The sequence below is a fragment of the Roseovarius sp. MMSF_3281 genome (assembly GCF_030733685.1).
Taxonomy (GTDB): Bacteria; Pseudomonadota; Alphaproteobacteria; order Rhodobacterales; family Rhodobacteraceae; genus Roseovarius.
Window position 1 is genome coordinate 56,012 of the sequence record NZ_JASHIM010000014.1, and the last position, 53,578, is coordinate 109,589.

Annotated in this window: 52 protein-coding genes (1 of these 52 only partly in view); 30 read left to right on the forward strand and 22 right to left on the reverse strand. The window is 62.2% G+C overall.

The window, feature by feature from the left end; all coding sequences use genetic code 11:
- Nucleotides 1–42, reverse strand: partial view of a universal stress protein gene (locus RBB32_RS13635; RefSeq protein ID WP_306153361.1) — the start only. The gene continues 375 nt to the left of window position 1, outside the view; 42 of the gene's 417 nt are visible here — the first part of the coding sequence; the start codon lies at nt 40–42; the stop codon falls past the left edge of the window.
- A gap of 268 nt (nt 43–310) precedes the next feature.
- Here RBB32_RS13635 and RBB32_RS13640 point away from each other — a divergent pair, with 268 nt between their 5' ends.
- Nucleotides 311–1,768: a DUF2235 domain-containing protein gene (locus RBB32_RS13640; RefSeq protein WP_306153363.1), complete on the forward strand. Its 1,458-nt coding sequence runs from the start codon at nt 311–313 to the stop codon at nt 1,766–1,768.
- Between the two features lie 110 nt (nt 1,769–1,878).
- On the opposite strand, the gene RBB32_RS13645 is transcribed toward RBB32_RS13640, so the two are convergent.
- The 5 genes from RBB32_RS13645 to RBB32_RS13665 form a co-directional block, all read right to left on the reverse strand.
- Entirely contained in the window at nt 1,879–2,868 is a 990-nt protein-coding gene (locus RBB32_RS13645) for an oxidoreductase (RefSeq protein ID WP_306153457.1), read from the reverse strand.
- 110 nt (nt 2,869–2,978) lie between these two features.
- Nucleotides 2,979–4,091, reverse strand: coding sequence for a dimethylsulfoniopropionate demethylase (locus tag RBB32_RS13650; RefSeq protein WP_306153365.1), 1,113 nt, complete (start codon nt 4,089–4,091; stop codon nt 2,979–2,981).
- Nucleotides 4,088–4,606 (reverse strand): DinB family protein, encoded by a 519-nt coding sequence (locus tag RBB32_RS13655; protein WP_306153367.1) that lies wholly within the window; start codon nt 4,604–4,606, stop codon nt 4,088–4,090. The genes RBB32_RS13650 and RBB32_RS13655 overlap by 4 nt, the downstream gene beginning before the upstream one ends.
- Nucleotides 4,606–5,265, reverse strand: coding sequence for a DUF1326 domain-containing protein (locus RBB32_RS13660; RefSeq protein WP_306153369.1), 660 nt, complete (start codon nt 5,263–5,265; stop codon nt 4,606–4,608). Before RBB32_RS13660 ends, RBB32_RS13655 begins: the two co-directional genes overlap by 1 nt.
- 34 nt (nt 5,266–5,299) lie before the next feature.
- Nucleotides 5,300–6,037 carry a DUF2182 domain-containing protein gene (locus RBB32_RS13665; protein WP_306153372.1) on the reverse strand — a complete coding sequence of 246 codons (738 nt, stop codon included), beginning with the start codon at nt 6,035–6,037 and terminating at the stop codon, nt 5,300–5,302.
- A gap of 117 nt (nt 6,038–6,154) precedes the next feature.
- Between RBB32_RS13665 and RBB32_RS13670 the strand changes: the two genes are divergently transcribed.
- The 8 genes from RBB32_RS13670 to RBB32_RS13705 all read left to right on the forward strand — a co-directional run bounded on the left by RBB32_RS13670 (nt 6,155) and on the right by RBB32_RS13705 (nt 11,241).
- Nucleotides 6,155–6,892, forward strand: a complete 738-nt coding sequence (locus RBB32_RS13670; RefSeq protein ID WP_306153374.1) for a FadR/GntR family transcriptional regulator — start codon at nt 6,155–6,157, stop codon at nt 6,890–6,892.
- A 78-nt stretch (nt 6,893–6,970) separates the two neighbouring features.
- Nucleotides 6,971–7,129, forward strand: coding sequence for an adenylosuccinate lyase (locus RBB32_RS13675; RefSeq protein WP_306153377.1), 159 nt, complete (start codon nt 6,971–6,973; stop codon nt 7,127–7,129).
- Between the two features lie 88 nt (nt 7,130–7,217).
- A complete protein-coding gene (locus RBB32_RS13680; protein WP_306153380.1) occupies nt 7,218–8,285 on the forward strand; it encodes a flagellar motor switch protein FliG in 1,068 nt (355 codons plus the stop codon).
- A 174-nt stretch (nt 8,286–8,459) separates the two neighbouring features.
- On the forward strand, nt 8,460–8,960 hold the full coding sequence (locus RBB32_RS13685) for a CIA30 family protein (RefSeq protein ID WP_306153382.1): 501 nt from the start codon (nt 8,460–8,462) through the stop codon (nt 8,958–8,960).
- Between the two features lie 41 nt (nt 8,961–9,001).
- Nucleotides 9,002–9,340 (forward strand): SH3-like domain-containing protein, encoded by a 339-nt coding sequence (locus RBB32_RS13690; RefSeq protein ID WP_306153384.1) that lies wholly within the window; start codon nt 9,002–9,004, stop codon nt 9,338–9,340.
- A complete protein-coding gene (locus tag RBB32_RS13695; RefSeq protein ID WP_306153386.1) occupies nt 9,333–9,596 on the forward strand; it encodes an SH3-like domain-containing protein in 264 nt (87 codons plus the stop codon). Before RBB32_RS13690 ends, RBB32_RS13695 begins: the two co-directional genes overlap by 8 nt.
- A gap of 4 nt (nt 9,597–9,600) precedes the next feature.
- Entirely contained in the window at nt 9,601–10,227 is a 627-nt protein-coding gene (gene nthA, locus RBB32_RS13700; RefSeq protein WP_306153389.1) for a nitrile hydratase subunit alpha, read from the forward strand.
- A 69-nt stretch (nt 10,228–10,296) separates the two neighbouring features.
- A complete protein-coding gene (locus RBB32_RS13705; RefSeq protein WP_306153391.1) occupies nt 10,297–11,241 on the forward strand; it encodes a lysophospholipid acyltransferase family protein in 945 nt (314 codons plus the stop codon).
- On the opposite strand, the gene RBB32_RS13710 is transcribed toward RBB32_RS13705, so the two are convergent.
- The 3 genes from RBB32_RS13710 to RBB32_RS13720 are packed head-to-tail and all read right to left on the reverse strand — an operon-like array spanning nt 11,238 to nt 14,200.
- A complete protein-coding gene (locus RBB32_RS13710; RefSeq protein WP_306153394.1) occupies nt 11,238–13,016 on the reverse strand; it encodes an SLC13 family permease in 1,779 nt (592 codons plus the stop codon). The genes RBB32_RS13705 and RBB32_RS13710 overlap by 4 nt on opposite strands.
- Before the next feature lie 30 nt (nt 13,017–13,046).
- Nucleotides 13,047–13,391 carry a hypothetical protein gene (locus tag RBB32_RS21360; RefSeq protein WP_371931063.1) on the reverse strand — a complete coding sequence of 115 codons (345 nt, stop codon included), beginning with the start codon at nt 13,389–13,391 and terminating at the stop codon, nt 13,047–13,049.
- Nucleotides 13,388–14,200, reverse strand: a complete 813-nt coding sequence (locus tag RBB32_RS13720; RefSeq protein WP_306153396.1) for a TIGR00282 family metallophosphoesterase — start codon at nt 14,198–14,200, stop codon at nt 13,388–13,390. Before RBB32_RS13720 ends, RBB32_RS21360 begins: the two co-directional genes overlap by 4 nt.
- A 186-nt stretch (nt 14,201–14,386) precedes the next feature.
- On the opposite strand from RBB32_RS13720, the gene secG reads away from it, so the two are divergent.
- The 7 genes from secG (at nt 14,387) to RBB32_RS13755 (ending at nt 22,983) form a co-directional block, all read left to right on the forward strand.
- Nucleotides 14,387–14,752 carry a preprotein translocase subunit SecG gene (secG, locus tag RBB32_RS13725; RefSeq protein WP_306153399.1) on the forward strand — a complete coding sequence of 122 codons (366 nt, stop codon included), beginning with the start codon at nt 14,387–14,389 and terminating at the stop codon, nt 14,750–14,752.
- Nucleotides 14,753–14,912: 160 nt separating this feature from the next.
- Nucleotides 14,913–16,556: a CTP synthase gene (locus tag RBB32_RS13730; protein ID WP_306153400.1), complete on the forward strand. Its 1,644-nt coding sequence runs from the start codon at nt 14,913–14,915 to the stop codon at nt 16,554–16,556.
- A gap of 73 nt (nt 16,557–16,629) precedes the next feature.
- Nucleotides 16,630–18,363, forward strand: a complete 1,734-nt coding sequence (locus tag RBB32_RS13735) for an ATP-binding protein (RefSeq protein ID WP_306153401.1) — start codon at nt 16,630–16,632, stop codon at nt 18,361–18,363.
- Complete coding sequence (locus RBB32_RS13740) at nt 18,360–19,700, forward strand: sigma-54 dependent transcriptional regulator (RefSeq protein ID WP_306153402.1); 1,341 nt, start codon at nt 18,360–18,362, stop codon at nt 19,698–19,700. Before RBB32_RS13735 ends, RBB32_RS13740 begins: the two co-directional genes overlap by 4 nt.
- Before the next feature lie 145 nt (nt 19,701–19,845).
- Nucleotides 19,846–20,865, forward strand: coding sequence for a C4-dicarboxylate TRAP transporter substrate-binding protein (locus RBB32_RS13745; RefSeq protein ID WP_306153403.1), 1,020 nt, complete (start codon nt 19,846–19,848; stop codon nt 20,863–20,865).
- Between the two features lie 72 nt (nt 20,866–20,937).
- Nucleotides 20,938–21,570 (forward strand): TRAP transporter small permease subunit, encoded by a 633-nt coding sequence (locus tag RBB32_RS13750; protein ID WP_306153404.1) that lies wholly within the window; start codon nt 20,938–20,940, stop codon nt 21,568–21,570.
- A gap of 12 nt (nt 21,571–21,582) precedes the next feature.
- Entirely contained in the window at nt 21,583–22,983 is a 1,401-nt protein-coding gene (locus tag RBB32_RS13755) for a TRAP transporter large permease (protein WP_306153405.1), read from the forward strand.
- A 115-nt stretch (nt 22,984–23,098) separates the two neighbouring features.
- Here RBB32_RS13755 and RBB32_RS13760 read toward each other — a convergent pair whose 3' ends face one another.
- A complete protein-coding gene (locus RBB32_RS13760; RefSeq protein ID WP_306153406.1) occupies nt 23,099–24,232 on the reverse strand; it encodes a putative sulfate/molybdate transporter in 1,134 nt (377 codons plus the stop codon).
- Nucleotides 24,233–24,309: 77 nt separating this feature from the next.
- Here RBB32_RS13760 and RBB32_RS13765 point away from each other — a divergent pair, with 77 nt between their 5' ends.
- The gene (locus RBB32_RS13765; protein ID WP_306153407.1) at nt 24,310–24,519 is read left to right on the forward strand and encodes a molybdopterin-binding protein; all 210 of its coding nucleotides are present in this window, start codon (nt 24,310–24,312) and stop codon (nt 24,517–24,519) included.
- On the opposite strand, the gene RBB32_RS13770 is transcribed toward RBB32_RS13765, so the two are convergent.
- Genes RBB32_RS13770 through RBB32_RS13785 form a run of 4 tightly spaced genes read right to left on the reverse strand, consistent with a single transcriptional unit; the run spans nt 24,474 to nt 28,102 of the window.
- Nucleotides 24,474–25,295, reverse strand: a complete 822-nt coding sequence (locus tag RBB32_RS13770; RefSeq protein ID WP_306153408.1) for an ABC transporter ATP-binding protein — start codon at nt 25,293–25,295, stop codon at nt 24,474–24,476. The genes RBB32_RS13765 and RBB32_RS13770 overlap by 46 nt on opposite strands.
- Nucleotides 25,295–26,317 carry an iron ABC transporter permease gene (locus RBB32_RS13775; protein ID WP_306153409.1) on the reverse strand — a complete coding sequence of 341 codons (1,023 nt, stop codon included), beginning with the start codon at nt 26,315–26,317 and terminating at the stop codon, nt 25,295–25,297. The genes RBB32_RS13770 and RBB32_RS13775 overlap by 1 nt, the downstream gene beginning before the upstream one ends.
- Complete coding sequence (locus RBB32_RS13780) at nt 26,290–27,318, reverse strand: iron ABC transporter substrate-binding protein (protein ID WP_306153410.1); 1,029 nt, start codon at nt 27,316–27,318, stop codon at nt 26,290–26,292. The genes RBB32_RS13775 and RBB32_RS13780 overlap by 28 nt, the downstream gene beginning before the upstream one ends.
- A 1-nt stretch (nt 27,319) precedes the next feature.
- Entirely contained in the window at nt 27,320–28,102 is a 783-nt protein-coding gene (locus tag RBB32_RS13785) for a molybdate ABC transporter substrate-binding protein (protein WP_306153411.1), read from the reverse strand.
- Nucleotides 28,103–28,573: 471 nt separating this feature from the next.
- On the opposite strand from RBB32_RS13785, the gene RBB32_RS13790 reads away from it, so the two are divergent.
- The 9 genes from RBB32_RS13790 to RBB32_RS13830 all read left to right on the forward strand — a co-directional run bounded on the left by RBB32_RS13790 (nt 28,574) and on the right by RBB32_RS13830 (nt 40,806).
- Complete coding sequence (locus tag RBB32_RS13790; protein ID WP_306153413.1) at nt 28,574–29,926, forward strand: sigma-54 dependent transcriptional regulator; 1,353 nt, start codon at nt 28,574–28,576, stop codon at nt 29,924–29,926.
- Nucleotides 29,927–29,929: 3 nt separating this feature from the next.
- Entirely contained in the window at nt 29,930–31,903 is a 1,974-nt protein-coding gene (locus RBB32_RS13795; protein ID WP_306153414.1) for a cache domain-containing protein, read from the forward strand.
- 218 nt (nt 31,904–32,121) lie between these two features.
- Nucleotides 32,122–33,843: an OFA family MFS transporter gene (locus RBB32_RS13800; RefSeq protein WP_306153416.1), complete on the forward strand. Its 1,722-nt coding sequence runs from the start codon at nt 32,122–32,124 to the stop codon at nt 33,841–33,843.
- A 93-nt stretch (nt 33,844–33,936) separates the two neighbouring features.
- Complete coding sequence (locus tag RBB32_RS13805; RefSeq protein ID WP_306153418.1) at nt 33,937–34,815, forward strand: LysR family transcriptional regulator; 879 nt, start codon at nt 33,937–33,939, stop codon at nt 34,813–34,815.
- Nucleotides 34,816–34,913: 98 nt separating this feature from the next.
- Entirely contained in the window at nt 34,914–35,390 is a 477-nt protein-coding gene (locus RBB32_RS13810; RefSeq protein WP_306153421.1) for a formate dehydrogenase subunit gamma, read from the forward strand.
- A complete protein-coding gene (locus RBB32_RS13815; RefSeq protein ID WP_306153423.1) occupies nt 35,387–36,895 on the forward strand; it encodes an NADH-quinone oxidoreductase subunit NuoF in 1,509 nt (502 codons plus the stop codon). The genes RBB32_RS13810 and RBB32_RS13815 overlap by 4 nt, the downstream gene beginning before the upstream one ends.
- A complete protein-coding gene (gene fdhF, locus RBB32_RS13820; protein WP_306153425.1) occupies nt 36,892–39,786 on the forward strand; it encodes a formate dehydrogenase subunit alpha in 2,895 nt (964 codons plus the stop codon). The genes RBB32_RS13815 and fdhF overlap by 4 nt, the downstream gene beginning before the upstream one ends.
- Before the next feature lie 2 nt (nt 39,787–39,788).
- Complete coding sequence (gene fdhD, locus RBB32_RS13825; RefSeq protein WP_306153427.1) at nt 39,789–40,613, forward strand: formate dehydrogenase accessory sulfurtransferase FdhD; 825 nt, start codon at nt 39,789–39,791, stop codon at nt 40,611–40,613.
- Complete coding sequence (locus RBB32_RS13830) at nt 40,603–40,806, forward strand: formate dehydrogenase subunit delta (protein WP_306153429.1); 204 nt, start codon at nt 40,603–40,605, stop codon at nt 40,804–40,806. Before fdhD ends, RBB32_RS13830 begins: the two co-directional genes overlap by 11 nt.
- 759 nt (nt 40,807–41,565) lie before the next feature.
- Here RBB32_RS13830 and RBB32_RS13835 read toward each other — a convergent pair.
- The 3 genes from RBB32_RS13835 to RBB32_RS13845 are packed head-to-tail and all read right to left on the reverse strand — an operon-like array spanning nt 41,566 to nt 42,888.
- Entirely contained in the window at nt 41,566–42,042 is a 477-nt protein-coding gene (locus RBB32_RS13835) for a hypothetical protein (RefSeq protein WP_306153431.1), read from the reverse strand.
- Entirely contained in the window at nt 42,039–42,419 is a 381-nt protein-coding gene (locus RBB32_RS13840; RefSeq protein ID WP_306153433.1) for a helix-turn-helix transcriptional regulator, read from the reverse strand. Before RBB32_RS13840 ends, RBB32_RS13835 begins: the two co-directional genes overlap by 4 nt.
- Nucleotides 42,397–42,888, reverse strand: a complete 492-nt coding sequence (locus RBB32_RS13845; RefSeq protein WP_306153435.1) for a hypothetical protein — start codon at nt 42,886–42,888, stop codon at nt 42,397–42,399. The genes RBB32_RS13840 and RBB32_RS13845 overlap by 23 nt, the downstream gene beginning before the upstream one ends.
- Nucleotides 42,889–43,552: 664 nt before the next feature.
- Between RBB32_RS13845 and RBB32_RS13850 the strand changes: the two genes are divergently transcribed.
- The 3 genes from RBB32_RS13850 to RBB32_RS13860 all read left to right on the forward strand — a co-directional run bounded on the left by RBB32_RS13850 (nt 43,553) and on the right by RBB32_RS13860 (nt 46,351).
- Entirely contained in the window at nt 43,553–44,848 is a 1,296-nt protein-coding gene (locus RBB32_RS13850; protein WP_306153437.1) for an adenylosuccinate synthase, read from the forward strand.
- Nucleotides 44,849–44,861: 13 nt separating this feature from the next.
- Complete coding sequence (locus RBB32_RS13855; RefSeq protein WP_306153439.1) at nt 44,862–45,098, forward strand: DUF2842 domain-containing protein; 237 nt, start codon at nt 44,862–44,864, stop codon at nt 45,096–45,098.
- Nucleotides 45,099–45,160: 62 nt separating this feature from the next.
- Nucleotides 45,161–46,351: a M20 family metallopeptidase gene (locus RBB32_RS13860; protein WP_306153441.1), complete on the forward strand. Its 1,191-nt coding sequence runs from the start codon at nt 45,161–45,163 to the stop codon at nt 46,349–46,351.
- A gap of 48 nt (nt 46,352–46,399) precedes the next feature.
- Here RBB32_RS13860 and RBB32_RS13865 read toward each other — a convergent pair whose 3' ends face one another.
- The 5 genes from RBB32_RS13865 to RBB32_RS13885 all read right to left on the reverse strand — a co-directional run bounded on the left by RBB32_RS13865 (nt 46,400) and on the right by RBB32_RS13885 (nt 52,828).
- Nucleotides 46,400–47,680, reverse strand: coding sequence for a DUF3422 family protein (locus RBB32_RS13865; protein WP_306153443.1), 1,281 nt, complete (start codon nt 47,678–47,680; stop codon nt 46,400–46,402).
- Nucleotides 47,681–48,069: 389 nt separating this feature from the next.
- A complete protein-coding gene (locus RBB32_RS13870; RefSeq protein ID WP_306153446.1) occupies nt 48,070–49,554 on the reverse strand; it encodes an NAD(P)(+) transhydrogenase (Re/Si-specific) subunit beta in 1,485 nt (494 codons plus the stop codon).
- A gap of 13 nt (nt 49,555–49,567) precedes the next feature.
- On the reverse strand, nt 49,568–51,142 hold the full coding sequence (locus tag RBB32_RS13875) for a Re/Si-specific NAD(P)(+) transhydrogenase subunit alpha (RefSeq protein ID WP_306153448.1): 1,575 nt from the start codon (nt 51,140–51,142) through the stop codon (nt 49,568–49,570).
- A gap of 130 nt (nt 51,143–51,272) precedes the next feature.
- On the reverse strand, nt 51,273–51,722 hold the full coding sequence (locus RBB32_RS13880; RefSeq protein WP_306153461.1) for an isoprenylcysteine carboxylmethyltransferase family protein: 450 nt from the start codon (nt 51,720–51,722) through the stop codon (nt 51,273–51,275).
- A 155-nt stretch (nt 51,723–51,877) separates the two neighbouring features.
- Nucleotides 51,878–52,828, reverse strand: a complete 951-nt coding sequence (locus RBB32_RS13885) for an MBL fold metallo-hydrolase (protein ID WP_306153450.1) — start codon at nt 52,826–52,828, stop codon at nt 51,878–51,880.
- Nucleotides 52,829–53,075: 247 nt separating this feature from the next.
- Between RBB32_RS13885 and RBB32_RS13890 the strand changes: the two genes are divergently transcribed.
- The gene (locus RBB32_RS13890; RefSeq protein WP_306153463.1) at nt 53,076–53,429 is read left to right on the forward strand and encodes an MmcQ/YjbR family DNA-binding protein; all 354 of its coding nucleotides are present in this window, start codon (nt 53,076–53,078) and stop codon (nt 53,427–53,429) included.
- The last annotated feature ends 149 nt before the right edge of the window (nt 53,430–53,578 follow it).

Genomic DNA, 53,578 nt, shown 5'->3' on the forward strand with positions numbered 1-53,578 from the left:
CAGATGGCGCAAATCAACCGGCGTCATGATCGTCTTGAACATTCTGTTCCCTCCTGTTGCGCGCACCGCCTGCCCCTGAACCGGCCCGTTGGCCCGGACCCCGCAGGCAGTCGCCACGTAGCGGGGGCCTGCGGCGGTTCCACAGGATGCCCCGTTGCAACCACGGTAACGCGGCCTTGCCCAGAAAATCAATCGACCACGTCGCTTTTGCGACAGGTCGCGACATGACGGCTCCCGCTTGCGCGGGCGGCACACCGCATGCAAAGCTTCCCGGACAGCTTGGCATGCGTTCATTCCAAAAGATCACATCATGGCAGATTTTTCCCGTCCCCCCCGCCGCCCCTTCCTCCTTGCGGGCCTCCTGTGCCTCTTGGCGGCCTGCGGCGGCGGCATCACCCGCAACTTCACCCCCGCAAGCGATCCCGCCCCGCACAGCGCCAGCGCCCCCGCGCATAGCGGGCCGAAAACCGTTGTCCTGATGCTCGATGGCACCGGCAATGACCTCAACAGCGTGACCAACCTTGGACGGCTGCACCAACTGGTGACATTGCAAAACCGCCGCGATCTGTCGGTCTTCTACACCTCGGGCGTGGGCGCCGACCGCACTGGCCCCCTGGGGCTGGCCACGGGCCTTGGCTTTCGCAAGGATGTCGAGGCCGCCTATGGCTTTCTTGCGGATCATTTCGAGCCGGGCACAGACAAGCTCCACCTTTACGGCTATTCGCGCGGGTCCTATGCCGCCCGCGCCTTGGCGGGCTTCGTACACTCCGTGGGCCTGCTGGACCTGTCGCAGTTCGACCAACCCGGGGGCGGCTATGATCCCGACCTCACCCGCCAGCGGCACGAATTCCTCTCGGCCATGTTCACCGCCTACAAGTTCCCGCCCGGCCACCTGCGCCAAAGCGCCTGCGGCACCCACGACAAGCACCTTCGCGATATCTGCATGCGCCGTGCCGCCACCGCACATGTCCGCAAACGCTGGAACGTGCCGTTACGCGCGCATCATTCGCAGGTCGCCTTCGACGTGGTGGGCCTTTGGGACACGATCGAGGTGCTGGGCCTTTCCAATGCCAGGGATGACGCGGACGCCGTCAATCCGCGCTACTCCGATCAAATCTGCAATATGAAAAAGGTGCTGCACGCGGTCTCGCTCGATGACACCCGCGCCACCACCTATACCCCCGTCCTGATGACACGGAACCACCTGATCCGCGATTGCAAAGACCCCGGAAATCGCCCCTTCGACAAGGTCGAAGAGGTCTGGTTCGCGGGGGCCCATGGCGATGTCGGTGGCAGCTACGCACAGGGCGCCTTGGGGGGCATATCGCTCAACTGGATGCTGCGGGAAACCGCCGGTCTGGGCGTCGGCGGCAACTCGATCTACCCCGACGGGGCCGAGGTGTATCAACACCAACTCGATATCGTCCATGACACCGAGCGCATGAACCGCGGCTTTCAACTGATTTTCTCACGCAACCTGCGCAACATCGCGGGCTATCTTGCCCCCTGCAAAACCGATGGCAAGACGGACCCGGACAAAAGGTTCTGCGGCAGCGGCGTGCCCCATTTCAAAATCCACCCCAGCGCCGTGGCCCGCGCCAAGGCCGATGCGGTGATCTCCGCCGATCTGCGCCGCAAACCCTCGGGTCAGCCGCCTCGCGTCCTCAAAAAGAAAGAGCAAAACCTCGCCACCTGCATCGCCGCTCTGGACACAAAAGAGGGGCCGGCCGAGACCTGCCCGCCCCTCAAGATCTGGACACCCGATTAAAGCGTTTCGCGAAAAACCTGAAACACAGATTTTCGCGAAATGCAGTGCTCGGCTCAATCGTGGCGCGCGTTCCGCCTTTCGCTGATGCATCAGGTTAAAGGCGGAACGCTTTAGGCGTTCACATCCACCACGACCCGGCCCTTGACCTGGCCTTTCAGGATATCGCGGCCCAGCCCGGGCAGGTCCGACAGGGTCGCGGGCTGCACCATGGCCTCCAGCTTGTCCATCGGCAGGTCTTGCGCGATCCGCTGCCAGGCGCGAAGGCGGTTGTCATAAGGCTGCATCACGCTGTCGATCCCCAACAGGTTCACACCACGCAGGATAAAGGGCGTGATCAGCGCGCCCTCGATGGCCGCGCCCCCGGCAAGGCCGATGGCCGCCACCGATCCGCCATAGCGCATCTGCTTGAGAACCCGGCCCAGCATGGCGCCCGCCACGGCATCCACGCAACCGCCCCAGCGTTCGGCCTCCAAGGGCTTCTTGGTGACCTCGGTCAGCTCCTCGCGCGCCACGATCTCGCTGGCTCCCAACCCGCGCAGATACTCTTCCTGCTCCGGGCGGCCCGTCACCGCGGCCACCTCGTGGCCCAGCTTGGCCAGGATCGCCGTGGCGACCGAGCCGACGCCACCGGCAGCGCCTGTGACCAGCACGGGGCCTTCCTTGATCCCCTGGTCTTCCAGCGCCATCACCGCCAGCATCGCGGTAAAGCCCGCGGTGCCCACGGCCATGGCCTTCCGGGTATCCAGCCCCTCGGGCAGCGGCACAAGGAAATCGGCAGGCACCCGCGCCTTCTGCGCATAGCCGCCCCAACGATTTTCACCCACGCGCCAGCCGGTCAACACCACCTTGTCACCGGTCGAGTAGCGATCATCGTCGCTGGCCTCGACGGTGCCGGCAAAATCAATCCCCGGCACATGCGGGTAATTGCGCACCAAACCGCCCCCCGGTCCGACGCACAGACCGTCCTTGTAATTCACCGTGGAATACTCCACCGCCACCAGAACCTCGCCCTCGGGCAGGTCGTTTTCCGAAATCTCCTGCACGGCGGCGGCGGTCTTGCCGCTGTCCTCGTCCTTCTCGACGACCAGTGCCTTGAACATATCGCTCTCCTTCTTGATCGACAGGACCAGCCCCCTGTCTTCTTCTTTTTCCAAATATCCCGGGGAGCGCGAGGGGCTGGCCCCTCGCTCCCGCCACCTGCAGCCCGTGATCAGGCCCAGAATGTCTCGTGTACGATGGCCCTGCGCGGCCCATCCGGGGTGACAATGTCTACCTCGTCGCCCTCGTCCCAATGGGTCAGCTTCACCATAGCGATGGCGACATTTGTCTTGTGGTCCGGGCTCCAGGCGGCGGAACTGACGCGCCCCACCTTACGGCCCTTTTCCGACAGCACCGGCCACCAGTCTTTACAGATCGGCACCGCATCGCCTTCGATCTCCAGCGCGCGGATTTGCTGCACCGGGCCTTCCTTGGCCACCCGCAGCAGCGCATCCCGCCCGACACAGCCGATCGCCGTATGGGTGTTACAGAACCGCCCCAACCCGCATTCATGCGGGGTGTTGTCGTCGGTCATGTCGTTGCCATAGGACAGCAAACCGCCCTCGATCCGCTCGATCAGGTTGGGACAGCCCGCATGCACATCCAGATCGCGCCCCGCCTCCATCAGGGCGTTCCACAGGTCCATGCCGATATCGCCGCCCTCGACGTAAATCTCGAAGCCCCCCTGCTTGGAATAGCCCGAGCGCGCGACCACCATGTCGCGGCCCTGGAAATCGAAATGGCCAAAGCGGAAGAACCGGATGTCGTTCACCGCATCGCCAAAGACCCGCGCCATCAGGGCGTCGGCACGGGGGCCCTGCACCGCCAAGGGGCTGACGTCCGGCTCATCCACCAGCACGTCCAGCCGCCAACCATGCGCCGTGGCCCGCACCCAATATAGAAGGTCACTATCGGCAATGGATATCCACCACCGGTCCTCGGCCAGTTTTACCGCCACCGGATCGTTCAGCATGCCGCCGGTCTCATCGACGATGGGCACGTAGAAACACTGCCCCGGCGTCATCCCGCGCAAATCGCGCGGGGTCATCATCTGCATCAGGCGCGCGGCATCCGGGCCGCGCAGTTCCACCTGCCGCTCGCAGGACACATCCCAGACCTGCACCGCTTCCTTGAGGTGGTGATAATCCTCCTCGATACTGCGAAAGACCGTGGGCAACAGCATATGGTTATAGACCGTATAGGCCTTGACCCCCGCCGCCTCCACGCCCGGCGAAAAGGGCGTGGGCCGCAACCGGCGCGACAGGGACAATAAAGGTGCATTCATATATCACCCTCCGGCATGAGAAACAGGTCGCTCACCGGCGCCTGGATATGTGATTTGGTCAGCATCGCGTGCACCTGCCCGCGATGATGGGTCTGATGGTTGAACAAATGGGTGACACATTGCGCCATCGGGCTGGTGGTCTCCCGCCCAAGGCTGCGCGAGTGAAACCGCAAATCCCCGGTCAGGTCCACCGCATGCAGCCCCTTGGCCCAGCGCGTGATAAGGCCATCGCAGGCAAACCGCTCGGCATCCCAGACCCCGAAGGTGGGACACAGCTCTGTGCTGGCCTCGATGCCACCCTCGGGCGCGGTTTGCAGGTCAGGCGCAAAGCGGCTCATCCAAAGCCGGTCCGCCCAAAGGATATGGTTCAGCGTGCCAAGGATCGAGCCGAAGAAAGCCCCGTGATCGGCGCGCAGCACCTCCTGCGGCACGCCGTCAAGGGCGTCGGACAATTGCCGGTTCTGCCACGCGTTATAGCGCGCCATCATCCGCACATAGCCCGGCTCGATCACCATCACCGCGGCCCTTTCCAGTCGATCTGGCAAATCTCGGCGCTGCGCCCGTCGAAATCCCAGACCCGGCCAAAGGCACGCACCCGGCCTTGGGTCGCCGTGGCCACGGTGATATCCGGGCCCATCCAGTACTCGGTGTTGGTCACAACGATATCCTCGCCGTTCTTGCCCTCCACCGGCACCACCGCGCCCTGGATCTTCTTGCCCACCATCAGGCGGCGTTCCTTGCCCTCGGTCTCGAAAACCACCGGCGCGCGCTCCGCGCCCAAAAATTCGCTGACCAGCATGCCGAACAGGCCCGTGGTGCCACGCGCCGCCCCGCTAAAGATATTGACCAGCGCCTCGTATTGCGCCGCGTCGCTGCGCTCGTCGATAAAGGCCGCCGCTTTCCAGTTGCCGCGCCCCATGTTGCCGGGGATTTCAAGGAAAAGCCCGACGTTCAGCCCCGACAGGTTCGCGTCGCCGTAAAAGCCCTCGTCGATGCGCACCCCGGCCCAGGCCTGGCAATAGCCTTCCGTCGGCGGGTGTTTCCCAAGGCTGACAACGCAGGGGCAAAAGACCGTGCAGTTACAGTTCAGGATCAATTCGCCCTTGATGTTCCACGGCACGGTGCCAACCGGCTGCGCCTCGCCCTTTTCCAATGTCTGTGTTCCTTCGGCCATGTCAGCCTCCCTTTCCTGTCGTTGTCTCAAATCCTCAGGTCACCGCGCCCAGCGCCATCGCCCCTGCCCCGGCCAGCAAGGCAAAGCCCAGAGGCCGCGTCAGCCACCGGCCCAGATCGGGCAGTTTCTCGATCACCATGATCACCGTCGCCAGCCCCATGAAGGCGATGTTCATCACGCCCCCCACGAAGGCCAAAAGCATCAGCGCCCAACAGCAGCCAAGGCACACCGCGCCCAGCCGCAGGCCATTGCGCCACGGCCCTTCCTCCCAGTGCTGCATGAAAAACGTCAAAGGCGCGCGGCACTTGGCAAGACAGGCCTCTTTCATCTCGCTGAACTGGTAAAGCCCCGCCAAGGCCAGCAACGCGGCCGACAACAGGCCCGAGCGGCTATCGCCAAAGGCACTGACCAGCCCCGCCCGGTAAAGCCCCATCTGAAGCGCCGCCGCGAACACCGAAAATCCCAGCCAGACCGCCAAATAGCCGCCGACCAAAGCGCCAAAGCGCGTTTCCCCTGTGTGCGACAGGTCATCATAGGTGGCAAAAGCGGGCAGCGCCGTGGGGGCCATCATCGCCGCCGACATCAACGCCCACATCAAGGTGATCCGCAAGAAACCGGCGGCATCGGGGGTGACGGTGCACAGGCTTGCCAGAAAATCCGCGCCATACACCTGCCCCGCCGCGCGCAGCTCCCCGGGCAGGGCCATGGCATACAGCAGGCCCCACGCCAACAGGATCGCCCCGAAAAGCAAGACCCAATGCCACCCGGTCATGCGCCTGATCCGCACCGAAACCATGCCGCCCTCCCTTGCGACTCGCTTCACTCGCGTCAATTGTCAGACATTTGATGCCCCCTTGCAAGGTAATTGTCCGACAATTAAAACAATTCCATGAAAATCGAGACCGACCCCAAGGCCGACCTCTCGGCGCAGATCGCAAAATCCATCCGTGATGCCATCGTCAACGGCGATATGATCGTCGATGAACGCCTCCCCTCCGAGGCGGAATTGTCCGATCAATTCGATGTCTCCCGCTCCACCGTGCGCGAGGCGCTGAAACGGCTTGCCGCGCAATCGCTCATCCGCACGCAACGCGGGGCCTCGGGCGGGGCCTTCGTGCGCCGCCTGTCTTATGAAGAGGCCTACGGCCAGCATATCACCACCTCCACCCTGCTTCTGTCGATGAACGCCGTCAGCTTCGAAACCGCCTGCGAGGCGCGCTATGCGCTGGAACGCGCCTGCGCGCCGATGGCCTGCGACCGGCGCACGCCCGACCAACTGGCCACCATGCGGGCCGAGATTCACCGCCAGTCGCAACCGGGCCTTTCCGACGAGTCGTTCTGCGCCTCCGACGTGGCCCTGCACCGCGCCCTTGTGGACGCCGCCCACAACCCGGTGCTCAGTTACCAATTGGCCGGCGCGGTCGAGGCGATGCAGCCCTTGATGAACATGATCACCTTCACCGCCCGCTCGCGCGAGGAAATCGTCGGCATCCACAGCCGCCTGACCGACGCGATCGAGGCGCAGGATGCCGCCAAGGCCGATCACGCCCTGCACGCGCTTGAGGCCTACACGCTGACCCTTGGCCGCGATGTCATGGCCGCACGTGCGCAAAAATCAGGCAGTTAAGGGCCATCCGGTCGCCGGTTTTTTGAAAAAATCCCGAACCGTGCTATCTTTCCACCCCCAACCAACAGGAGAGATGCGATGACCTTCAAAACCATCCTCACCGCCGCTGCCCTTACCATGGCCTCTGCCGCAGGGGCCTTTGCCATGTGCGCGGACAAGGAACACGCCATGTCCTGCGGCGAGGGCATGACCTATGACGCCGACAGCCGCAGTTGCGTATCGAAAACCACCAGCTGATTTTTCGCCCGGCCCCCGGGCCGGGTTTAGACATTTCTTCACCCTTCCCCGCCTATGCTGCGCGTAATACCGCCACCAAGGGAATGGGATGACCGAACAGACGCAACTTGCCCGGCTTTCGCCGCCTGACCGCGCGCCCTCCGCTGCCGCGCGCCTGACACGCCGCCAGAAGGCCGCCATTATCGTGCGCTTCCTCCTCAACGAAGGGGCCGAGGTGCCGCTGACCGATCTGCCCGAACCGCTACAGGAATCGCTGACCACGCAGATGGGCAGCATGCGCTATGTCGATCGCAAGACACTTGCCGATGTGGTCTCCGAATTCGCGGCCGAGCTTGAGGCGATGGGCCTCACCTTTCCCAATGGCGTGGCCGGGGCCCTGTCGGCCCTCGACGGGCGGATCAGCCCGCAATCCGCCGCCCGCCTGAGAAAAGAGGCCGGCGTCAGGCAATTTGGCGACCCGTGGGAACAGGTGCGCAGCGCCAAAACCGACGACCTGCTGGATATCCTGCAACGCGAAAGCACCGAAATCGCGGCGGTCATGCTGTCCAAGCTTGACGTGGCCCGCGCCGCCGACCTTCTGGGCAAACTGCCCGGCGATACCGCGCGCCGCATCACCTATGCCGTCTCGCAGACCGAGGCGGTGACCCCCGAAGCCGTGGATCGCATCGGCCTTGCCTTGGCCGCGCAACTGCACGACGTGCCCGATACGGCCTTTGCCGATGGGCCGGTGCAGCGGGTGGGCGAAATCCTCAACTACTCCCCCGCCGCCACCCGCGACGAGGTGCTGACCGGGTTGGAAGAAACCGACGAAGATTTCGCCCGGCTGGTGCGCAAGGCGATCTTCACCTTCGTGCATATCCCCGACCGGGTGGCCCCGGTGGATATACCCAAACTCGCGCGCGAGGTGGATCAGGCGGTTCTGGTCACCGCCCTCGCCTCGGCCTCGGCTGGCGATCTCGCCCCGGCGGCCAATTTCATCCTCGGCAACATGTCGAAACGCATGGCCGAAGCCCTGCGCGAGGAAATGGGCGAACTGGGCCAGGTCAGGCCCCGCGACGGCGAAGAGGCGATGACCCAAGTGGTCAACACCATCCGCCAACTGGAAGCCGCGGGCGAGATCACTTTGATCACCCCCGATGAGGACGAAGAAACCTGAATTCGGATCGCATCGCGAAGAAGGCCGCAAGGCCTGATAAGCGGCACGCCTAACCTGCAAAAGCTGCGTGGATCGTACGACTCGTACGATCACTTTGGCATATGGCTGGATTTTCGTACGAAAACCGCCATCTCTTCGTACGACTCGTACGAAAATCCGCGAAAGGCCCAGCCCATGACCAATAGCCCCCTAACGCTTGACGATTTCGCCACCCAACCGGGCGATTGGAAACTGGTCTCGGATCAGGTCATGGGCGGCGTTTCGGATGGAAAACTGAGCCACGAGGCCCTGGAGGGCCGCATGGCCCTGCGCCTGACGGGCCACGTAAGTACCGAGAATAACGGCGGTTTTTTGCAAATGGCCCGGGACTTGGGCGATGAGGTCGGCATGGATGCCAGCGGCTATCGCGGCCTGCAACTGGATGTGCGGGGCAATGGCGAGGCTTACAATATCCACCTGCGCACGGCGGATGTCACCCGACCTTGGCAATCCTACCGCGCCAGCTTCACCGCCCCCGACACCTGGACCACCCTCAAACTACCCTTTGCAGATTTCACCGCCCATAGGATTACATCACCTTTGGACCTTAAATCTCTGAGAAGGCTAGGTATTGTCGCGATTGGAAAGCCCTTTTACGCCGATATCGCCCTGTCTGAATTGCGGCTTTATCCCTGACCCTCTGGACAGCCCCTTACTTTCCCGCCTAGTCTTTTCGCATGACCCAACCCGATGGAAAACGCTGGCACGACATGGGCGGCACCCCCGCCGGCCCGGTGCCCCGGGACGACCACGATTTCGCCCTTTGGGAAAAGCGCGTCGATGCCCTCATGGTGCTGTGCGGCGGAAAGGGGCTGTTTACCGTCGACGGGCTGCGCCGCGCGCTTGAGGACATGGGCGAAGACGCCTTTGAAACCATGAGCTACTACGAACGCTGGATCGCTGCCATCAACCAGAACCTATTGGAATCAGGCACCTACAGCATTGAAGAACTGGGCGCGCGGATGGACGAGATTGCCCGCCGCGGCCCCAGCTACGGCGAGGCGCAGGATGGCTGAACGCGTGCGCGTCAAGGCGATGATGCCCCCCGGCCATGTCCGCACACCGGCCTATCTGCGCGGCAAACAAGGCGTGATCGAACGCGCGCTTGGCCCCTTCAGGAACCCCGAACAATTGGCCTATGGCCTTCCCGCCGAGGAAAAACCGCTCTACCGCGTGCGCTTTACCATGGGTGAGGTCTGGGGCGATCAGGCCGAATGCCCCACCGATACCCTCGACGCCGAGATTTACGACCACTGGCTGGAAAGGCTTTGACCCGATGCCGCATGATCACCTCAGCCCCTCGGGCCACCCTTACCGAAAGGATGATGATCATCCTCTAACCTATTGGCAAACCATGGAAATCGCCGTTCGTGAGCTTTTGGTCGAAAAGCAGATTCTCACCCCGTCCGAGATCACGGAACAGATCGACACCATGGATGCCCGCAGCCCCGCCAACGGCGCTGCCGTGGTGGCCCGGGCCTGGGTAGATCCGGATTTCAAGGCACGGCTTTTGCAAGATGCCTCCGCCGCCAGCCGCGAGATGGGCTTCGATCTTGGCCCCCTCCATCTGATCGCTGTCGAAAATACCAAGGAAATTCATAACCTTATCGTCTGTACCTTATGTTCGTGCTATCCGCGCAACCTGTTGGGCCTGCCGCCCGATTGGTACAAGACCCGCGCCTATCGTTCCCGCGCCGTGCGCGAGCCCCGCAAAGTGCTTGAAGAATTTGGCCTAACCCTCCCAAAAGAAACGCAAATTCGGGTGCACGACAGCACCGCCGACATGCGCTATATCGTGCTTCCCGCGCGGCCTGACGGCACCGAGGGCCTGACCGAGGATGCGCTTGCCGCCCTTGTCACCCGCGACTCGATGATCGGAACGGGCCTGCCCAGGCAGCCCTGACAGGCTTGTGCGATGCGCCCACCCGGCGTATGTCACCGCCAAAGCAAGCAACCCTGGCCAGGCCCCCCGATGAACAACCAACGCCCGCCCCAGCGCATCCCGCTGCGCGAACGCCTGACCGGCGCGGCGCTATATGCACCGATGTTTCTGTCGCGGGCCTTGCCCTATCGCTGGCGTATCCCCGCGGCGGGCTGGTTGACCTCGCGTGTTCTGGCCCCCCTGGCCGGGTACAACAAGCGCGTACGCCAGAACCTTGCCCATGCCTGCCCCGAGATCGACAAGGCACAGGCAAAACGCCTGAGCCTTGAGGTCACCGATAACGCGGGCCGCAACATGATGGAGCTTTACAGCCCCGAGTTCCGCGATCATGTCCGCCGCACCCCGGTCGAAGGCCCCGGCCTGCCATTCATCGAAAAGGCCCGCGCCGAAGGCCGCCCGATCCTTTTTGTTACCGGGCATTTCGGGTCGATCAATGCCACCCGCGTGGCAATGATCGAGATGGGCTTTCCCATGGGTGTGTTCTATCGCCCGATGGCGAACCGCCCCTTCAACGCGCATTACGTCGACGCCATGGCCCGGATCAGCGAACCCTTGTTCGAACAGGGCCGCCGGGGCATGCTGCAGATGGTCAAACGGCTGCGGTCGGGGGGCTGTGTCGGCATCCTGAGCGATCTGAACGCCCATGACGGCGTGCCGCTGGACTTCTTCGGAAAACCGGCGCTGACCTCGCTTGCCACGGCGGAAATGGCCCTGAAGTATGGCACCCCACTGGTGCCGGTCTGGGCCGTGCGAGAGGCCAATGGCCTTGATTTTCGCATCATCGTCGAACAGGAAATTCCGGCAAGCGACGCGGTCACCATGACGCGGGCGTTCAACACCCGGCTTGAGACGATGATCCGCCAACACATGGGCCAATGGTTCTGGATTCACCGTCGCTGGAAGGATGGCACCGGCCCGCTTGCGGATCGCGGCGCGCGCCACTTGGCGGTGCTCGAAGGCACGCCCGAGGATTAAAGCGGCCAGATCAGCGGAATAACGGCACTGGCCAACAACCCGACACTCAGGTTCAGCGGAATACCCACCTTCATGAAATCGGTAAAGCGATAGCCGCCGGGACCGTAGACAAGCGTGTTGGTCTGATACCCGATGGGCGTGGCGAAACTGGCGCTGGCGGCCACCATGACCGCCACCACCAAGGGCCGCGCATCCACCCCCATCGCATCCGCCAGACCGATTGCAATCGGCGTGACAACGACCGCCACGGCGTTGTTGCTGACCAGTTCCGTCAACACCGAGGTCAGCAGGTACACCGCCCAGATCACCAAGACCCCGGGCAACAGCATCAGGGCGGGCGCCATGAAATCAACGATCAGGCGCACCGCCCCCGAAGCTTCAAGCGCGGCCCCCACCGCCAACATCGCGAAAATCAGGGCCAGCAACCGGCCCTCGATAAAGGAAAACGCCTCATCGGCGTCGATACAGCGGGTCAACAGGACAACGGCCACGGCCATGACCCCAAGCGCCAGGATCGGGGCCACACCCAAGGCGGCCAAGACAACGATACCGGCAAGCGACGCCAAGGCAATCGGGGCATGTCCACGGCGAAACGCCCGCGCCGAAGGGTGCGAGACATCCACAAGGTCCATATCGCGCGACAGGCGTTGAATATCCTCCGGCGCCCCTTCCAGCAAAAGGGTATCGCCCACCCGAACCACAAGATCGTCAAGTTGCCGACCGATGTTCTGGTTCCGGCGATGCACCGCAAGCGGATAGACACCATAGCGCCGGCGCAGGCGCAGTTGCCCCAAGGATTTCGCCACCATCTTGCAGCCCGGGGTAATCAGCACCTCGACGGTGGTGGTCTCAACCGCCGACACCTGGTCGACCCGCTTCAGGCTCTTGTTGCGCTGCAGGCTCAGAAGTTCGGTCATCTGGGTGCGCAGGATCACGCGGTCACCGACCTGAAGCGTAACCCCCTTGAGGTTGCGCCTCAGCGAGGTATCGCCGCGCACCACGTCAATCAGGCGCACCCCTTCGCGCTTGAACAACTGAACCCCCGTCACCTCGCGCCCGACAAGGTTCGATTCCGGCGGGATCACCGCCTCGGTAAAGAATTTCATCTTTGACCGATCCGACAGCATATCCGCCATGCTTTCACGATCCGGAAGAAGGTAAGGCCCTATGAAATAAAGATAAACCATGCCCCACACCACAAGGATCACCGCCAGTGGCGTGACCTCGAAGATGGTGAAAGGCTCCATGCCCTTCGAACGCGCGACACCATCCACCAAAAGGTTCGTCGAAGTGCCGATAAGGGTCAGCGTCCCCCCCAGGATCGCGCCATAGCTCAACGGGATCAGCAGGCGACTTGCGGTAATCCCAAGCGTCCGGGCCAATTGCACGAACACCGGGATCATCACCACGACCACCGGCGTGTTGTTCATGAAGGACGACCCGATCACTACAAACCCCATCAACATGCCGATGGCAATTTTCGGGTTCACCTTGGCCTGCCGGTCCGCCAACGTCGTAAAGGCATCCAGGGCCCCGGTGCGCACCAAGGCCCCCATGACGATGAACAGCCCGGCAATGGTCCAGGGGGCGGGGTTGGACAAGACGTTCAACGCGGCCTCATAGGGCAAAACCCCCAAGGCCAGAAGGATGGCCGCGCCACTGATCGCCACGACCTCGGTCGGGTAAATCTCGCGCACGAACAGAACGAACATGGCAAGCACCACGCAAAGCGTGATCACCGCCTGACCGGTCTGTGAAAGTTCCAGAAATTGCATCACGTCTGCTCGTTACCTTGGTCGTTTGTTTTATTGTCGCGCATGCCCGGCACCGGGGCAAGCGCCATCGGCTTGCGGGGCTGCACAAGAAACACCCCGATCAGCATCGCCGCCAGTGCTGCCCAAACCGTAGGCGGATAGCTTTCCTGCAAAAGCCATATGGACCACGCCACGCCAAATCCGGTCACCAGACAGGCCCCTGCCCCGCGCCCAGGTCAGCCCCTGCAACAGCACCGCCGATACAACAAGTTGCCAGAAGATCAGCCCGAACTGCCGATACCCTTCGCTGACCGCGATCTTCGACAAGGGCGTGGTCAGGCCCCAGCCCGCGCCGACCAGCACCAAAACGGCAATCAGCGAAAGCCGCCCCGTCAAGGGGTCGCGGCCTCAAGCCGCCCGCCATGGCGGATCATCTTGACACTGGTGGCCTTGCCGCTGCGGTCGTCGGTTTCGACAAAAAGGCCCGACAGGGTGACACTGCCCATTGCCGGTTCGAACCGGGCCTTCGACATGCCGGTGATGAATCGGCGCATGGGTTCGCCCTTCTGCATCCCGATAACCGAGTCGTAATCGCCGCACATGCCCGCATCGGTTTGATACGCCGTGCCGCCCGGCAGGATCTGCGCGTCGCCGGTGGGAACATGGGTATGGGTGCCGACCACGACACTGGCCCGCCCATCGCAAAAATGGCCCATGGCCATTTTCTCGCTGGTGGCTTCACAATGCACGTCAACAAGGCTGGCCTGCACCGCCCCGCCCAAAGGGTGCGCGCGCAAAACCGCGTCCATCGCCGAGAAAGGATCGTCGAAACAGCGTTTCATGAAAACCTGCCCCAGCACCTGGGCGACAAGCACCTTCCGCCCCCGCCTGTCGGAAAAAACCCGCGCGCCGCGGCCCGGACATTCCTTGGCGAAGTTGAGCGGGCGCACAAGCCGCGGCTCGGATTCGATGGATTGCAGCATGTCCTTTTGATCGAAGGCATGATCGCCCAGGGTGACCGCATCGGCGCCGGCATCGAAAAACCCCTTGGCATGCGCCCCCGTCAGGCCCATACCCCCCGACGCGTTCTCACCGTTGACGACAACGAAGTCCAAACGCCAGTCTTCGCGCAGCGTCGGAAGGTTTTCGGCTATGGCGCGCCTGCCGGCGCGGCCCACGACATCACCCAGAAATAAAAGTCTCATGTGTTTGTGTTAGGCCCGCGCGCTGCCAAGGGCAAGACGCAATGCCACTTCCTCGATCCTGCGGATCGGAGGAAATGCCGCTCAAGGGCGGGCAATCGCGATCCTATCAAGATTGCCGGGTTGCGGGCGGGCCGCGAATTGCCTAAGTAGCCCCCTGATGCAACCCGCTCGACAAAGGTCGCCCACATGGAAAACGTCGTCCTGATCATCCACCTGCTTCTGGCCCTCTCCCTGATTGGCGTGGTCCTTCTGCAACGCTCCGAAGGCGGCGGGCTTGGCATGGGCGGCGGTGGCGGCGGTGCCACGGCGGGCCGCTCGGCGGCGACCGCCATGGGCAAGCTGACCTGGATTCTGGCGACCGCCTTCATCGTCACCTCGATCACTCTGACGATCATCGCGGCACAGCAATCGGCGGGCTCCTCGGTTCTGGACCGGATCACCGATGCCCCGGCCCCGGCCGCCACCGATGACCCGACGCAGCCCGACGCGGGCGACAACCTCCTGCCGCCTTCGGCAGGCGATGACGCCCCGCTCACACCGACCGCCGACTAACCACAACGCCTTGAGGGCACGCCCTTAACCGCAACAGTATCTTGCGGTTGGCTTGCGCATGTCGCGCGAATCCTTTATATCTTGAGTCCCGTGATGCTGCGGCCAAAAATGGCCGGTTCGGGCTCATGTCACGCTCAATTTCACGGGGGATGCCACGCGCATGGCACGTTATATCTTTATCACCGGCGGCGTTGTTTCATCCCTTGGCAAGGGGCTGGCCTCGGCCGCGCTCGGCGCGCTTTTGCAGGCGCGCGGTTTCTCGGTCCGCCTGCGCAAGCTTGACCCCTATCTCAACGTCGATCCCGGCACCATGTCGCCTTTTGAGCATGGCGAGGTTTTCGTCACCGACGATGGCGCCGAAACCGACCTTGACCTAGGCCACTACGAACGCTTCACCGGCGTGCCCGCCCGCATGACCGACTCGGTCAGTTCCGGCCGCATCTATTCCGACGTGCTGGAAAAGGAACGGCGCGGCGATTACCTCGGCAAGACCATTCAGGTCGTCCCCCACGTCACCAACCAGATCAAGGAATTTCTGGCCGTCGGCGACGACGAGGTCGATTTCATGCTTTGCGAGATCGGCGGCACCGTGGGCGATATCGAGGGCTTGCCGTTTTTCGAGGCCATCCGCCAGTTCAGCCACGACCGCCCGCGTGGCCAATGCATCTTCATGCACCTCACCCTGCTGCCCTATCTCGCCGCCAGCGGTGAGCTTAAAACCAAACCCACCCAGCACTCGGTCAAGGAACTGCAGAGCATCGGCATCGCCCCCGATATTCTTGTCTGCCGCTCCGAACAGCCGATCCCGGAAAAGGAACGCGAGAAGATCGCGCTTTTCTGTAACGTCCGCAAAGAGGCCGTTACCGCCGCCTATGACCTCAGCTCGATCTACGAGGCCCCCCTCGCCTATCACCGCGAAGGGCTGGATCAGGCGGTGCTGGATGCCTTCAACATCTCGCCCGCGCCCAAGCCCGACCTCACCGTCTGGCAAGACGTCTATGACCGTATCCACAACACCGACGGCGAGGTGAAGGTTGCCATCGTCGGCAAATACACCCAGCTTGAGGATGCCTACAAGTCGATCAAAGAGGCGCTGACCCACGGCGGCATGGCCAACCGCGTCAAGGTCCGCGTCGAATGGGTCGATGCCGAGATTTTCGATACCCAAGACCCCGCGCCGCACCTCGAAGGCTTCCACGCCATCCTTGTCCCCGGCGGCTTCGGGGAACGCGGCACCGAGGGCAAGATCAAGGCCGCCCAATTCGCCCGCGAACGCAAGATTCCCTACCTGGGCATCTGCCTCGGCATGCAAATGGCGGTGATCGAAGCCGCCCGCAACCTGGCCGGGCTTGAGGATGCAGGCTCCGAGGAATTTGACCACGAGGCCGGGAAAAAGCGTTTCACCCCCGTGGTTTACCACCTCAAGGAATGGGTGCAGGGCAACGAGAAGGTCAAGCGCAAGGTCTCGGATGACAAGGGCGGCACCATGCGCCTCGGGGCCTATGACGCGACGCTCAAGGAAGGCTCCCGCGTGGCGCAGGTCTACGGCGACACCGCGATTGATGAACGCCACCGCCACCGTTACGAGGTGGACGTGACCTACCGCCAGAAGCTCGAGGATGTCGGCCTCACCTTCTCGGGCATGTCCCCCGACGGGCGCTTGCCGGAAATCGTCGAATGGTCCGATCACCCGTGGTTCATCGGCGTGCAGTTCCACCCCGAACTGAAATCCAAGCCCTTCGATCCGCACCCGCTGTTTGCCGATTTCGTCCGCGCGGCACTGGAAACCTCAAGGCTGGTCTAAGGGCGGCCAGCCGGGCGGTGGATCAAAAGCTTTCGCTTGCACGGGGGCACAAAAATACCAATACCTGTGACCCATGCGCTTGAACACCACCGCCCTTGCCGCCTTTACCGCGCTCTGCGTGGCCATCGGCGTGTTCTGGCTCTCGCTCAGCTTCTTTGAATCCGAGGAAGAGGCCAAGGCCCGCGGCCGCCTGTCGCTTTACCACAGTACCGTACGCTCGGAACTTGAACGGTTTTCGCATCTCACCTACGTGCTTGCCCGCGACACCCACGTGATCGACACCGCCAACGGCGGCCCGACCGGGCGGCTCGACCGCAGGCTGGCGGCCTTCGCGGCGCAATCGGGGCTTGATGCGATCTACCTGATGCGGCCCGACGGGACGACCATTGCAGCCTCGAACGCGGGGCGCCCCGGCACCTTCGTGGGACAGGATTACTCGTTTCGCCCTTACTTTCAGGCGGCGCGCGACGGCACGCAGGGGCGGTTCTACGGCATCGGGGCCACAACGGGCCTGCCCGGCTATTTCATCGCCGACGCGGTTCAGGACGCCAAGGGCGCGCTGATCGGGGTGATCGCCATCAAGCTCGACCTGACCAATCTCGAAGAAACCTGGCGCGCGGCGGGGGAACAGGTGTTTCTGGCCAATCGCGACGGTATCGTCCTGCTGTCGTCGGACCCCGCCTGGCGCTACCGAAGCCTGCGCGACCTGACCGCGGACCAACGCGCCCGAATTGCACAGAACCGGCAGTTTCCGGGGCAAGACCTCGCGCCTCTGGGCTGGCAACCACGGGGCGATGCGCGCGCCGTGATCGGCGGGGCCGAACGTATCCACCTGTCGGCCTCGGTCGCCCCGCACGACTGGGTGCTGCACTACTTTGCCGATGACAACGCCGCCGTCACCCGCAGTTGGCTGCTCACAGGTCTGGTGATGCTCCTTGCGGGCGCGGGGTTCCTCGTGTCGCAGGTGCGCCGGACCAAGCGTATCGGCGCCGCCCTGCGCCGGTCCGAGGCCGAAGAGGCGCAACTGCGCGAGGCCAACGAAAGGCTCGCCGTGGAAATCGAAGAGCGCCGCACCGCCGAGCGCCGGTTGAAACGCACACAGGACGAACTGGAACGGGCAAGCCGGCTGGCCGCGCTGGGGCAACTGGCCGCCTCGGTCACCCATGAACTGGGGCAACCCATCGCGGCGATGCGCAACCACCTGACAGCAGCCGAGATCGGCGGCCAACCGGCGGCGCGGATCATCCCCCGGATCACCGGCATCGTCGACCGGATGGAAGGGATCACCCGGCAACTGAAATTCTTTGCCCGCAACGACCGCGAGGAATTCGGCCCGGTCGATCTGGGCGCCGTGGTGCAGGCCGCACTGGCCCTGGTCGAGCCGAATATCGCCAAGGTGGGGGCCACGACCTCGGTCGATGCGCCCGACCGCCCGGTTCTGGTGCGCGGCAACCAGTTGCGGCTGGAACAGGTGCTGACCAACGTGCTACGCAATGCCGTGGACGCGGTCGAGGATTGTGCCACTCGGCGCATCGAGATCACGCTGGGGCAAGGCGACGGCACCGGCTGGGTCGAGGTACGCGACACCGGGCACGGCCTGGGACAGGCAAGCCTGGACAAGTTGCAGGAACCCTTCGTCACCACCCGCGAAAGCGGGCGCGGCATGGGGCTGGGCCTTGCGATCTCGGCGAATATCGTCAAGGCGCATCAGGGCCGGTTCAGCGCCGATAACCTCGCCCAGGGCGGCGCGATGTTCCGAATCGAGATCCCGCAACAGGGGATGGACAAGGATTTGAGCACGGCATGAGCACCCCCAAGACCCACCGTATCCTGATCGTCGAGGATGACCGCGCGATGCGCCTGTCGCTGATCGACCTGCTTGAGGCCTCGGGCTGGTGTGTCGAGGCACTGCCGCGTGCCGACAGGCTGTCCGAGCGGCTTGAGGCCTTTCAGCCCGACGTGATCCTCTCGGACGTGCGGATGCCGGGCATGTCGGGGCTGGACCTTCTGGACAGCCTCGACCTCGACCTGTCGCCGCCGCTGGTGCTGATCTCGGCGCATGGCGATATTGCCATGGCGGTGGATGCGATGCAGCGCGGGGCCTACAGCTTTGTCGAGAAACCGCACGAACCGCGCCGCCTGCTGAACATCCTGCGCCATGCCGCCGAACAACACGCGATGCGGCGCACGACCGAGCGGCTGAAATCGCGGTTGATGCAACTCTCCGGGCTGGACCGGGTGCTCTTGGGGCAAACCCCCGAAACCGCCGCCCTGCGCGAAGAGGTGCTGGACCTGTCGCAAAGCGGCGCCGCCGTGATGGTGCAGGGCGAAACCGGCACCGGCAAGGAACTGGTGGCGCGCGCCCTGCATGACCTCGGCGGCGATGCCGCCGGGCCCTTCATGGCGCTCAATTGCGCGGCGCTGTCGGTCGAAGGGTTCGAGGCCGAGATGTTCGGCGCCGAGGGCGGCACCAAGGGGCGCTTGCAGGGGGCCGATGGCGGCACGCTGTTCCTCGATGAAATCTGTTCCTGCCCGATGCCCGTACAGGCCAAGCTGTTGCGGGTGATCGAGGACAAGCAGGTCTTGCCGCTCGGGGCCGAGGCCCCGGTGCCGCTGGCGTTCCGGGTAATCTCGGCCACCAACGAAGATCCCGACCAGGCGGTAAGCGAAGGGCGGCTGCGGGCCGATCTGCTCTACCGGCTGAATACCACGGTGATCGCCCTGCCGACGCTCCGGCAACGGCGCGACGACGTGATGCTTCTTGCGGCGCGGTTCTTGGACGAATTCGCCCGCGTCTACGAAACCCGCGCCCCCGACCTCACCCCCGAGGACAGCGCGGCCCTGTTGGCGCATGACTGGCCGGGCAACGTGCGCGAATTGCGCAGCGTCTGCGAACGCCGGGTGCTCAGCGCGCGGCGCGGCGCCGGGTCGATGACGCAGGCACTGCACCGCGACGCGCTGGCCGATGACGTGCCCGACACGCTGCGCGCCGCCGTGGCCGCCTTCGAACGCGAACTGATCGCCAAGGCGATCACCGCGCACGAGGGAAAGATGGAAGCGGTGGCCGAGGCACTGGGCATCGGGCGGCGCACCCTGAACGAGAAGATCGTCAAGCTGGGGCTGGACAAGGAGGCGCTGCTTTAGGCTCCACGCATCCCAGCCCCCCCCCTTGCGGATATCCGCAGGGCGGCCTCCGGAGCATGCGCGATTTTCTTCATAGCCTTCGTGCCGGGGATGACCCAAAGTAGCCCCCATCACGTATGACGCATGACATCTGGGAGGAGAAACCATGCAGAAATTCCTGAGTTATTCCGCCGTGGCCGCAATCAGCCTTGCCTTCGCCGGCGAAGCGATGGCCACCGAATGGAACGTCTCGCTCTGGGGCAAGCGCCGGGCCTTTACCGAACATGTCGAGAAACTGGCCGAACTGGTCAGCGACAAGACGGGCGGCGAATTCACCCTGAACATCAGCTACGGCGGCCTGTCCAACAACCGCGAAAACCTCGACGGGATTTCCATCGGGGCCTTCGAGATGGCACAGTTCTGCGCCGGCTATCACCGCGACAAGAACCCGACGATCACGGTTCTGGAACTGCCCTTCCTCGGCGTCGAAACGCTCGAACAAGAGCGCGCCCTGTCCATGGCGCTTTATGACCAACCGGCGGTCAAAGCCGATCTGGCGCGCTGGAACGCGACGCTGCTCATGCCCTCGCCCATGCCGCAATACAACCTCGTGGGCCTTGGCGACGCCCCGCGCAGCCTTGACGATTTCGCAGGGCTCAGCGTACGCGCCACCGGCGGCATCGGCGACGCGATGGAAGCCGTGGACGCGGTGCCCACCTCGATGTCGGCAACCGAAGTCCGGCAGGCGATGGATAGCGGCGTGGTCAAGGCCGTGGCCTTTGCCCCGCATGCGCACATGGCCTTCGGCACCATCGAGAACGGCAAATGGTGGACCTCGAACCTCAACCCCGGCACGGTGAACTGCCCGGTGGTGGCCAATACCGACGCCCTCGACACCCTGTCGGATGAGCACCGCGAGGCGCTTTTGGGCTCGATCGACGAGGCCCTCGACCACTACGTCGACAATTACCAGAACAACACGCTGGAAGCCTGGGGTCCCGCCCTCGAAGAGCGCGGCATCGAGGTCATCAGCTTCGACGCCGACTCGCTCGCCAAGTTCGAAGAGGCAGTCGCCGGTCCGGCCGCCGAAGCCTGGATCGAGGACATGGGCAATCGCGGCATCCCCGCGCAAGAGCTTTATGACTTCGCCACCGGCAAGCTGAGCGAACTCAAGGAAGGCTCGTAACCCCAACGGCCCGACAGCCCGCGGCGGATACGCCGCGGGCCCTGTTCTTGCGACCCAAACCGGAGATGACCCATGGCGGGAACGGCCTCTGTTCTGTCCGACAACAGCAGCCTGAGCAGGCTTGATCGCGGCCTTTACCGGATCGAGCGGCAGCTTGCCCTCCTAAGCGGGCTGGCGGTGTTTTCGCTGATGGTGCTGGCGGTGTTTTCCGTGGGCGGGCGCAATTTCTTCAATCAACCGCTGCCCGGCTATGTCGACTGGATCGAACAGATCATGCCGCTTATCGCCTTCATGGGCGTGGCCTATACACAACGCGACGGCGGGCATATCCGCATGGATATCTTCGTCGGAATGTTCAGTGGCCGCGCGCTGTGGCTGATCGAATTGATCACGACGCTGGCGATACTGGCGCTGATGCTGCTGCTGGTCTGGGGAAGCTGGGCGCATTTCGAACGCAGTTTCGACTGGAACGCCCCGATGTGGAGCCGCGACAGCACCATCGACATCGCGCTGCCGATCTGGCCCGCGAAGATCCTTGCGCCGATCGCCTTCAGCGTGCTGTCGCTGCGGCTGCTGTTGCAGGTCTGGGGCTTCGGGCGGGCGCTGATCACCGGGGCGGAGCGGCCTGTCGCCGTACCGCTGATCGAGGATGCGGCGGCACAGGCCGCCCGCGAGGCCGCACAGCTGCGCGGCCACGATGAATAAGGAATTGACCTGATGGAGCCGATAGAGATCGGGCTTGTCGTGACCGGCATGATGCTGGTCGTCGTCATACTGGGTATGCGCGTGGCCTTTGCCGCCGCACTTGCGGGCATGGTCGGGCTGATCTGGATCTTCTGGTCCAAGAAAGGCTACGCCGGGGATGAATTTTTCTGGGCGCTGACCGTCGCGGCCAAGACCGCCGGGCAGGTCCCCCATTCCAAGGTCAGTTCGCAGGCACTCAGCCTCATTCCCACCTTCATCATGATCGGCTACCTCGCCTATTACGCGGGGCTGACCAAGGCCCTTTTCGAGGCCGCGAAACGCTGGATCGCATGGGTGCCGGGGGGGCTTGCGGTCTCGACGGTCTTTGCCACGGCGGGGTTCGCCGCCGTGTCGGGGGCGAGCGTGGCAACGGCGGCTGTCTTTGCCCGCATCGCCATCCCCGAGATGCTCAAGATCGGCTATGACAAGCGGTTCGCGGCGGGCGTGGTGGCCGCCGGCGGCACGCTGGCCTCGCTCATTCCGCCCTCGGCGCTGCTGGTGATCTACGCCATCATCGTCGAACAGGACGTAGGCAAGCTGCTTTTGGCCGGGTTCATTCCCGGCGTGTTCTCCGCCTTTGTCTACGGCGCGCTCATCATCGGGCTGGCGCTGACCATCAAGGGGTTCGGCCCGCCGGTAAGCGGCTTTACGTGGCGCGAAAGGTTCGTGTCGCTGCCCCCTGCCCTGCCCATCGTCTTTGTCGTCGTGACGATCATCTTTTTCGTCTACAACCCCTTCGGCGGCGACGCATGGGGCACACCCACCGAGGGCGGCGCAATCGGGGCCTTCGTGGTGTTCCTCATGGCGCTCTATCGCGGCATGCGCTGGCCCGAACTGAAGGACGCATTGCTTGAAACGGCGAAACTCTCGGTGATGATCTTTACCATCATCTGGGGCGTTCTGATCTACGTGCGGTTCCTCGGCTTTGCCGACCTGCCCTCGGCCTTCGCCGACTGGATCACCTCGCTGACGCTGTCGCCGATGCTGATCCTGATCTGCATCCTGCTGGCCTATGCCGTGCTGGGCATGTTCATGGATGCCATCGGCATGCTGCTTTTGACGCTACCGGTGGTCTACCCGGCGGTAATGGCGCTCAACGGGGGGGTAAACGTGGGTGCCGAGGAGGCGACCTTCGGAATGTCGGGGCCGATGTGCGCGGTCTGGTTCGGCATCCTCGTGGTCAAGATGGCCGAATTCTGTCTCATCACGCCGCCCATCGGCCTCAACTGTTTCGTGGTGGCCGGCGTGCGCGACGATCTCAGCGTGCAGGACGTCTTCCGCGGCGTGATGCCCTTCTTCATCGCCGACGCGGTGACGATCGGCTTGCTTGTGGCCTTTCCCGCGATCGTCCTGTGGCTTCCCGGCCTCGCTTAAACAGGGGCGCCTCCTGCCGATGGTGTCGGGATGGTGACCTCCGCGCGTCGCGGCGGCACTTCACATTCCGACTGATCTACGAAAGGCAAGGTGGGCACGCGTTGTCACGGTGATCCTATTCCCGCCGGATCTTGCGCTTGGATACGATGATTTTCCGGACGATCTCGGCGCAGGTGCCCGCAACCAGCCCCAGCAATGGGTTCGCCAGCACCGTGGCCAGCGCGGTCACCGCGATAACCGGGCGGCAGGACGGTCGGGCGTCGATCAGGCGGCGGCTGATGGCAAGCTCCCACGCCGCGATCAGAAGCAGCGCGCCCAGGGTCGCGGTGGGAATTGCCGACAGGATCGCGCCTTGCACAGGCGGCGGCAGGATCGCGATAAGCAACAAAAGGCCGCCGATCATGCAGGGGGCAGCACCCGTGCGGGCACCGAACCTGCGATGCGCCGCGACGCCGCCCGCACCGTGGCACATCGGCAAGGCCCCCATCGGTGCCAGCAACAGGTTAGCCAGCCCCGAGGTCAGGCACAGATTGCGTGCGCTGACATGCACCGCGCGGGCACCGAACAAGTCCCCCGCGACGAGCGTTGTCAGAAAGACTGCATTGGTCAGGGTCAAGGCCAACTGCGGCAGGGCCAGGTCGGTTATGGCGAGGGGCAGGTCAGCGAAATCGAAATGCGGCATGCCCCAAGGCGCGGCGCGTGGTGGGGGCCCCTCGGGAAGGCCTGCGATCAGCCCGAAGGCGACCCCGGCAATGATCGTCAGCAAGGCCGCATGCGTGCCGGCCCGAAGGGCGGTAATCGCCACCCCGAATGACAGCACGCCGATCAGCCATTGATCCTGAACCAGCCCGACCGCAACCCAGCCAAGGGACAGGCCCAGCCCCAATTGCAGCCCCGACAGAACCGATTGCGGCACAAGTCGCGCAATTTGGTCAATCAGACCGCTACCACCCAGCATCAGCAGCACCAAACCGATCAAAACGCCGCTCAGTGCGATCTCGGCGGGGGATACCACGCCCAGCATGGCCACGGCGGCGATCGCCTTCATCGGTTGCACCGGAACCGGCAGGCGATAGACAAGGCCCGTGATGATATAAAACAGGCCAAAGCCCATCAGCACCATAGGCGCGGAAAGGCCCGCCAGTGCGATGGTACCAAGGCTCAGAGGCAGCAGCGTGCCGATATCGCCAAGGGCGCCATTCGCCTCGCGCAGGTCAAAGCGAAACGCATTGCCGCGTGGATCACTCATGCTGTCCTGCCCCGTTGAAATCGCCTTGCGGTATCATACCCTTTAAGAAAGCGAAAATCAGCAAGCGAGGAAAGCCCATGAAAATCAGCGCACGCAACAAATTGGCCGGAACGGTGGTCGGTATCGAAAAAGGGGCTGTAAACGCCACGGTGCAGATCGACCTTGGCGGCGGAAGCATCGTGTCCGCGATGATCACCAATGCCTCGGTCGAGGAGTTGGAACTGGAGGTTGGCAAAACCGCCTATGCCATCGTCAAGGCATCCGATGTCATGGTCGGTGCGGACTGACGCAAGGACGGCAGACAAACCCTGCGACCAGAGGCCGTGGTTTCGACCGTGACAGGCAGGCCGTAGACGGTGCTTAGGTTGGCATCGGTCAAGACATCCTGTGCCGGACCATCGGCCAGCACGCCGCCACCGCTCATCAACATGACCCTCGCATTCAGGGCAAAGGCCTGATCGGGGTCATGCGTCGACAGGATCACGCCGTGTCCATTCTTGCCCGCCGCATGTGCCAACCCTGAAATCTGTGCCATCACCTGCGCCTGATTGCCGAAATCGAGACTGGCGGTGGGTTCGTCCATGACAATGAGCGGCGTATCCTGCGCCAAGGCGCGGGCGATCAGAACAAGCTGTCGCTGGCCGCCGGACAAGCGTGAATAATCCCTGTGCGCAAGGTCGGCGATGCCCAACCTCTCCATTGCGCGGCGGGCTGCCATGCGATCCGCTTTTCCCGGCTGCGAAAACGCGCCAAGCCGCGCCGTGCGCCCCATCAGCACAACTTCAATTGCCTCGAAGGGGAACGGCGGCGCGTGGGCCTGCGGAACATAGGCGATGGCCTGCGCGATCCTGGCCCGGCTCTGCGCGTTGATCGGGTGGCCTTGCAACAGAACCTCGCCTGCCAAGGCCGGTAACAGCCCCATCAGCGTGCGGAAAAGCGTGGTCTTGCCGCAGCCATTGGGGCCGAGCAGGCAAAGGATTTCGCCGCGTCTGACCGACAGGGTAAGGCCGCTGCCGATCTCGGTTCGTCCGTGGCCGATGGACAGGTCCTGCGCCTCCAACATCAAGACCACCCCCGACGACCACGCGCAAGAAGCCAGACGAAGAACGGCGCGCCGATCACGGCGGTCAGCACCCCCAAGGGCACCTCAACCGCGGCGATGGTCCGCGCCAGCGTATCGACGATCAGCAGATAACCCGCGCCGATCAGCGCCGAGGCAGGCAAAAGCCGCCCGAACCCCGGCCCAACCAACATCCGCGCGATATGCGGGATCACAAGGCCAACCCAGCCGACCACCCCGGCCAGCGCCGTGACGCTGGCGGTGATCAGCGTGGCGGCGGCAATGACAAGAAAGCGGGTGCGCCCGGCCTCGACCCCCAGCGCGCGGGCCTCATCATCGCCAAGAGAAAGAACATTGATCCGCCAGCGCAGCAGGGCCAGCGGCACCAAGCCGATCAGCACCACCGGCAAAGCGGGCAGGATGTCGCGCGTCGTGATCGAGGCCAGCGACCCAAGCAGCCAGAAGGTGATCGCCGGAAGCTGATCATAGGGGTCGGCCATGACCTTCAGAAGCGAGGTCGCCGCCCCCGCCAGTGCCCCCACCACGACGCCCAGCAGGACAAGCGTCAGCGTTCGGTCGGTATGACGCACCATGCCACCGACCAGAGTGACCACCCCCACCGCCGCCATGCCGCCGACAAAAGCCGAAGCCTGAATCGCGGCCACCGGCAGCGAAAGAAAGATGCCCGCCACCGCGCCCAGCCCTGCCCCCGCAGACACTCCAAGGATGTCCGGGGACACAAGCGGGTTGCGAAAAAGCGCTTGGTAACTGGCCCCGGCGGCGGCCAGCGCTGCGCCCACCAAAAGCGCCGCGCCCACGCGGGGCAGGCGGATGTTCCAGACGACGATCTGCGCCTGTTGCTCGCCATGGCACAGAAGGGCCGAAACGACCTGCCCCGGTGTCAGGGCATAGGGTCCGATCATCACCGCCCCAAAGGCCAGCAGAGCAAGCACACCCGCCAACGCACCGGTCAGCGTCAGCCCGGCGCATGGTAGCGTCACATCGGCGGTCGTCCCTCGGCCCATTCCAGCAGCCTTTCCAGGTCGTCGTCATCAAGATCGACATGATAATAGAGCTTGTAGAAGGCACGGGTATCGGCCTTCAGATCGCCCTCCCAACGGTCAGGGTACAGCAGCCCCGCCATCCAGTGTAGCCCCATCAACCGGTTCAGCGACGGCGGCCGATCAATCCATCCGAAGGGGGCCGTAGGCGACAGGTAGACTTGGCCATCGCGCACCGCATCAATCCCCCGCCAGAGTGGATCGTCGAACACACGGGCAAAGAAATTCCGGTCCCATGTCACGATGGTATCCGGGTTGGCGACGATCACCTGTTCCATCGAGGCATTCACCAACCCCTTGGTCACGCCGCCATCATCGGCAACATTGCGACCGCCTGCCCGCTCGATGATCTCGGTGTTGATCGAGCCTTTCATCCCGGTTTCCAGCCCCTCTGGCCCACGGGCCAGATAGACACGCGGGCGATCTTCCTCGGGCACCTCGTCCAGCATGCTATCGAGCCGTGCGAATGTCGCCTCGACATCCTGTGCCAGCGTTTCGCCGCGTTCGGGCACGCCCAAAGCCGCGCCCATGGTTCGCAGCGCCCCGGCGGTATTTTCAAAACGTCCGTCGATCAGCAGATACGGGATGCCGGTCTGTTGCTGCACGCGGTTGGCAAGGTCGATATAGGTGTCGCGCACCGACCCGAAATCGACGATCAGATCGGGTTTTATCTGCAACACGCGTTCCAGGTTCGCCTCGCCACCGCGCCCGGTCAGGCGGCCCGTTTCGGGCAGGTCGCGGTAAGGTTCGGCAATATAAGTGCGCTCATCGGGGCGCAGGGCGCGGGGCCAGCCAGTCAAGGCCTCCGGCTTGAGGACATAGACCAGGATCGAGGCCGGCGGCCCCGCCGCAAAGACTGTGTTCACGTTGTCCGGCACCTCGACCACGCGGCCCGCGCTATCGGTCACGGTGCGGGCTTGCGCCGGGACAGCAAGCAGCGCGAGGATCATCAGAAGGTAGCGCATCTTATCCTCCGCCGACGGTCTCAAAGCCATAACCGGCCAGCACGGCCTGCCCCTCGGAGGACAAGATGTAATCGGCCAGCGCCGTCGCGCCGCCCGGTGCGTCGTTCAACACGATCAGACCATAGTCTGCACCCACGGACAACGCCTCGGGGATCTGCACGATCTGCAAATCGGACACCTCTTTTTGCGCCAGCACCGCGTTGGTGCAATAGGTCAGGAAAACATCCGCCTGATCACTGTCCATCACCCATGCATAGGTGTTCCGGCCCTGTGGTGGCTTTTCGCTGTCGGGCCCACCGGTCAGTTGCAGCGATTTGCCTTTCAGCGCCTCGGCATGACCGGACTTGTCGAACAAGGCAAACGCGTAGTCGCCAGAGGGGTCGGCCTTGGGCGTCGAGGTGCCCAGCCGAATTGAATCCTTCAACATGACCTCCAGCAACGTGTCGGTCGAAACCGCAACCTCCGGCCGGGCCAGTGCGCACAGGCGGTTGCGGGCGAATAGCGTCACCGCGCCCCCTTTGCCAGCATCCGACAGCCTCTGCGGGTGGCGCATGTTGGCCGAGGCAAAGACATGCGCTGTCTCTCCCGCCTCGATGCGTTCGCGCATCAGGCCGGATGGACCAAAGCTGGTGGCGACAGCGGTGCCGGTCGCCTGAGTGAAATCATTCACCACGTCCGACAAGGCGGCCTTCAGGCTGCCTGCCGCATACAAGGAAACGTCTTGCGCCATGGCGGGGCTCATTGCCAAAGCAAAGAAACCTGCAATGATAGATGACTTATACATGAATATCCTCTCAAGTGTTTAGGCCGTCAGGTATTGATTGGGCTGGCCTGGCGCTTTCTTAACGAAGGCCCGCCGGTGCTTTTCGACGTCGGGTAAGACCATGCCGGATCGGGGTATACTCGAACCCCCACTCCAAACCGTCGTGTCATCCGTGTGAGGGACATTGCTGATGGATGGCCCACGGCGTCCGACCCAGTCCGATACATTGAAGCTCGGGTTTTGATGTCGTGCAGAGTTGGTCAAATACCTCATTCCGGCAAAAGCCCCTTCATTCACTCGCCTCTGTTCCGAAAATTATGCAGTAACAAAGCGATACCCTTCGAGGGAACTCAGGCGATTTCCTAATTTTGAAGGGAAAAATTATTAAATCATAGCCTTGATCTTCAGGTGCCTTGACGCAAGAGATAAAGCCATTCGTAGAAAATGCAGGATTTTGCGTATTCTCGCGGATCGTGCAAGGGGGAGGCAAGCATGGCAGACACATTCGAAGCGGCCAATGATCCATTGCGCGGTGCGCGCATCCTGATCGTCGATGACGAACCCGGGGTGCGGCACTTCCTTGTCAACACGCTGAAACCGCTGTGCGGTGGCGTGGACAGTGCTGAGAATGCGCAGGCTGCCGAGAGGCTACTGGAGGCCCGCCAGTATGACGTGATGGTGCTGGACAACATCATGCCGGGGCAGAAGGGCCTTGACTGGCTGGCAAAGCAACGGGCCAAGGGTGGTTTTACCGATACGATCCTGATCACCGCCTATGCCGACTTGCAGACCGCGATCGAAGCAATGCGGGCGGGAGCGTCTGACTTTCTTGTCAAACCTTTCCGGTCGAATCAGATTCTGAATGCCTTGCGTAAATGCCTCGAACTGGCGCAACTGAGGCGCGAGAATGCGCTTCTGCGTCGTGAGTTGGACACCGTTGGTAGCGGCAATCGCCGAAAGGAACTGATCGGTGAATCACCTCTGATTGCAGGGGTCCGCGACATTCTTGAGCGGGTCGCGCCCCTATCTACCCCCGTCCTGATCACTGGGCCTTCGGGGTCGGGCAAAGAGGTGGCCGCGCGCCATATACACTGCCATTCCGGGCGCGGTACCGCGCCGTTTGTGCCAATCCAGTGCGGCGCCATCCCGGCTGACATGATCGAATACGAATTGTTCGGTCATGGTATCGGTGCCTTCCACGGGGCACAGTCCGGGCGCGAAGGTTTGCTGGCGCAGGCTTCGTCCGGCACGGTCTTCCTTGATGATGTCAGCGAGCTGAGCACCGGAGCACAGACAGCGCTGCTGCGCGTCCTTGAAGATGGCGTTATCCGCCCCATCGGCACCGGGCGCGACGTGCAGCTTGACCTGCGCTTTGTCATCGCAACCAGCAAATCGCTGCAAGACGCCGTGGCAGCAGGTGATTTCCGCGAGGACCTGCTGTTCCGGATCAACGTGATCGACGTGGCCATGCCGCCCCTGAAGGATCGTGGCACTGACGTTCTGGACCTTGCTGACCTGTTCCAGGCTGAAATCTCGCTCGCGCTCAATCTTCCGAAGGTTGAGATGTCCTCGACCGTGCGATCGGCCATGCTCCGCCATGACTGGCCCGGCAATATCCGTGAACTGCATAACTTCGTGGAACGTGCGCTGATCTTTGGCCGCTTCCCGCTGGAAACACTGGGGCCTGTAGCGACAGCTGGCGACATCGGGTTGCTGGCGGATATGGAGAAACGCGAGATACTGCGCGCCCTTGAGGCGCTGGACGGCAACCGGTCCGAGGCAGCGCGCCGTCTTGGTGTCTCGCGCAAGACCATTGACCGCAAATGCGCGGCCTGGGGGGTATAGCCGGTGCCGCGCCTGCCCAAGGCCCTACGGTCGGTCCGGGTGCGGCTGCTGGTGATTGCACTGCTACCGATGCTGGTTTTGCTGCCGATCCTGCTGGGTGGCACCGTTTTGCGGTGGTCAGAGAAGGTGGATTCACTCCTTCTCAACAAGGTGACAGGTGATCTTACCATTGCGGACCAATACCTTGGCCGGCTGATTGAAACATCGGGGGAAAGGGTCGACGCGATCGCGCGGTCCCTTGAACTGCGGAATGCGCTACAGGACGGGAACGCCGATGCTTTCCTTGCAAAGAAGCGGGCCAGCCTTGGGCTGAATTTTCTGCGGATCGAACGCAAATCCGACTGGCCGGTCGTGCAAAGCGCCCTGAGCGGAAAATGGCAAAGCGGCATCGACGTGTTTGATGCCCGGACGCTTCGGGCCCTGTCGCCGGACATGTCCACGCAGGCCGAGATTCCGCTGGTGCCGACACGCGGGGCCGTGCCGACCGACCGAACCATCGAAACCCGCGGCATGGTCATTCATTCCGCCGCACCTTTAACCCTGCCTGACGGCACGCGGGCCGCGTTGGCAGGTGGCATGTTGTTGAACCGCAACTTGGACTTTATCGATACAATCAACGCGCTGGTCTATCGCGCCGAAAGCCTGCCGGAAGGCAGCCGCGGCACCGCCACCCTGTTCCTGGACGATGTCCGTATCTCGACCAACGTACGCCTGTTCGAAAACGTCCGCGCACTGGGAACCCGCGTGTCGGCCGAGGTCCGCGCGCAGGTGCTGGGCGAAGGGCAGACCTGGCTTGATCGTGCCTTTGTCGTGAACGACTGGTATATCTCTGCCTATGAGCCGATCCTCGACAGCTTCGGCACGCCCGTGGGCATGCTTTATGTCGGGTTTCTCGAAACCCCCTTCAGCGCGGCAAAGCGCAATTCCATAATCACACTGGGCTTCGCCTTTGCTTTTATCGCTCTTGCCTCGGTGCCCGTGTTCTTGCGCTGGGCTGGGCACATCTTTCGCCCGCTTGAAGGCATGACGCGCACCATAGATCGGGTCGAAAGCGGCGATCTGAGCGCGCGCAATGCGCTGGTCGGCGCCGATGGCGAAATCGCCCAGGTGGCGCGGCACTTCGATGCGCTTCTCGACCGGCTGGAACAGCGCGACCACGAGCTGCGCCAGTGGGGCGAGACATTGGAACAAAAGGTTGCCGGGCGCACGCATGAATTGCAGGAGGCGAACCGTCAGCTGGAACAAACAACCGAACGGCTGATCCTGTCCGAGAAGCTGGCCGCCGTGGGGGAAATCACCGCATCTGTCGCGCATGAGATCAACAATCCGGTGGCGGTGATCCAAGGCAACCTCGATCTTGCCCGTCGCAACCTCGGTGAGGCAGCGGCACAGGCCGACGAAGAGTTTCGCTTGATTGACGACCAGGTCTATCGCATCGGTGTGATCGTCTCGAAACTGCTGCAATTTGCCCGGCCAGAGGACTATTCCGGCACCGATCAAAGCGTGGACCCAACCGAGGTGGTGCGCGATTGTCTTGTCTTGACCCAGCATCAAATCGAAGCATCGGGTATTCGCGGAACGGTGGAAACGAACAGCCGGTCTTTTGCCCGTATCTCACGGACTGAATTACAGCAAGTGGTTGTGAACCTGATCCTGAATGCGGTCCATGCCATGCCCGATGGCGGTGCACTGCGGGTGATCACGGCGGATGACGGTCCGGATGTGGTCGTGACGGTCGAGGACACCGGCAGCGGGATTGATCCAGATACGCTGGCGCGGATCTTCGACCCTTTCTTCACCACCAAGCAGGCGCAAGGCACCGGGCTGGGCCTGTCGATCAGCCGCCAGATTGTGAGTCGCGCAGGTGGACAGATCACTGCGTCCTCCACTCCCGGAGAGGGCAGTCGGTTCGAGGTCAGACTTCGGACCGAAGAAAATGCAGCACCGCGCGATCCGGACAGTATGTCGCGAAATTGAGCGGATATAGATCAGCCCGCTGGACAGAATGTTCCAAATGCGGCGCCTGTCGCAAATGAATTCCGGACAAAATGATGGTTAAGTCATTGTTTTAAATATTAAAAAAATCTTGACGACGCAAGCCGTCAGCGACCCTTTATAGGTCCGCATGCCGTTGCATGCCCCTCACGCGCGCTGGGAGGACGGCGCCTCAGGGACATCAAAGGGAGGAAAAAATCATGAGCAACGCCTCAAGCGGCGCGTTGGGCTTTTTGCACAAAAGCCATATCGTCGCCGAACCCGGATTCAACCGCTGGCGGGTACCGCCGGCATCCATCGCCATCCATCTTTGCATCGGCTCCGTCTATGCGTGGTCGGTGTTCAACCCGCCGCTGACGCGTGAGTTGGGCGTTGTCGCATCCAGCGCCGACGACTGGAGCCTGAGCTCGGTCGTATGGATCTTTTCAGTGGCAATCGTATTCCTTGGGCTTGCGGCCGCATTCGCCGGAAAATGGCTCGAAGAGGTCGGCCCTCGCATGGTTGGCGTCGTGGCCGCACTCCTTTGGGGGGGCGGGTTCATCATCGGGTCGCTGGGGATTTCCAGCCACCAGTTGTGGCTCGTCTACCTGGGCTATGGTGTGTTTGGCGGCTGCGGGCTTGGCCTTGGTTATGTTTCGCCCGTATCGACCCTGATCCGTTGGTTCCCGGATCGGCGGGGCATGGCGACGGGCATGGCGATCATGGGCTTTGGCGGCGGCGCGATGATTGCGGCGCCGGTCAAGGGCTGGCTGCTGAGCCTTTATGCCAAGGCCCCTGATTTCCTCGGCACGCAGGACGCCGTCGCGACTGTGGTTGAAAATGGCCGTGTCTTTGCTGAAACCGCTGCGGGCAAGGTCGAGGTGGTGATTGCCTCTGCCGCGCAAGCCGCCGAGTTTGGTGGGCAGGCGGGGGTCTATGTCGTGGGCACCGGGGCCACCGGCGCCGCGCAGGCCTTCATGACACTTGGCATCGTCTATTTTGCCGTGATGATCCTGGCGGCGTTCCAGTACCGTGTCCCGGCAGAAGGCTGGAAACCCGAAGGCTGGACGCCGAAACCCGTGGCCTCGGGGATGGTCAGCCAGAACAACGTGCATATCGACCAGGCGTTGAAGACGCCGCAGTTCTGGCAGCTCTGGGTCATGCTGTGCTTCAACGTGACGGCGGGCATTGGTGTGATCGGTGTCGCCAAGACGATGATGTCTGAAATCTTTGGGACTGTGATGCCCCTTGTGGTCACCGCGGCCTTTGCCTCGACCTACGTGCTGATGATTTCAGTTTTCAACATGGTCGGTCGCTTCTTCTGGGCCTCGACCTCGGACTATATCGGGCGCAAGGCGACCTACATGTGCTTTTTCGTGCTGGGCACGATCCTGTATCTGTCGATTCCGTACTTCGCCTCTGCGGTCGCCACAAACCCGGCTATGATCTACCTGGTCGGCTTCTATGCGGCGACGATGATCATTTTCTCAATGTATGGCGGCGGCTTCGCAACGATCCCGGCCTATCTTGCGGACATGTTCGGCACCATGCATGTGGGGGGCATCCACGGGCGGCTGCTGACAGCATGGTCCACCGCGGGCGTGCTTGGGCCTTTGGCCATCACCTCGCTGCGTCAGATGTCGGTGACGAACGCGATTGAGGATCTGGCAGCCAAGGTTGACCCGGCCGCCTTTGCCGAAAAATTCGGCGCGCCATTGGCGCAACTGGATCAGCTGGTCACGGCCAAGACCGTCACCATCGCCAAGCTGATGGAAATCGCGCCCGAGGGCACGATCGACCCCACACCGTCGCTTTATAATACCACGATGTATTGCATGGCGGCGCTTTTGGTCGTGGCTTTCTTCGCCAATCTGCTGATGAAACCGGTGAAGGAACATCACCACCACGACGAACCGGAATTGCAGACCGTTCCGGTGGAGTGACGCTTTTGAAGGGGCGCCTGTCGCAGGCGCCCTTTACTCTGTTTATCGGCTGATGCTGATTACATTGGCATCTTTCAATCGGATTTTTCTATCATGCTTGATAAGCTGGAAATGTTCATAGCGCTGGCCAAAGAGGGTCATTTCGGTCGAGCCGCCGAGCGGTTGAATATTGCGCAACCAACCCTGTCAGCAGGCATCAAGCAGCTTGAGGAACAACTCGGTGTTCAGCTTGTTCACCGCGGATCGCGTTTTGGGGGGCTGACACCGGAAGGACAAACCGCGCTCACTTGGGCCAAGCGTATCACCGGCGACGCAAAGCAATTGCGAGACGAGATGCGCTTTAGTCGTCGCGGGCTTTCGGGCGAAGTTCGCTTGGCCGTTATTCCAACCGCTCAGACATGGGCAGGACGGCTTTGCACCGCTTTTGCGGAACGTCATCCCAGGGTGCGGTTTACGATCCTTTCAAGAACCTCCCGCGAAATCCTGCAAATGCTTGACGATTTCGAGGTCGATGCCGGAATTTCCTATCTCGCGAATGAGCCACTGGGGCGCGTCGATACCGCAGAACTGTATATTGAGAATTATATCCTCGTATGTGCACAGTCCTCTCCTTTCGCGAAAATGCGCAGCGTCGCCTGGAATGACCTTGATCACCAGCCGCTGGCCCTTTTGACCCCGGATATGCAGAACCGCCGCATCATCAACCAGCTGTTCGCCGAAAACAGCGTCACGCCATCCACCTGCATCGAGTCGAATTCGATCATCGCCCTGGTGGCAACGGTGGCGTCCGGGCATTGCATGACCGTTCTGCCCAAGGACATCGCAAATTTTCTGTCTGGCGGTAAAAATCTGGCCTTGATCCCGCTTGAAGGTGCGACACGGCAACAAAATGTTGGCCTGATCATGCCGCACCGCGACCCGAGAACACCGGTCCTTTCCGAGCTCCTGTCGGAAGCGCGCAAGCTGCAATGAGCCGCTCGATAGAAAACGCCTATCGCGTCACGAAACTGCGTTATTGATACTACCCCGCGGTGGTGTGCCAAGGTATTCCAAACAGGAGGACGACAGCCATGGCCCACCCCGCCACTGCCATCGACGCCGAGGAAATTGACCAGATCGTTGAGGCCCATTGCACCCTTGAAGGGCCGCTTCTGCCATTGTTGCATGCCCTGCAGGAGGCGTTCGGATACGTTCCCGCACAGGCGCACGAGCCCATCTGCAAAGCGCTGAACATTACCCGTGCCGAATTGCACGGCGTCATCAGCTTTTACCACGACTACCGCGACAAGCCCGCGGGCCGGCATGTTCTGAAGATTTGCCGCGCCGAGGCCTGCCAATCGGTTGGCAGCGCGGCACTGGCCGAGGGGCTGCTGGCCAAGCTGGGGCTGGACTGGCACGGCACGACCGCGAACGGCACGGTAACGGTAGAGCCGGTTTACTGCCTTGGCCTGTGCGCCTGCGCACCGGCGGCTATGATGGATGACCGTGTTGTTGGCCGGGTCGACGCGGCGAAACTGGACAGGCTACTGGCGGAGGCGGGCGCATGAAGATTTACGTTCCCATGGACAGCGCCGCCAAGGCGCTTGGTGCCGAAGAGGTGGTTGCGGCCCTGCGCGAAGCCGCGCCCGAGGCCGAGATCCTGCGCACCGGCACACGCGGCATGATCTGGCTTGAACCGCTGGTCGAGGTCGAGATTGATGGCGTACGCCACGGTTTCGGTCCAGCCGAGCCGGGCGACGTGGCCGGTATCCTTGACGGCAGCAGCACCAAGGCGCTTGGCCCGATCGAGGAGTTGGACTGGATGAAGCGGCAGACGCGTCTGACCTTTGCCCGTGTCGGCGTGGTCGATCCGCTGAACCTGTCGGATTACGCGGCGCATGGCGGCCTTGAAGGGCTGAAGCGCGCGCTTCCCATGTCCGGGCAGGACATCGTCGATGAGGTCAAGGCCTCCGGCCTGCGCGGGCGCGGCGGTGCAGGTTTCCCTACTGGCATCAAGTGGCAGACGGTGCATGACGCGGATGCGCCGCAAAAATACATCGTCTGCAATGCCGATGAGGGCGATAGCGGCACCTTTGCCGACCGGATGATCATGGAAGGCGACCCCTTCACCCTGATCGAGGGCATGGCCATCGCCGGGCTCGGCGTTGGCGCGACAAAGGGGTATGTCTACCTGCGCTCGGAATACCCCGACGCGATTGCCGTGATGACCCGCGCGGTCCAGATCGCGCGTGCGCAAGGCGTGCTTGGTCCGGATGTGCTTGGCTCGGGGCGCGCTTTCGACATGGAAATTCGCAAAGGCGCGGGCGCCTATGTTTGTGGCGAGGAAACCTCGCTTCTGAACTCCCTCGAAGGCAAACGCGGCGTGGTGCGGGCCAAGCCGCCGCTCCCCGCGCTGGAAGGGTTCCTCGGCCAGCCGACGGTGGTCAATAACGTGATTTCGCTGGCGACTGTGCCGGTGATCTTCGAAAAGGGCGCGCAGTTCTACGCCGATTTCGGCCTTGGCCGGTCGCGCGGAACGGTGACGCTTCAGATCGCCGGAAATGTCGCGCGCGGCGGCCTGTTCGAGACCGCTTTTGGTATTTCGCTGGGCGAGGTCGTGAATGATCTTGGCGGCGGCAGCGCCACGGGCCACCCGGTCAAGGCGGTGCAGGTCGGCGGCCCGCTGGGCGCCTATATGCCGGTTTCCAAGTTCGACACGCCGCTGGGCTACGAGGAATTCGACGCAGCGGGCGGGTTGATCGGCCACGCGGGTCTGACGGTGTTCGACGACACAACCGACATGCTGGGTATGGCACGCTTTGCGATGGAATTCTGCGCCGTGGAAAGCTGTGGCAAATGCACCCCCTGCCGGATCGGTGCAGTCCGTGGTGTCGAAACCCTCGACCGGATTGCAGAAGGGGACGCCGAGGCCTTGCCGCTGCTGACCGACCTTTGCGAGACGATGCAGGACGGCTCTTTGTGTGCCCTTGGGGGGTTCACCCCGTTCCCGGTGATGTCCGCCGTCACCCATTTCCCTGACGATTTCGCACGCTTGAAGGAGGCCGCAGAATGAAGGATTTCATCATTCCAGACGACCGCGACATGGGCACCCCCGCCAAGACCGGGGAACCCGTCACCCTGACCATCGACGGCTTTGACGTCACCGTGCCAGAAGGCACATCGGTGCTGCGCGCCGCCGCCGAGATCGGCATTCAGATTCCCAAACTCTGCGCATCGGACAATCTTGAGGCATTCGGCTCGTGCCGCCTGTGCGCGGTGGAAATCGAAGGCCGCCGCGGCACGCCTGCCTCCTGCACCACGCCGGTCACGGCGGGTATGGTGGTCGACACCAACTCGAACAAGGTGCGCAAGATCCGCAAGGGCGTCATGGAGCTGTATATCAGCGACCACCCGCTCGATTGCCTGACCTGCGCGGCCAATGGCGATTGCGAATTGCAGGACATGGCAGGTGCCGTTGGCCTGCGCGACGTGCGCTACAAGGCCCCGGAAACCGGTGGCCTCGCCAACCATTTCGAAGCGCGCAACACCAGCGGAGAGTCCAACCCCGAATGGCTGCCCAAGGATGATTCCAACCCTTATTTCAGCTACGATCCGTCAAAATGCATCGTCTGCAACCGCTGCGTCCGCGCCTGCGAAGAGGTGCAGGGCACATTTGCTCTGACCATCTCGGGCCGGGGGTTCGACAGCCGCGTGTCGGCAGGCGCTGCCGGGGATGACTTCCTGTCGTCGGATTGCGTGTCCTGCGGCGCTTGCGTGCAGGCCTGCCCCACCGCAACCCTACAGGAAAAGTCCATCATCGAGATGGGCACACCGGATCGGTCGGTCGTAACCACCTGCGCCTATTGCGGCGTTGGCTGTTCGTTCAAGGCCGAGATGCAGGGCGATGAACTGGTCCGCATGGTGCCCTACAAGCACGGCAAGGCCAACCGCGGCCATTCCTGTGTCAAGGGCCGCTTTGCCTATGGCTATGCCAACCACCGCGATCGCATCCTGAACCCCATGATCCGCGATACCATTGACGAACCTTGGCGCGAAGTCAGCTGGGACGAAGCGCTGTCCTTCGCCGCGACCCGCCTGCGCGGGTTGCAGGAAAAGCACGGCAAGAAAAGCATCGGCGTCATCACGTCAAGCCGCTGCACCAACGAGGAAACCTTCCTTGTGCAAAAGCTGACCCGTGCGGTCTTTGGCAACAACAATACCGATACATGCGCCCGTGTCTGCCATTCGCCCACCGGTTACGGGCTGGGCCAGACCTTCGGCACCAGCGCGGGCACGCAGGATTTCGACAGCGTCGAGCAAACCGACGTGGTTATCGTCATCGGGGCCAACCCGACCGACGGCCACCCGGTCTTTGCCAGCCGCTTGAAAAAGCGCCTGCGCGCCGGTGCCAAGCTGATCGTGATCGACCCGCGCCGTATCGACCTTGTCAAATCGGCGCATATCGAGGCCGCACATCATCTGGCCCTTACGCCGGGGACCAATGTTGCCGTCGTGACGGCTTTGGCGCATGTGATCGTAACCGAAGGCCTGATGGACGAGGCCTATATCCGCGAACGCTGCGATTGGGACGAGTTCCAGGTCTATGCCGAGTTCGTGTCCGATCCCCGTCATAGCCCCGAGTCGACGCAGCTTCTGACCGGCGTTCCCGCCGATGAACTGCGCGCGGCAGCCCGCACCTTTGCCCGCGGCGGCAATGGTGCGATCTACTACGGGCTGGGCGTCACCGAGCACAGCCAAGGCTCGACCACCGTGATGGGGATCGCCAACCTTGCCATGCTGACCGGCAATGTCGGTCGTCCCGGCGTTGGCGTGAACCCGCTTCGCGGTCAGAACAACGTGCAGGGATCGTGCGATATGGGCTCTTTCCCGCATGAACTGCCGGGGTATCGTCACGTTAAACTACCCGAGGTGCGAAACATCTTCGAATCCGCCTGGGGTGTTGAGATCGACCCGGAACCGGGCCTGCGCATCCCCAACATGCTGGACGCGGCAGTCGAAGGCAGCTTCAAGGGGCTTTACTGTCAGGGCGAGGATATCCTGCAATCGGACCCGGATACGAAACATGTGGCGGCGGGGCTTGCCGCGATGGAGTGTGTCATCGTGCATGACCTCTTCCTCAATGAGACCGCGAATTACGCGCATGTCTTCCTGCCCGGTTCGACCTTCCTCGAAAAGGACGGCACATTTACCAATGCCGAGCGCCGGATCAACCGCGTGCGCCAAGTCATGGCCCCCAAGAACGGCTATGCCGATTGGGAGGTGACGCAGCTGCTGGCCAATGCGATGGGGGCGGGCTGGACCTATACCCACCCCAGCCAGGTCATGGAAGAGATCGCCGCAACGACACCAAGCTTTGCCGGGGTCAGCTATGATGTGCTCGAAGAAAAGGGCAGCGTGCAATGGCCCTGTAACGACTCGCGGCCCGAGGGCACCCCGCTCATGCATGTCGATGAATTCGTGCGCGGCAAGGGGCGGTTCATCGTGACCGAATACGTGGCGACGGATGAAAAGACCGGCCCACGCTTCCCACTGTTGCTCACCACTGGGCGCATTCTGTCGCAATACAATGTCGGCGCCCAGACACGGCGCACCGAAAACGTGGTGTGGCATGAGGCCGATGTGTTGGAAATCCACCCCCATGACGCCGAGAACCGAGGCTTGAAGGATGGCGATTGGGTTCGACTGGCCTCGCGCTCGGGCGAAACGACGCTAAAGGCGCAAGTGACCGATCGTGTCAGCCCCGGCGTGGTCTACACGACCTTCCACCACCCGGACACGCAGGCCAACGTCATTACCACCGATTATTCCGACTGGGCGACCAATTGCCCGGAATACAAGGTGACGGCTGTGCAAGTGGCGCCCTCGAACGGGCCAACCGACTGGCAAGAAGATTACGCGGCTCAGGCCGAACGGTCGCGCCGCATTCTGCCAGCGGCGGAATGACCATGCGCGCCCCCCTTAGCGGCCATATCAGCACCGCGGGTCGGACACACCGCACCGAGGGCGTGCGCGACATCCATCGCGCACTGCCCGAGGAGGTCCCCGTTGCCTTGGTCTTCAACGGCACAACACAGGCGGTGATGATGGCGACCCCTGCGGACCTGTCGGATTTTGCGCATGGCTTTGCCCTGACCGAGGGAATCGTAAACGACCTTGCACAGATCGAGGACTTCGAAATCATCCATCACGAGCAGGGACTCGAAGCGCGGTTCTGGCTGAGCGAGGACCGGGCCGATATGCTCATCGCGCGCCGTCGTGCCATGGCCGGGCCGGTGGGCTGCGGACTGTGTGGCATCGACAGCCTTGAACAGGCCGTGCGGCCGGTGCCACGCGTCGAGACAGATCTGCGCCTTGACCCTGGCGACGTGGCCCGCGCAACCGATGCCCTGCGGCCCCATCAACACCTGCACGACCTCACCCACGCCACCCACGCCGCCGGGTTCCTGTCCCCCGGTGGGGGCCTGTCCCTCGCACGCGAGGATGTGGGCCGCCACAACGCACTGGACAAGCTGATCGGGGCGTTGCTGCAACAGGGCATCGCACCCGCGAGCGGCGCTGCGGTCATGACATCGCGGCTCTCGGTCGAATTGGTGCAGAAATGCGCCATGGCCGGCATTCCCGTGCTGATCGCGGTCTCGGCCCCGACCGGCGCTGCCGTACACCTTGCACAGCAGGCCGGGATCACCCTTGCCGCTTTTGCGCGGTCCGGCGGTTTCGATCTTTATTCCCATCCCCACCGTATCACCGACGAGGCCGAACATGTCGCCTGAAAAAATGGTCCGCATGGCAAACCAGATCGCCACCTTCTTCAAATCACAGCCGAACGAGGACGCCCCGGCCAAGGTTGCCGCGCATATCAACGACTTCTGGGAACCACGCATGCGAAGCCAGCTGCGGGCCTACGCCGAAACCGATGGCGCGGGGCTCGATGATATCGTCCTGAAGGCGATCCCGCTGGTCTGAATGCCGTTATGCGGGGCTTGGTGTGGCTGTCGCTGCGGCGGCTCCAATGTTTGCCCCCCCGCCGGGACCAGGAAACGCAGAACTCACATAGCCTTCGATCCATCGGGGATCAGCAGGCAGCGCCAAGGCCTGCAAGCGTATAGAGCGGCATCGGCGGCACGGGTTGCGTCGTTGCCAGCGCCGCGCTCACGCCTTCTGCGGTGGCCAAGGCAATCACGCCGCCCGCCTTCATCGCCGACGCGGTGACAATCGGCTTGCTTGCGGCCTTTCCCGCGATCGCCCTGTGGCTTCCCGGCCTCGCTTAAACAGGGGCACCTCCTGCCGATGGTGTCGGGATGGAGCCCCCTCCCCCGCGCGTGCATCATAGCTCGAAACACAACCGCCTTGGTGCCCAGTGAAACTGGCCAAGATCACTCCACTGTCGAAAAGCCGCGCATCGCCGGGCCGCGGTGCGGCGAACGCCCCTCGAGGCGAAGGCATTTCATCCAAGCAACTGGCGCGTGACCTCCCGGCGGCGGGCCTACGGCCCTTGATCCCGCGCGGATGGAGGGAATGGCAGCGGAGCGGAGGGAGGGGGCTTTGGAAAGTCGCGATCCATCGGCGGTTTCTCGACGTACCCGGCCCAAAGCGGCCATTCGAGCAGAGTGCGGCGAATGACTGGTTAAGCCCGGGGGTACCCGGGCATCGTTAATCTCGCAGAGTACGCCTGCGTTAAGGCCGGAGAGAAACACGAGATCCACATTGAAGCCGGCGAAACTTCTACCCTGCAGGATGATCTTCTGCAGGTTGCTCTGTGAACATCACAGATAAAGCACCCAACCGAACTTCCCGGTCATCATCCAAATACGCTCTGACTTTAATTTGCCCCGGCTTCGAGAAGTTCATCGGCGTCCATTGGCATGGAAAAGCCATTAATAATACTTTCCCGTCTTCTTTACTGCCTGCGACAGATGCGGGGGAAGGCTCGTTATGGTCTTCAGAATTTTCAATTTCGGCTTCTAATATCGTCGTTTCTTCGTCTCCTTCCGTCTTAATGACACGCAAGGAAATCTTCTCGAATTGAATGTTTGTAGGGACACGAAGATTAATTAAGGCCGCGAAAGTTGGCAAGATCCCTGGCGGCGGACCATTGAAGTTGAGAGAACTGGCATAGCAGCCCACAAGCGTTAGCTTGCCATTGATTTCATGCCTAATGTCATCGCAAAAGGTAGTGATTCCGTAAGGCTCAGTATTCACGATCCAGCTCTTTCCAAAACATACTTTGTATCTGGCTCGACGGTCCCTCGTGCGTAGGATTTTGACGTGTCGTCGATCTCGATTACTTTTCCGGATGAGAGTGTCCAATTTGTGAGAGCAGCAGCATCCTTATCTACAAACTCAATTTTGACATCCTTATCAAAAGCATACGCAAATTCAGCGATCGAACGTGCGGTCAGGTTCGCACTTCCTTTTAGTCGCCGGTTTACAACCGATCGATCAACGCCCAGAATGCTCGCGATCTCTTGTTGGGTCTTCCCAGATTCAAGAAGGGCTCTTTGAATCTTCTTTTGCAGTCCAGAAATAAACCTAGCTGACTTTCTTGATTTCGGGTCAATGCGCATCTGATACGACATCTAAGTAGCTCCTACCTTCGAGGCATTTTGGTTCATCCAAGTCCATCATATTCCGGACGTAGGCGGTTTGAGCTATGTAACGGCCATAGCTACTATTTACTTCTATGTTGTCTTTGCTGTCGCCAAAGCAACAGATGAAAGCATCTTTCTGTGGGACCCAACCAAACACCCGAACTTCGTCCGTCTTGAACTCCCATACATGATGATCTGGCGTGTAATGTAGCTTCTTAAACCTTCGGTCTGATGAGAAATTTTCACCCACGACATACTCGTAGAATACGGCGAAAACTTGCTCAATTGGTGTAAGGTCGGAGTAGAGTATGTTGTGTTCAATTTCTGGAAGCTCGCCATCAAGCCACTCAATGAATTCCATCGTCGCATACAACATCCTCCACGGAAGCTCGCCTGCTTCCAACGGGTCGATGACTTCAAGAACCCTCGACTCGCACAACTCTATCAGTGTTGCCATATATATCAACAATCGCTTAATGCAAGGTTACTGTTTGCAACGTTAAGGTGCCACATTCCCCTACGCAACCCACCCAACAGGCTGAGCTTGTGTCAGATTCTACGCATTTCTGCCGACTGTGCTGACTGCAGCGAAAGCCCGCTTCCCGCCCCTTCAGACGGGTGTATCCGTTGCAGGTACAGAACCAATACCCCTCCCGGCCTAACACCTGCCATCCCATACCTCCCCCTGAATTCGCAATCCGAACCTCCATGTTTGCCCTTCCCAAATCACGCTTCAATCCACCTCGCGCCAGTTCCACGCCACCAACCTTCCCGCAAAACCGTTAACATTGTCTTGCCCCACCGTGCGGGGCGGTCCGTGGCGGGGCCTTCTGTACAGTCTGTACACCCCCGCCTCGGCCCACCCCCGATTTCTGTACAAAACCCACGTACAGTCCGTACAAAACGTACAGTTTCGTACGACTCGTACGGTGGCGCCGCCGGACCCGCCGAATTTCGTACGAAACCCGGGGGGGCATCGTACGACTCGTACGAAATGCCCTGGGTCCAAACAGGCCCGCTTGTTCAGCTTGCCGCAGGGGCGAGTTTGCGGTTTCCCCCGGCCCTTGCATTCGCTATACGGTGCCGGGTTTTGACCCGCAGTTTCATGCAAGAGGATCATCATGGCAAACGTCGTCGTCGTGGGCGCCCAATGGGGTGACGAGGGAAAAGGCAAGATCGTGGATTGGCTGAGCGAGCGCGCCGATGTCATCGCACGTTTTCAGGGCGGCCATAACGCGGGCCATACACTGGTGATCGACGGCAAGGTCTACAAGCTGAATGCCCTGCCCTCGGGCGTGGTGCGCGGCGGCAAGCTCAGCGTGATCGGCAATGGCGTGGTGCTGGACCCCTGGCACCTTGTGAACGAAATCGACTCGATCCGCGACCTGGGCGTCGATATCTCGCCCGACACCCTGATGATTGCCGAGAATACACCGCTGATCCTGCCGATCCACGGTGAATTGGACCGCGCCCGCGAGGAAGCGGCCAGCAAGGGCACCAAGATCGGCACCACCGGGCGCGGCATCGGCCCGGCCTACGAAGACAAGGTGGGCCGCCGCTCGGTGCGTGTCGCGGACCTTGCCGATGACGCCACGCTGGAGGCGCGGGTCGACCGCGCATTGCAACACCACGACCCGCTGCGCAAGGGGCTGGGGATCGAGCCCGTGGACCGCGACGCATTGATCGCACAGCTCAAGGTCATCGCGGATAAGTTGCTGCCCTATGCCGCCCCGGTCTGGAAGGTCCTGAGCGACAAGCGCAAGGCGGGCAAACGCATCCTGTTCGAAGGCGCCCAAGGCGCACTTCTGGACATTGATTTCGGCACCTATCCTTTCGTCACCTCATCGAACGTGATCGCAGGTCAGGCCGCCACCGGCGTTGGCATGGGCCCGGGCGCGATCGACTATGTTCTGGGCATCGTGAAGGCCTATACAACCCGCGTTGGCGAAGGCCCCTTCCCTACCGAGCTGCAGGACGACGACGGCCAGCGCCTGGGCGAACGCGGGCATGAATTCGGCACCGTCACGGGGCGGCAACGGCGCTGTGGCTGGTTTGACGCCGCCCTCGTGCGCCAGACCTGTGCAACCTCGGGGGTGACCGGCATTTCCCTGACCAAACTTGACGTTCTGGACGGGTTCGAGACCCTGAAGATCTGCGTGGGGTACGAGTTGGACGGCCAGCGGCTGGATTACCTGCCCACCGCGACCGACGAGCAATGGCGCTGCAAACCCATCTACGAAGAACTGCCCGGTTGGAGCGAATCCACCGAAGGCGCGCGCAGTTGGGCGGACCTGCCCGCCAATGCCATCAAATATGTCCGCCGCGTGGAAGAGTTGATCGACTGCCCTGTCGCACTACTGTCCACTTCACCGGAGCGGGATGACACGATCCTTGTGACAGACCCCTTCGCGGATTGATGCCGGAGGCGACATGGCCCTGAGTTACAAGGCGCGCAAGCGCTGGTCCCTTGCGATCCTTTTGATCGGAATGCCAGCCTATATCGTGGCGGCGGTCACGGTGGTGAACCTGTTTGACCGCCCCGCGATTTGGCTGGAATTCCTGATCTACGTGGCCCTTGGCGTGGTCTGGATTCTGCCCTTCAAGTTCATCTTCAAGGGCGTGGGGCAGCCCGATCCGGACGCATCGCAAGACCCCGACAACCGCTAACCGCTTGCCTTCGCGTTTTCACGCGGCATAGTCCCCTTTGAGCGATCAAGGGAGGGGCCGCCATGAGCAACGCCAATAAACCCGACATACTGGCTGCACTCGATGCCGAATTGATCCTGGAACTAACCAAGAAACTGGTGGCCATCCCCACGGTCAACCCGCCGGGGCAGGAAGCCGAGTACGCGCAGTTCATCCATGACACGCTCGCCGGATGGGGCATCGAGGTGGAACTGGTGCCCGAACCCGAGCCCGAGCGGCCACAGGTGGTCGCATGGGTGCGCGGCAGGGGCGATGGTCCAACCTTTATCCTCAACGCCCATATGGATACCGTTCCGCCGGGGGACGAGGCGCGCTGGACCAAACCGCCCTTCGAGGTCACGCAAGAAGGCGATCTGCTTTATGGGTTGGGCACCTGTGACATGAAGGGCTCGCTTGCCTCGATCATGGCGATCTTGAAGGCCCTGCATGACAGCAACGCGGGGCTTCCCGGCACCCTGATGGCGCAATTCCCGATGGGCGAGGAAACCGACGAGCCGGGCACCAAGACCCTGCTGGCCAAGGGCTATACCGGGGATATGGCGATCACCATGGAACCCACCAACAGCCAAATCGGTCCCGGCACGCGCGGGGCCTGTTGGTACCGGGTCGAGGTGGAAGGCCCATCGGCGCATTGCGGGCTGAGTGCCGCGGATGCGCCGGACGTGATGCACGTGGTGCAACGCTTCATGGCCGAGGTCGAGGCGCTGCATGAAGAGGTATGCCAGCAAAAGCATCACCTGCTCGACAGCCCCGCCGCGCGGGTGACCGAAGTGAGCGCGGGCGAGACCCATAACTCCCGCGCGCGGCGGGCCGTGATGCTGGTGGATCGGCGGATGCTGCCACACGAAAGCGTCGAGGCCGTGGGCGAGGACCTGCGCGAACGGCTGACTCAGGCGATTGGTGGCCGCGAAGGCGTGCGTGGTAAGGTGAGTTTCGTCGATCTCAACGAGGCCACGGAAACACCGCTGGACAGCGAACTGGTGCAGGTTTTATCGCGCAACACCCGAGAAGTTGACGGGGCCGAGCCGCGCATCTGGGGGCCGCCCTATGGCAGCGACATGCGCAATTTCGTGGTGGATGCGGGCATCCCTTGCGTGAACTACGGCGCCGGCGATTTCCGCCGTTGCCACCAGCCCGATGAGTGCGTGCCGTTCGGTGACTTGGTGCAGGTGGCGCGGATCACCTTTGGCACGGTGCTGGACGTGATCGGCTAAGGGATAGGAAGACAGCCGATTTCCCTTCAAGAAAACGGCGGTTCCATCCTATTCCATCTTCTCGCGGATGCGATGGATTACCCACCAGACCACCGCCACGACCGGCAGGGTCACAAGCGCGGTTATCATCCCCTTGGACATCCCCAGCATCGCCGCCAGCGGGTAAAGCAGATAGCCCACCAGCGAGACCGCGTAGTAACTGATCGCCACCACCGACAGCCCTTCGACCGTCTTTTGCAGGCGCAATTGCATATCGGCGCGTTGGTTCATGCTTTCCAGCAGGGCCTGGTTCTGGGCGCTGCGCTCAACGTCTACTCGCGTTCGAAGCAATTCACCCGCGCGGATCGCGCGGTCTGACATGGCATCCAGCCGGTCCTTGGTCGATTTCACCGTGCGCATCGCGGGGTCATAGCGGCGCATCATGAATTCCGAGAAGGTCTGCCGCCCCTCGAAACGTTCCTCGCGCAGCACCTCGATCCTTTGGTTGACGATCTTCTCATAAGCCGCAGTGGCTCCGAAACGGAACGAGGATTGCGCCACCATGCTTTCGAGTTCCGCCGAGATCGACAACAGGCTTTTGAGGGTGTCCTCGGCGCGCGTCGCCTCGCCGGTCATGTCGCCGATCATCTGGCTGAGCTGGCTGTCCAGCTCGCCCATGCGCGGCCCCATTTCGCGCACCCTTGAGAAGCCCAGCATCGACATCGCCTTGTAGGTTTCGATCTCGCACAAGCGTTGGATTACCCGGCCCACGCGGCGCTGCCCGGTGTCTGGTCCGACGGTGACGGCAAAGCGCAGGTGGCCTGCCGGATCAATACGAAAATCGCCCGCCACGACGGCGGCATCGTCCAGCACACGTGCCACGGCCACGCTTTCAGGCACGAACCATTCGGCGATTTGGTGACGGATGGTATCCTTGTCTTTCCACGGGCTGACGCGGATGAGGGCCGAGGTCATCCGCACGCCGGGGGCCTCGTTCAGCCAATCGTTGGGGAAAACCTCGAAATCGGCGGGGTCGAAGGGGCGCGAAGACAGGCCATCGGTAAAGGCTGTATAGGTCACAAACTCGGTATGGCTTTCCCATTTGAGCATGTGCCGCCCGATACGCCCGAAGTAATGCGTGGCGCCGGGTTGCGGGTGCGCCGCACCGTGCCGGTCCAGCAGGGCAATCAGGTGGTCCATATCCGCCTGCCGGTCGCGCGCCGCGGCCCCCTCGGGCCGCTTGATGGCCAGATAGGCGGCGGTAGTCGGCACCTGCATCGAGGGGAAGGGCCGCGCGTGCAGCTCATTGGCCAGACGATAACGCAGCGGGTGGTCTTCGATGGGCGTCATGGGGCGCTCTCCGGCGGTGGGTTGGCCTTTAGGGTAACGTGGACAAGCCCCTAGAGAAACAGAATTCTTCCGTCAAACCAAGGATTTACGGGAATACAAAGGTATACTGCACAGGGGTTGGGCATCTTGCCCTCAGTTAAATGCGCAGGCGCGTAATCAAGGGCGAAGCCCGCCGGGCCAAAGACGACGCGCCCGGACGCGGCGGCTTTTTAGCAACGACAGAGCGCCGCGTTAGGTTCCTCGGACACGGCAACCATAAAGTACGCCCGCCCATGCGGGATCAAACGCCACCGCGCGCGTCGTCATTGGCGCGGCTTCTCGCATTCTCCAACCCATAAAAAAGGGCGCCCGTCCAGAGCGCCCTTTTCCAATCCTCACAAGCACAAGGCTTAGCCGATCTTGCCCAGCAGGGCCGACATGCTGTCCTTGGCGTCGCCATAGAACATACGCGTATTGTCCTTGAAGAACAGCGGGTTCTCGATCCCGGAATAGCCGGTCCCCTGCCCCCGCTTCGACACGAAGACGTTTTTCGCCTTCCAGACCTCCAGCACCGGCATCCCGGCGATGGGGCTGTTGGGGTCGTCTTGGGCTGCGGGGTTCACGATGTCGTTCGAGCCGATGACGATGACAACATCCGTATCGGGGAAATCGTCGTTGATCTCGTCCATCTCCAGCACGATGTCGTAGGGCACCTTCGCCTCGGCCAGAAGCACGTTCATGTGCCCCGGCAAGCGGCCCGCGACGGGGTGAATGGCGAAACGCACCTCCTTGCCCTGCCCGCGCAGCTTGTTGGTCAACTCGCTGACCGCCTGCTGCGCTTGGGCCACGGCCATGCCGTAGCCGGGCACGATGATGACTGAAGCCGCCTCGTCAAGGGCCTGTGCCACGCCGTCAACGTCAATCGCGACCTGCTCGCCCTCAACCTCGGCTGCGGGACCTGCCGCACCACCAAAGCCGCCAAGGATCACGCTGATGAAGGAGCGGTTCATCGCCTTGCACATGATGTACGACAGGATCGCACCCGACGAGCCGACAAGCGCGCCCACCACGATCAGCAGGTCGTTGCCAAGGCTAAAGCCGATGGCCGCCGCCGCCCAGCCCGAGTAGCTGTTGAGCATCGAGACCACCACGGGCATGTCGGCGCCGCCGATCCCCATGATCAGGTGATAGCCGATAAACAGCGCCAGAAGCGTCAGCAGGACCAGCGTCCAACCACCTGCACCACCAAGGTACATGATCGCCAGGATCACCGAGAGACCCGCCGCCCCGGCATTCAGGATATGACCGCCCGGTAACTTTTTCGCCGCCGAGTCGACCTTGCCGGCCAGCTTGCCATAGGCGATGATCGAGCCGGTGAAGGTCACGGCCCCGATCCAGACACCCAGCACCAGTTCGACGCGCAGGATACCCACCTCGACGGCGGTTTTCTTGGCGACGATGGCCGCAAAACCCGAGAAGGTCTTGGCGAAGGCCACGGCCTCGGCTGTGACCTCTTCGGGGCGCGGGAATTGCAGGCCTTCGCCCACAAAGGCCGCGGCCACCCGGCCCAGTTCGATATGCGCGTTAAAGCCCACGAAGACGGCCGCCAGACCGACAAGCGAGTGCATGATCGCCACCAGTTCGGGCATCTGCGTCATCTGCACGCGGGTTGCCAGTTGGTAGCCAATGGCACCGCCCCCGGCGATCAGGACAAGTGACAAAAGCCACAGGCCCTGCCCCGGTCCGATCAAGGTGGCGACGATGGCAATTGCCATGCCGACGATCCCGTACCACACCGCGCGTTTCGCGCTTTCTTGCCCTGACAGCCCGCCAAGGCTGAGGATGAAGAGAACTGCCGCGACCACGTAGGCCGCAATGGTAAATCCGTAATCCATTGTGCCTACCTCCTTAAGATTTCTGGAACATGGCGAGCATGCGCCGTGTCACGAGGAAGCCGCCGAAAATATTGATCGCGGCCATGAAGACCGACAGCGCGGCCAATAGCGTGATGAGGAACGAGCTTGACCCGATCTGCATCAGCGCCCCCAGAATGATGATCGAGGAGATCGCGTTCGTCACCGCCATAAGCGGGGTGTGCAAGCTGTGGCTGACGCCCCAGATCACCTGGAAGCCGACAAAGACCGCCAGAACGAAAACGATGAAGTGCTGCATGAAGCTGGCAGGCGCAATCAGGCCCACCGACAACAGCAGAACAGCCCCAATGCCCAAAAGCGTGACCTGTTGCTTGGTCTGCGCCTTGAAAGCGGCCACCTCCGCTGCGCGCTTTTCTTCCGGCGTCAGTTCCTTCGGCTCTTCCTTCTTGGGTTGGGCCGCGATGGCCTGCACCTTGGGCGGCGGCGGTGGGAAGGTAACCTCGCCCGCATGCGCCACGGTGGCCCCGCGGATCACGTCATCCTCCATGTCATGGTTAACCTGACCGTCTTTTTCCGGTGTCAGGTCGGTCATCATGTGACGGATATTGGTGGCGTAAAGCGAGCTGGACTGCGTGGCCATGCGTGACGGGAAGTCGGTGTAGCCGATGATCGTGACACCGTTGTCGGTCACGATCTTGTCGTCCATCACCGTCAGTTTGCAGTTACCGCCCTTTTCGGCGGCCAGATCGACGATCACGCTGCCGCGTTTCATCGACTTGACCATATCCTCGGTCCAAAGCTCGGGCGCTTCGCGGTTGGGGATCAGGGCCGTGGTGATGACGATATCCACCTCGGGTGCCAGTTCGCGAAACTTGGCAAGCTGCGCCTCGCGGAATTCAGGAGACGACGGGGCCGCATAGCCGCCTGTGCCGGAGCCGTCCTGCTGTTCTTCCTCAAAATCGAGGTAAACAAATTCCGCGCCCATGGATTCGACCTGTTCGGCCACTTCGGGCCGCACGTCGAAGGCATAAGTCACAGCTCCAAGCGAGGTCGAGGTGCCAATGGCGGCCAGACCGGCCACACCGGCACCGACAACCAGAACCTTGGCAGGCGGCACTTTACCGGCGGCGGTGATCTGCCCGGTAAAGAAGCGACCAAAGTTGTTGCCGGCCTCGATGACCGCGCGGTAGCCCGCGATATTGGCCATCGACGACAGCGCATCCATCTTCTGGGCACGCGAAATCCGCGGCACCATGTCCATCGCGATGACAGAGGTGCCTTTCTTGGCCAATTGCTCCATCTGCGCTTCGTTCTGGGCGGGCCAGAAGAAGGAGATCAGCAATTGATCGGCGCGCAGGCGCTTGGCCTCGGTTTCCGTGGGCGGGCGCACCTTGGCGACGATATCGGCCGCTTTGTACAGCGCCGCCGCCGATTTGATGACTTCAACGCCCGCCTCCTTATAGGCAGCATCGGCAAAGCCCGCGGCCTTCCCGGCCCCGGCCTCGATGGCGCAGTCATATCCCAGTTTCTGAAGCTGAAGCGCTGACTCGGGCGTCATCGCAACACGCGCTTCGCCCTCCATCACTTCCTTCGGTGTTCCGATCTTCAAGGTCGTTTCCCCCGTTTCCTGTTCTTGTCTCTGTGGGCCAAGGGCGGCCCAAGATTCCGGCTCGCTACGAGCTTTGACGGTTTATTTCACATTTTTCCACCGGTTTCGATGCAAGGAATGTCGCATCTGGTCAAATCCAACGTCGCGCCTTTCGCTCATAGCGCGCAAAATCCATTCGAAAGGTGCGGCGGAGGCGGTCTTCCTCGGGCTCGATAAAGCGTTTTTCCAAGACCCAGACGAAAACGGGAATCAGCGGCAGCGACAAAACCGCATCCCACGACAGGATAAACCCGGACAAAAGCATCACATCGCCCAGGTAGATCGGGTTGCGCGTGCGTTTGAAAATGCCGCTTTGGATCATCCGCTCAGGCGTTTCATGCGGCAGGATGGTGGTGCGATGCTTGCGGAATTCCATCACCGCCAAGGCCAACAGCACAAGACCGCCACCCACCAGCAGCCCACCCAGGAAATCGGCCCAGGCCCCGCCAAAGCTTAGCCCCATATCAAAGCGCGAGACCTGCACCCAAGCCAATGCAAGGAAGCCCAGAAGCCAAACGGGCGGCATATCCAACCATTTCATCATCGCGGTTCATAGGTCCCATCTGCGTGGCATTCGTCAAGCCCGCATTTGCATATCCGCGAATGTAGACTGTGGAAGGCAGGCCGGGCGCCGCCCGTGATCGTCACAATCGCTTTCCCGGAGCGATTGCCGCGCCCCAAGGCGCGGACTGGCGATCACTCCCATTCCATCTCTTCGAAAACGCGGCCTGCGTTCTTGGTGGCCAGTTCCTCGAAGGTGTCCAGATGCGACCATTCGGATTGGTCGATGTAATAGGCATCGGCCAGTTCCCCGCCATTGTCCAGATGCTCACCGATCTTGGCGCGGATGTCGCGCAGGTAATCCGAGGTATAGCGTTTGACCTGCGCCATGTTGGTCGGGTGCCCGTGACCGGGGATCACATAGGTCGCCCCCAGATCGGTGAACGGACCATCGAAGGTGTCAATCCACGCATCGGTATCACTGCCCGGGAAAATCGGCGGCATGCGTTCGTGAAAGGCGATGTCACCGGCAATCACGATCCCCCACTGCGGAATCCAGACCTGCGTATCACCGGGGCCATGGGCGGGGCCAAGGTGCAGCACTTCAAGCGTCACATCGCCCATTTCCACAACGTGCTTGTCTTCGAAGCTCAGGTTCGGAACAGCCACCGTGGTGCCCTCGGCCTTGTCGCGGTTGTAACCCTGCATGCCTTGCAGGATGAAATCGCCCTCTTCCTCGATTTCATGGATGGCATCCACATGGGCCAGGATATCAACCCCCTGCTCGGCCCAATAGGAATTACCCAGCATGGCATGACCCTGACCATTCTCGTTGATCACCAGCTTAACCGGTTGATCGGTCACGGCCTTGATCTCGTCGTGCAGGGCCTTGGCCAAGCGATAAGAGGCCCCGCCATTGATCACCACCACCCCGTCACCGGTAAGGATGAAGCTCAGGTTGTTGTTATGGCCCGAATTTTCATAGGTCGGCGGTGCGGTGGCCCCGATGGCGGAAAACACATGCGGGATGACCTCAACCGGTTTTTCGTAAAGCTCGGATTGCGGGTATTGATCGGCTATATCCTCGGATGCCTGCGCCGGAAGCGCCAGCGCCGCCACGATGGCCGCTGCGAAAATCGGTTTCATTGTGCTCTCCCTTGAATCTCTGCGGCGCAGGATACGCATTCACCTTCGTGAATGTCTAGGGGTGTTGCCGGGATTCTCCTGGCTCGCCCTTGCCACGGCTATCAAAGCCGATACGGTCACGTTTGATAGACAGGGAGGCAACGTTGCTCAGCGAAAAACAGGCGATCGTCAAAGGCTGCGGTACCATGGCCGGATGCACAGGCGTTAACCGCCAATGCGCCGAAATCGCCGGAGGCCGACCCTAATGCTGTCGCGCAATGCCTTCAACGCCTATTGCGCGACCCTGCCGCAATCCACCCATGTGGTGCAATGGGGCGGCGCGGATGTCTGGAAACTGGGCGGCAAGGTCTTTGCCATAGCCGGATGGAACGACGGCAAGGACGCCTATACCTTCAAAGCCTCCGAGATGGCCTTCGAGGTGCTGCAAGACCAACCCGGAATCCGCCCCGCGCCCTACATGGCCTCGCGGGGCCTCAAATGGTTGCAAGTTCATGCCGATCCGGGGCTGAGTGACGATGATCTCAAGACCCACATCAAAACCTCATACGACATGATCGTCACAAACCTGCCGCGCAAAACCCGCGCGGCGCTTGGCCTCTGATCACCCCGCTTTTTCTTGGCGAAAATACCCCCGCCGGAGGGGTATTCTTCTTGTGTCATACGTTCTCACTGGGTGCCACCGGAATTAATCTTCCTTAAATCTCAATAACTTAATGTCTCACTGCATCCCGGAATGAGCCGGGCAGTGTC

Coding starts and splice junctions, on each gene's coding strand:
- RBB32_RS13640 (WP_306153363.1), top strand. CDS start 311: ATGGCAGATTTTTCCCGTCCCCCCCGCCGCCCCTTCCTCCTTGCGGGC.
- RBB32_RS13645 (WP_306153457.1), bottom strand. CDS start 2,868: ATGTTCAAGGCACTGGTCGTCGAGAAGGACGAGGACAGCGGCAAGACC.
- RBB32_RS13650 (WP_306153365.1), bottom strand. CDS start 4,091: ATGAATGCACCTTTATTGTCCCTGTCGCGCCGGTTGCGGCCCACGCCC.
- RBB32_RS13655 (WP_306153367.1), bottom strand. CDS start 4,606: ATGGTGATCGAGCCGGGCTATGTGCGGATGATGGCGCGCTATAACGCG.
- RBB32_RS13660 (WP_306153369.1), bottom strand. CDS start 5,265: ATGGCCGAAGGAACACAGACATTGGAAAAGGGCGAGGCGCAGCCGGTT.
- RBB32_RS13665 (WP_306153372.1), bottom strand. CDS start 6,037: ATGACCGGGTGGCATTGGGTCTTGCTTTTCGGGGCGATCCTGTTGGCG.
- RBB32_RS13670 (WP_306153374.1), top strand. CDS start 6,155: ATGAAAATCGAGACCGACCCCAAGGCCGACCTCTCGGCGCAGATCGCA.
- RBB32_RS13675 (WP_306153377.1), top strand. CDS start 6,971: ATGACCTTCAAAACCATCCTCACCGCCGCTGCCCTTACCATGGCCTCT.
- RBB32_RS13680 (WP_306153380.1), top strand. CDS start 7,218: ATGACCGAACAGACGCAACTTGCCCGGCTTTCGCCGCCTGACCGCGCG.
- RBB32_RS13685 (WP_306153382.1), top strand. CDS start 8,460: ATGACCAATAGCCCCCTAACGCTTGACGATTTCGCCACCCAACCGGGC.
- RBB32_RS13690 (WP_306153384.1), top strand. CDS start 9,002: ATGACCCAACCCGATGGAAAACGCTGGCACGACATGGGCGGCACCCCC.
- RBB32_RS13695 (WP_306153386.1), top strand. CDS start 9,333: ATGGCTGAACGCGTGCGCGTCAAGGCGATGATGCCCCCCGGCCATGTC.
- nthA (WP_306153389.1), top strand. CDS start 9,601: ATGCCGCATGATCACCTCAGCCCCTCGGGCCACCCTTACCGAAAGGAT.
- RBB32_RS13705 (WP_306153391.1), top strand. CDS start 10,297: ATGAACAACCAACGCCCGCCCCAGCGCATCCCGCTGCGCGAACGCCTG.
- RBB32_RS13710 (WP_306153394.1), bottom strand. CDS start 13,016: ATGCAATTTCTGGAACTTTCACAGACCGGTCAGGCGGTGATCACGCTT.
- RBB32_RS13720 (WP_306153396.1), bottom strand. CDS start 14,200: ATGAGACTTTTATTTCTGGGTGATGTCGTGGGCCGCGCCGGCAGGCGC.
- secG (WP_306153399.1), top strand. CDS start 14,387: ATGGAAAACGTCGTCCTGATCATCCACCTGCTTCTGGCCCTCTCCCTG.
- RBB32_RS13730 (WP_306153400.1), top strand. CDS start 14,913: ATGGCACGTTATATCTTTATCACCGGCGGCGTTGTTTCATCCCTTGGC.
- RBB32_RS13735 (WP_306153401.1), top strand. CDS start 16,630: ATGCGCTTGAACACCACCGCCCTTGCCGCCTTTACCGCGCTCTGCGTG.
- RBB32_RS13740 (WP_306153402.1), top strand. CDS start 18,360: ATGAGCACCCCCAAGACCCACCGTATCCTGATCGTCGAGGATGACCGC.
- RBB32_RS13745 (WP_306153403.1), top strand. CDS start 19,846: ATGCAGAAATTCCTGAGTTATTCCGCCGTGGCCGCAATCAGCCTTGCC.
- RBB32_RS13750 (WP_306153404.1), top strand. CDS start 20,938: ATGGCGGGAACGGCCTCTGTTCTGTCCGACAACAGCAGCCTGAGCAGG.
- RBB32_RS13755 (WP_306153405.1), top strand. CDS start 21,583: ATGGAGCCGATAGAGATCGGGCTTGTCGTGACCGGCATGATGCTGGTC.
- RBB32_RS13760 (WP_306153406.1), bottom strand. CDS start 24,232: ATGAGTGATCCACGCGGCAATGCGTTTCGCTTTGACCTGCGCGAGGCG.
- RBB32_RS13765 (WP_306153407.1), top strand. CDS start 24,310: ATGAAAATCAGCGCACGCAACAAATTGGCCGGAACGGTGGTCGGTATC.
- RBB32_RS13770 (WP_306153408.1), bottom strand. CDS start 25,295: ATGTTGGAGGCGCAGGACCTGTCCATCGGCCACGGACGAACCGAGATC.
- RBB32_RS13775 (WP_306153409.1), bottom strand. CDS start 26,317: ATGGGCCGAGGGACGACCGCCGATGTGACGCTACCATGCGCCGGGCTG.
- RBB32_RS13780 (WP_306153410.1), bottom strand. CDS start 27,318: ATGCGCTACCTTCTGATGATCCTCGCGCTGCTTGCTGTCCCGGCGCAA.
- RBB32_RS13785 (WP_306153411.1), bottom strand. CDS start 28,102: ATGTATAAGTCATCTATCATTGCAGGTTTCTTTGCTTTGGCAATGAGC.
- RBB32_RS13790 (WP_306153413.1), top strand. CDS start 28,574: ATGGCAGACACATTCGAAGCGGCCAATGATCCATTGCGCGGTGCGCGC.
- RBB32_RS13800 (WP_306153416.1), top strand. CDS start 32,122: ATGAGCAACGCCTCAAGCGGCGCGTTGGGCTTTTTGCACAAAAGCCAT.
- RBB32_RS13805 (WP_306153418.1), top strand. CDS start 33,937: ATGCTTGATAAGCTGGAAATGTTCATAGCGCTGGCCAAAGAGGGTCAT.
- RBB32_RS13810 (WP_306153421.1), top strand. CDS start 34,914: ATGGCCCACCCCGCCACTGCCATCGACGCCGAGGAAATTGACCAGATC.
- RBB32_RS13815 (WP_306153423.1), top strand. CDS start 35,387: ATGAAGATTTACGTTCCCATGGACAGCGCCGCCAAGGCGCTTGGTGCC.
- fdhF (WP_306153425.1), top strand. CDS start 36,892: ATGAAGGATTTCATCATTCCAGACGACCGCGACATGGGCACCCCCGCC.
- fdhD (WP_306153427.1), top strand. CDS start 39,789: ATGCGCGCCCCCCTTAGCGGCCATATCAGCACCGCGGGTCGGACACAC.
- RBB32_RS13830 (WP_306153429.1), top strand. CDS start 40,603: ATGTCGCCTGAAAAAATGGTCCGCATGGCAAACCAGATCGCCACCTTC.
- RBB32_RS13840 (WP_306153433.1), bottom strand. CDS start 42,419: ATGTCGTATCAGATGCGCATTGACCCGAAATCAAGAAAGTCAGCTAGG.
- RBB32_RS13845 (WP_306153435.1), bottom strand. CDS start 42,888: ATGGCAACACTGATAGAGTTGTGCGAGTCGAGGGTTCTTGAAGTCATC.
- RBB32_RS13850 (WP_306153437.1), top strand. CDS start 43,553: ATGGCAAACGTCGTCGTCGTGGGCGCCCAATGGGGTGACGAGGGAAAA.
- RBB32_RS13855 (WP_306153439.1), top strand. CDS start 44,862: ATGGCCCTGAGTTACAAGGCGCGCAAGCGCTGGTCCCTTGCGATCCTT.
- RBB32_RS13860 (WP_306153441.1), top strand. CDS start 45,161: ATGAGCAACGCCAATAAACCCGACATACTGGCTGCACTCGATGCCGAA.
- RBB32_RS13865 (WP_306153443.1), bottom strand. CDS start 47,680: ATGACGCCCATCGAAGACCACCCGCTGCGTTATCGTCTGGCCAATGAG.
- RBB32_RS13870 (WP_306153446.1), bottom strand. CDS start 49,554: ATGGATTACGGATTTACCATTGCGGCCTACGTGGTCGCGGCAGTTCTC.
- RBB32_RS13880 (WP_306153461.1), bottom strand. CDS start 51,722: ATGAAATGGTTGGATATGCCGCCCGTTTGGCTTCTGGGCTTCCTTGCA.
- RBB32_RS13885 (WP_306153450.1), bottom strand. CDS start 52,828: ATGAAACCGATTTTCGCAGCGGCCATCGTGGCGGCGCTGGCGCTTCCG.